51 protein-coding genes and 2 pseudogenes (1 of these 53 only partly in view) are annotated in these 57,671 nt (G+C 31.0%); 47 read left to right on the top strand and 6 right to left on the bottom strand.

The window, feature by feature from the left end; translation table 11 throughout:
• From B3630_RS12690 to B3630_RS12655, 8 genes and pseudogenes are all read left to right on the top strand, one after another.
• On the top strand, nt 1-503 hold the 3' portion of the coding sequence (locus B3630_RS12690; protein WP_346898704.1) for a TetR/AcrR family transcriptional regulator C-terminal domain-containing protein. The gene continues 67 nt to the left of window position 1, outside the view; the window shows 503 of its 570 coding nt (coding positions 68-570); its start codon lies off the left edge, out of view; it ends in the stop codon at nt 501-503.
• A 283-nt stretch (nt 504-786) separates the two neighbouring features.
• Nucleotides 787-2,580 carry an oleate hydratase gene (locus B3630_RS12685; protein ID WP_346898702.1) on the top strand — a complete coding sequence of 598 codons (1,794 nt, stop codon included), beginning with the start codon at nt 787-789 and terminating at the stop codon, nt 2,578-2,580.
• A gap of 164 nt (nt 2,581-2,744) precedes the next feature.
• Nucleotides 2,745-3,394: pseudogene (locus B3630_RS12680) on the top strand (hypothetical protein).
• Between the two features lie 220 nt (nt 3,395-3,614).
• On the top strand, nt 3,615-4,376 hold the full coding sequence (locus tag B3630_RS12675) for a class I SAM-dependent methyltransferase (protein WP_346898700.1): 762 nt from the start codon (nt 3,615-3,617) through the stop codon (nt 4,374-4,376).
• Between the two features lie 200 nt (nt 4,377-4,576).
• Nucleotides 4,577-5,263, top strand: coding sequence for a phosphatase PAP2 family protein (locus B3630_RS12670; protein ID WP_346898698.1), 687 nt, complete (start codon nt 4,577-4,579; stop codon nt 5,261-5,263).
• A 383-nt stretch (nt 5,264-5,646) separates the two neighbouring features.
• Nucleotides 5,647-6,516, top strand: coding sequence for a uroporphyrinogen decarboxylase family protein (locus B3630_RS12665; protein WP_346898696.1), 870 nt, complete (start codon nt 5,647-5,649; stop codon nt 6,514-6,516).
• Nucleotides 6,517-6,574: 58 nt separating this feature from the next.
• Nucleotides 6,575-7,594, top strand: a complete 1,020-nt coding sequence (locus B3630_RS12660) for a methylcobamide:CoM methyltransferase MtbA (RefSeq protein WP_346898694.1) — start codon at nt 6,575-6,577, stop codon at nt 7,592-7,594.
• Nucleotides 7,595-7,596: 2 nt separating this feature from the next.
• Nucleotides 7,597-9,393, top strand: a complete 1,797-nt coding sequence (locus tag B3630_RS12655; protein ID WP_346898692.1) for an ASKHA domain-containing protein — start codon at nt 7,597-7,599, stop codon at nt 9,391-9,393.
• A gap of 201 nt (nt 9,394-9,594) precedes the next feature.
• Here B3630_RS12655 and B3630_RS12650 read toward each other — a convergent pair whose 3' ends face one another.
• The gene (locus B3630_RS12650; RefSeq protein ID WP_346898690.1) at nt 9,595-9,837 is read right to left on the bottom strand and encodes a hypothetical protein; all 243 of its coding nucleotides are present in this window, start codon (nt 9,835-9,837) and stop codon (nt 9,595-9,597) included.
• A gap of 355 nt (nt 9,838-10,192) precedes the next feature.
• Between B3630_RS12650 and B3630_RS12645 the strand changes: the two genes are divergently transcribed.
• The 6 genes and pseudogenes from B3630_RS12645 (at nt 10,193) to B3630_RS12620 (ending at nt 14,896) form a co-directional block, all read left to right on the top strand.
• On the top strand, nt 10,193-10,390 hold the full coding sequence (locus tag B3630_RS12645) for a helix-turn-helix domain-containing protein (RefSeq protein WP_198028608.1): 198 nt from the start codon (nt 10,193-10,195) through the stop codon (nt 10,388-10,390).
• Nucleotides 10,391-10,417: 27 nt separating this feature from the next.
• Nucleotides 10,418-12,063: pseudogene (locus tag B3630_RS12640) on the top strand (ribonuclease J).
• Between the two features lie 321 nt (nt 12,064-12,384).
• The gene (locus B3630_RS12635) at nt 12,385-13,389 is read left to right on the top strand and encodes a permease (RefSeq protein ID WP_346898688.1); all 1,005 of its coding nucleotides are present in this window, start codon (nt 12,385-12,387) and stop codon (nt 13,387-13,389) included.
• A gap of 83 nt (nt 13,390-13,472) precedes the next feature.
• Nucleotides 13,473-13,709: a thioredoxin family protein gene (locus B3630_RS12630; RefSeq protein WP_346898686.1), complete on the top strand. Its 237-nt coding sequence runs from the start codon at nt 13,473-13,475 to the stop codon at nt 13,707-13,709.
• A 136-nt stretch (nt 13,710-13,845) separates the two neighbouring features.
• Nucleotides 13,846-14,085 carry a rubrerythrin family protein gene (locus B3630_RS12625; RefSeq protein WP_346898684.1) on the top strand — a complete coding sequence of 80 codons (240 nt, stop codon included), beginning with the start codon at nt 13,846-13,848 and terminating at the stop codon, nt 14,083-14,085.
• A gap of 202 nt (nt 14,086-14,287) precedes the next feature.
• The gene (locus B3630_RS12620) at nt 14,288-14,896 is read left to right on the top strand and encodes an acetate uptake transporter (protein ID WP_346898682.1); all 609 of its coding nucleotides are present in this window, start codon (nt 14,288-14,290) and stop codon (nt 14,894-14,896) included.
• Nucleotides 14,897-15,065: 169 nt separating this feature from the next.
• Here the strand turns inward: B3630_RS12620 and sstT are convergent, their stop codons facing one another.
• Nucleotides 15,066-16,298, bottom strand: a complete 1,233-nt coding sequence (gene sstT / locus B3630_RS12615; protein WP_346898680.1) for a serine/threonine transporter SstT — start codon at nt 16,296-16,298, stop codon at nt 15,066-15,068.
• Between the two features lie 573 nt (nt 16,299-16,871).
• Here sstT and B3630_RS12610 point away from each other — a divergent pair.
• On the top strand, nt 16,872-17,405 hold the full coding sequence (locus B3630_RS12610) for a GNAT family N-acetyltransferase (RefSeq protein WP_346898678.1): 534 nt from the start codon (nt 16,872-16,874) through the stop codon (nt 17,403-17,405).
• An 88-nt stretch (nt 17,406-17,493) separates the two neighbouring features.
• On the opposite strand, the gene B3630_RS12605 is transcribed toward B3630_RS12610, so the two are convergent.
• Entirely contained in the window at nt 17,494-18,102 is a 609-nt protein-coding gene (locus tag B3630_RS12605; protein ID WP_346898676.1) for a TetR/AcrR family transcriptional regulator, read from the bottom strand.
• Between the two features lie 268 nt (nt 18,103-18,370).
• On the opposite strand from B3630_RS12605, the gene hypB reads away from it, so the two are divergent.
• From hypB to B3630_RS12590, 3 genes are all read left to right on the top strand, one after another.
• Nucleotides 18,371-19,042 carry a hydrogenase nickel incorporation protein HypB gene (gene hypB, locus B3630_RS12600; protein ID WP_346898674.1) on the top strand — a complete coding sequence of 224 codons (672 nt, stop codon included), beginning with the start codon at nt 18,371-18,373 and terminating at the stop codon, nt 19,040-19,042.
• 241 nt (nt 19,043-19,283) lie between these two features.
• Nucleotides 19,284-21,962 carry an FAD-dependent oxidoreductase gene (locus B3630_RS12595; RefSeq protein ID WP_346898672.1) on the top strand — a complete coding sequence of 893 codons (2,679 nt, stop codon included), beginning with the start codon at nt 19,284-19,286 and terminating at the stop codon, nt 21,960-21,962.
• 65 nt (nt 21,963-22,027) lie between these two features.
• On the top strand, nt 22,028-23,014 hold the full coding sequence (locus tag B3630_RS12590) for a DUF5692 family protein (protein ID WP_346898670.1): 987 nt from the start codon (nt 22,028-22,030) through the stop codon (nt 23,012-23,014).
• Nucleotides 23,015-23,152: 138 nt separating this feature from the next.
• Here the strand turns inward: B3630_RS12590 and B3630_RS12585 are convergent, their stop codons facing one another.
• Nucleotides 23,153-23,365, bottom strand: a complete 213-nt coding sequence (locus B3630_RS12585; protein WP_346898668.1) for a DUF3955 domain-containing protein — start codon at nt 23,363-23,365, stop codon at nt 23,153-23,155.
• A gap of 275 nt (nt 23,366-23,640) precedes the next feature.
• On the opposite strand from B3630_RS12585, the gene B3630_RS12580 reads away from it, so the two are divergent.
• From B3630_RS12580 to B3630_RS12565, 4 genes are all read left to right on the top strand, one after another.
• Entirely contained in the window at nt 23,641-24,741 is a 1,101-nt protein-coding gene (locus B3630_RS12580) for an energy-coupling factor ABC transporter permease (protein ID WP_346898666.1), read from the top strand.
• 14 nt (nt 24,742-24,755) lie between these two features.
• Entirely contained in the window at nt 24,756-25,565 is an 810-nt protein-coding gene (cbiQ, locus tag B3630_RS12575) for a cobalt ECF transporter T component CbiQ (protein WP_346898664.1), read from the top strand.
• Nucleotides 25,566-26,333 carry an ABC transporter ATP-binding protein gene (locus B3630_RS12570; RefSeq protein ID WP_346898662.1) on the top strand — a complete coding sequence of 256 codons (768 nt, stop codon included), beginning with the start codon at nt 25,566-25,568 and terminating at the stop codon, nt 26,331-26,333.
• Nucleotides 26,334-26,493: 160 nt separating this feature from the next.
• Complete coding sequence (locus B3630_RS12565; RefSeq protein WP_346898660.1) at nt 26,494-27,231, top strand: ferritin-like domain-containing protein; 738 nt, start codon at nt 26,494-26,496, stop codon at nt 27,229-27,231.
• A 90-nt stretch (nt 27,232-27,321) separates the two neighbouring features.
• Here B3630_RS12565 and B3630_RS12560 read toward each other — a convergent pair whose 3' ends face one another.
• Complete coding sequence (locus B3630_RS12560; RefSeq protein ID WP_346898658.1) at nt 27,322-28,380, bottom strand: lactonase family protein; 1,059 nt, start codon at nt 28,378-28,380, stop codon at nt 27,322-27,324.
• A 285-nt stretch (nt 28,381-28,665) separates the two neighbouring features.
• On the opposite strand from B3630_RS12560, the gene B3630_RS12555 reads away from it, so the two are divergent.
• The 24 genes from B3630_RS12555 to B3630_RS12440 all read left to right on the top strand — a co-directional run bounded on the left by B3630_RS12555 (nt 28,666) and on the right by B3630_RS12440 (nt 55,705).
• Nucleotides 28,666-29,040, top strand: a complete 375-nt coding sequence (locus tag B3630_RS12555; RefSeq protein ID WP_346898656.1) for a PH domain-containing protein — start codon at nt 28,666-28,668, stop codon at nt 29,038-29,040.
• 234 nt (nt 29,041-29,274) lie between these two features.
• Entirely contained in the window at nt 29,275-29,511 is a 237-nt protein-coding gene (locus B3630_RS12550; RefSeq protein WP_150844996.1) for a hypothetical protein, read from the top strand.
• Between the two features lie 161 nt (nt 29,512-29,672).
• A complete protein-coding gene (locus B3630_RS12545; RefSeq protein ID WP_346898654.1) occupies nt 29,673-31,202 on the top strand; it encodes an ABC transporter substrate-binding protein in 1,530 nt (509 codons plus the stop codon).
• On the top strand, nt 31,199-33,019 hold the full coding sequence (locus B3630_RS12540; RefSeq protein ID WP_346898652.1) for a sensor histidine kinase: 1,821 nt from the start codon (nt 31,199-31,201) through the stop codon (nt 33,017-33,019). The genes B3630_RS12545 and B3630_RS12540 overlap by 4 nt, the downstream gene beginning before the upstream one ends.
• Nucleotides 33,006-34,604, top strand: coding sequence for a response regulator transcription factor (locus B3630_RS12535; protein ID WP_346898650.1), 1,599 nt, complete (start codon nt 33,006-33,008; stop codon nt 34,602-34,604). Before B3630_RS12540 ends, B3630_RS12535 begins: the two co-directional genes overlap by 14 nt.
• Nucleotides 34,605-34,883: 279 nt before the next feature.
• Entirely contained in the window at nt 34,884-36,380 is a 1,497-nt protein-coding gene (locus B3630_RS12530) for a sugar ABC transporter ATP-binding protein (RefSeq protein ID WP_346898648.1), read from the top strand.
• Between the two features lie 4 nt (nt 36,381-36,384).
• The gene (locus B3630_RS12525; protein WP_346898646.1) at nt 36,385-37,410 is read left to right on the top strand and encodes an ABC transporter permease; all 1,026 of its coding nucleotides are present in this window, start codon (nt 36,385-36,387) and stop codon (nt 37,408-37,410) included.
• 66 nt (nt 37,411-37,476) lie between these two features.
• Nucleotides 37,477-38,463 (top strand): sugar ABC transporter substrate-binding protein, encoded by a 987-nt coding sequence (locus tag B3630_RS12520; protein WP_346898644.1) that lies wholly within the window; start codon nt 37,477-37,479, stop codon nt 38,461-38,463.
• 67 nt (nt 38,464-38,530) lie between these two features.
• Nucleotides 38,531-39,568, top strand: coding sequence for an NAD(P)-dependent alcohol dehydrogenase (locus tag B3630_RS12515; RefSeq protein ID WP_346898642.1), 1,038 nt, complete (start codon nt 38,531-38,533; stop codon nt 39,566-39,568).
• A 25-nt stretch (nt 39,569-39,593) separates the two neighbouring features.
• Nucleotides 39,594-41,108, top strand: coding sequence for a xylulokinase (gene xylB, locus B3630_RS12510; protein ID WP_346898639.1), 1,515 nt, complete (start codon nt 39,594-39,596; stop codon nt 41,106-41,108).
• Between the two features lie 214 nt (nt 41,109-41,322).
• Nucleotides 41,323-42,996, top strand: coding sequence for a sensor histidine kinase (locus B3630_RS12505; protein ID WP_346898637.1), 1,674 nt, complete (start codon nt 41,323-41,325; stop codon nt 42,994-42,996).
• 4 nt (nt 42,997-43,000) lie between these two features.
• Entirely contained in the window at nt 43,001-43,702 is a 702-nt protein-coding gene (locus tag B3630_RS12500) for a LytTR family DNA-binding domain-containing protein (protein ID WP_346898635.1), read from the top strand.
• A gap of 105 nt (nt 43,703-43,807) precedes the next feature.
• The gene (locus B3630_RS12495; RefSeq protein ID WP_346898633.1) at nt 43,808-45,244 is read left to right on the top strand and encodes a carbon starvation protein A; all 1,437 of its coding nucleotides are present in this window, start codon (nt 43,808-43,810) and stop codon (nt 45,242-45,244) included.
• 338 nt (nt 45,245-45,582) lie between these two features.
• The gene (locus B3630_RS12490; RefSeq protein ID WP_346898631.1) at nt 45,583-46,215 is read left to right on the top strand and encodes a histidine phosphatase family protein; all 633 of its coding nucleotides are present in this window, start codon (nt 45,583-45,585) and stop codon (nt 46,213-46,215) included.
• Between the two features lie 235 nt (nt 46,216-46,450).
• Nucleotides 46,451-47,386 (top strand): DUF5692 family protein, encoded by a 936-nt coding sequence (locus B3630_RS12485; RefSeq protein WP_346898629.1) that lies wholly within the window; start codon nt 46,451-46,453, stop codon nt 47,384-47,386.
• Nucleotides 47,387-47,492: 106 nt separating this feature from the next.
• On the top strand, nt 47,493-47,867 hold the full coding sequence (locus B3630_RS12480; protein ID WP_346898627.1) for a phage holin family protein: 375 nt from the start codon (nt 47,493-47,495) through the stop codon (nt 47,865-47,867).
• Nucleotides 47,868-48,020: 153 nt separating this feature from the next.
• The gene (locus tag B3630_RS12475) at nt 48,021-48,812 is read left to right on the top strand and encodes a PQQ-dependent sugar dehydrogenase (protein WP_346898625.1); all 792 of its coding nucleotides are present in this window, start codon (nt 48,021-48,023) and stop codon (nt 48,810-48,812) included.
• Between the two features lie 183 nt (nt 48,813-48,995).
• Nucleotides 48,996-49,598 carry a DUF421 domain-containing protein gene (locus B3630_RS12470; RefSeq protein WP_346898623.1) on the top strand — a complete coding sequence of 201 codons (603 nt, stop codon included), beginning with the start codon at nt 48,996-48,998 and terminating at the stop codon, nt 49,596-49,598.
• Nucleotides 49,599-50,255: 657 nt separating this feature from the next.
• Nucleotides 50,256-50,819: a GNAT family N-acetyltransferase gene (locus B3630_RS12465; RefSeq protein WP_346898621.1), complete on the top strand. Its 564-nt coding sequence runs from the start codon at nt 50,256-50,258 to the stop codon at nt 50,817-50,819.
• Nucleotides 50,820-51,314: 495 nt separating this feature from the next.
• Nucleotides 51,315-51,947 carry a CsxC family protein gene (locus B3630_RS12460; RefSeq protein ID WP_346898619.1) on the top strand — a complete coding sequence of 211 codons (633 nt, stop codon included), beginning with the start codon at nt 51,315-51,317 and terminating at the stop codon, nt 51,945-51,947.
• 695 nt (nt 51,948-52,642) lie between these two features.
• The gene (locus tag B3630_RS12455) at nt 52,643-53,413 is read left to right on the top strand and encodes a CsxC family protein (protein WP_346898617.1); all 771 of its coding nucleotides are present in this window, start codon (nt 52,643-52,645) and stop codon (nt 53,411-53,413) included.
• 419 nt (nt 53,414-53,832) lie between these two features.
• Nucleotides 53,833-54,618, top strand: a complete 786-nt coding sequence (locus tag B3630_RS12450; protein WP_346898615.1) for a pseudouridine synthase — start codon at nt 53,833-53,835, stop codon at nt 54,616-54,618.
• Nucleotides 54,619-54,683: 65 nt separating this feature from the next.
• Complete coding sequence (locus B3630_RS12445; RefSeq protein WP_346898613.1) at nt 54,684-55,118, top strand: GNAT family N-acetyltransferase; 435 nt, start codon at nt 54,684-54,686, stop codon at nt 55,116-55,118.
• 392 nt (nt 55,119-55,510) lie between these two features.
• Nucleotides 55,511-55,705: a hypothetical protein gene (locus tag B3630_RS12440; RefSeq protein ID WP_346898611.1), complete on the top strand. Its 195-nt coding sequence runs from the start codon at nt 55,511-55,513 to the stop codon at nt 55,703-55,705.
• A gap of 166 nt (nt 55,706-55,871) precedes the next feature.
• On the opposite strand, the gene B3630_RS12435 is transcribed toward B3630_RS12440, so the two are convergent.
• Nucleotides 55,872-56,555 (bottom strand): DNA alkylation repair protein, encoded by a 684-nt coding sequence (locus B3630_RS12435; protein WP_346898928.1) that lies wholly within the window; start codon nt 56,553-56,555, stop codon nt 55,872-55,874.
• Nucleotides 56,556-56,770: 215 nt separating this feature from the next.
• Between B3630_RS12435 and B3630_RS12430 the strand changes: the two genes are divergently transcribed.
• Entirely contained in the window at nt 56,771-57,400 is a 630-nt protein-coding gene (locus B3630_RS12430) for an ATP-binding cassette domain-containing protein (RefSeq protein WP_414633013.1), read from the top strand.
• Nucleotides 57,401-57,671 lie beyond the last annotated feature (271 nt).

The raw sequence follows: 57,671 nt of genomic DNA, 5'->3' as shown, positions 1-57,671 counted from the left end.
TTAGCAAAATCACAGTTAAGGATATTGCTACAGCATGTGAGATCAACAGAAATACTTTTTATTATTACTACACAGATGTATATGCACTTTTATCAGAGATCTTCCAAACAGAACTTCAGACAGTCATTGATGAATATAATGATACACTTTCCTGGGAGGAGAGTTTTATTGTGGCTGCTAAATTTGCTTTAGAAAACAAAACAGCCATTTATCATGTATATAATTCCATGCAGAGGGAAGAATTAGTGAACTATATATACAATGTATCAGGAAATGTCATGATTCGGTATGTTGAAAGAGTAAGAGATGGTATCTCAGCCTCTTCAGGAGATAAAAAACTAATTGCCTCCTTTTATCAATGTGCCCTCACTGAAATGGTACTACGCTGGATTGCTACCGGAATGAAGGAGGCCCCTGATACTATCGTCAAACGAATTGGATACCTATTCGATGGAAACATTGAGTTATCCCTTAAGCGAAGTGCTAGTTTAAATCATGTCTAGTAAAAGGCAATAGTAGATTCCTTTTTACCAGACATTTTAACCTCAATGACTAAAAGTTAAGTAAATAAACTACGGTGTTCGAATTTCGAACACCGTAGTTTGTTTATCTAATGAAAAAGACACAAAAAAGCTATATCATAGATTTATAGAAATCTTACAGATAATAAGTATCCATAAAATTAGGGGAGAACTTATTAATACTAGTAGAGTGAATATAGAAGAACTCTAAATATAATAGTAGGATTTAGAAAGCTATTAAAAATTAAGAAAGAGGGAGATAATAATGAAATTAAAAACACATGATGATAGACTTACTATTACAAATGGAAGTTATCATGCTTTAGTAAATGCGAGAAAACCTAAAGGAATTGAAGATAAAAAAGCTTATTTAATTGGTACTGGAATTGGTGCTTTGGCTGCTGGTTGTTTTTTAATTCGTGATGCTCACATGGATGGCAGTAAAATTACCTTCTTAGAACAATTAGATATTCCTGGTGGATCTTTGGACGGAAATGTTCGTCAAAATATGGATTATGTAGCACGTGGCGGACGTGAAATGGGTAATCATTTTGAGGTTTTATGGAGTTTATTTAGTTCATTACCATCTACAGAAGATCCTAATATGACTGTTTTAGATCATTTTTATTATACAAACTACGATGATCCGAACTTTAGCAATTGCCGTATTACTAAAAATCAAGGTGTGCGCTATGACAATGGAAAATTTAATTTGGGACAAGATTTAGCAAAAGAATTAGCTGCTTTTGTAAATATGCCAGATGAAGAACTTGAAGATAAAACTATGGAAGATATTTTTTCTGAAGAGCTTTTAAACACTGATTTCTGGACATATTGGAGAACAATGTTTGCTTTTGAAAACTGGCATAGTGCTTTAGAGATGAAATTATATATGAATCGTTTCATTCACCATGTTGATGGATTGACAGATCTTTCATCACTACAATTTTCAAGACATGATCAATACACTTCATTTGTAAAACCTATGATCAAATATTTAGAGGACCATGGTGCTAAATTTGAATATGGAGTTACTGTTGATAACGTTGAATTCTCAATTTCAGATGATAAAAAGGTTGCAAAGAAAATAGTTGCAACAGATAAAAATGGAAAAGATATCTCTATTGATTTAACAGAAAATGATTTAGTGTTTATTACTAATGGTTCTATGACTGAAAGTTCAGGATATGGTGATGACAATACTCCTGCACCATTTAATAAGGAGATACAAGGATGCTGGAGGTTATGGAAAAATATAGCCGCTCAATCAGATGAATTTGGAAAGCCAGATAAATTCTGTACAGATACAGAAAAATCTAATTGGGAGTCTTGTACAGTAACTTGTCATGATGAACGTGTTCCTGAGTACATTGAAAAAATCACAAAGCGTTCACCATATGGCGGACGTACTGTAACAGGTGGAATAGTTACAGCTCTTGACTCTTCATGGTTGATGAGTTGGACGATAAACCGTCAAGAACAATATTATGGACAACCAGAAAAAGACGTTGTTGTTTGGGTATATGGTTTATTCTCTGATGTTCCCGGAGATTATATTAAAAAACCTATGAGAGATTGTACTGGTAAGGAAATCACAAAAGAATGGTTATATCATATAGGTGTTCCTACAGATAAAATTGAAGGATTAGCAGAAACATGTAGTGCAGTTCCTGTTATGATGCCATATATCACATCTCAATTTATGCCTCGCGCAGCTGGAGATCGTCCATATGTTGTACCAAAGAATGGAGTAAACTTTGCTTTCCTTGGACAATTTGCTGAAACATTAGATGATCCAGGTCGTGATACTGTATTTACTATAGAATATTCAGGACGTACAGCAATGGAAGCAGTATATGTTTTAACTGGAATTGAAAAAGGAGTTCCTGAAGTATTTTCTTCAAGATATGATATCCGATATTTATTAAATGCAGGTGTATGTTTATTAGATGGAGAAAAACCAAAACTTGATTTACCACCAATGGCTAAACGTAAAGTTTTAAAACAAGTAGCAGGAACAGACATTGAAAAATTATTAAAAGAATATGGAATTATTTAATGACATTTACAGTTAGATAATTTGATTGAAATCCCGAATTTTAAAAAATCGGGATTTTAATTTATATATACTGATTAGAGGCTAAAGCAGATATATTATTGAATTATATTGAAATAATAATATAAGGAGGAAAAAATGAAAGGTAACTTGAAAAAGGCAGTGTTATTGCTTTGTTACCATTATTTATTTTTATAGCAGTTTTATGGGAATTTCTTTAGTTACAAAGGATTTTTATGCTATGCCTGTAACTGCGCCATTTTTATTAGCAGCATTGGTAGCATTATTTATAAATAGAAAAGTATCACTAGATAAAAAATTGGATGTATTCTGCAAGGGAGCGGGAGAACCAAATATCATTTTAATGTGTCTGATATTTATATTGGCAGGGGCTTTTGCAGAGGTTGCTAAAACTATGAGAGCTGTAGAATCTACTGTTAATTTAGGGCTAACATTTTTACCAAGTAATATACTAGTAGCTGGAGTTTTTATAATTGCCACATTAGTTAGTTTAGTTGATATATGCACAGCTAACAACACTATAGCTATAGTTACTGTAGGGCCTATGGCTAAAGATATATCGGATCAATATGATATTGAACCTAAAAGAGTAGCGGGTATATTAGATATGTTTTCTTGTGCATCTCAAGGAATTATTCATTATGGTGCACAACTTTTATCAGCATCAGCATTAGCTAAATTATCACCATTTATCATAATGAGATACCTTTATTATCCATATTTAATGGGAATAAGTGCTCTTATGGCAATTGTATTTATACCTTATTTAAAACTAAAAATTAAACAGAAACTATAAATATATTTACTCCAAATCCTATTTTATTATAAATACTTAGCAAAACAGGAACAGTTTTCTTTTAAGGTTGTTGTTATAATAAAATTAACCTATGAAGAAGGGGGCGGTTGGAGGTGACATTGAATTATAGGAAAGAATCGAAAATATTATTAGTACAAAGTCATTGTATAGTATGTCCTCAAATAAGTATTTATGATAATTAAAGGAAGAAAGGTGATAAATGATGTTAAGTTATTATGGTAGATTATCTTCAGAAGTATATGATATGGATAAGCCTATAGGGCATTCTTTTGGAGATGTAGAATTTTACATGACTAGATTAGAGTCTTGCAAAGGACCTATTCTTGAACCTGCAACAGGAACGGGTCGTATATTAATTCCGCTTTTAGAAAAAGGATTAAATGTGGATGCATTTGATATTTCAAAAGATATGTTAAATATATGTGAGCACAATTGTAAAGAAAGAGGTTTGAATCCTAAACTTTTTGAAGCTAAAATGGAGTCTTTTTCACAAGATACAAAATATGATGCTATTATAGTGCCAACAGGTACCTTCCTTTTACTACATAATAGAGAAGATTCAATAAAAGCATTACAAAATTTTTATAGGCATTTGTCTAATGGTGGTAGATTAATTGTTGATATATTTTTGCAAACAGATATTTCCACAGGTACAGTTTCCACAAAAACTTGGGACTGCTCTAATGGAGATATAATCACATTAGAAAATAAAATTGTAGAGGTTGACTATATAAATCAATATACCATTTCCCATGGGAGATATGAAAAGTGGCGTGAAGGGGTACTTTTACAAACTGAATTGGAGCGATTCCCATTAAGATGGTATGGTGTAGAAGAGTTCAGATTAATACTTGAAAGTATAGGATTTGAAAATATTGTGATTTCTTCGGATTATAAATTTGGTCAGTATCCATCAAATTCTGAGCAAGTCGTTACCTTTGAAGCTGTTGCTATTAAATAGGAATATATTAATATTCCCTCAGACTACGGTTTGAGGGATTTTTTCTTTAGGTGTGAACAAATACGAAAAAGTAATGGCTTTGTGTAGTAGATATAAAAAATTATATTTAAATTTTTGATTAATTATAAATGTTAACGTAGATAAAAAATTACAAATAATATAATATTAATATATAATATTTTTGTATGAAGGTGAAATTTATGAAATGGTTACTAGAAAAATATAATGTGAAAACTATAAAACCATATTTATGGATATTTTCCATAGGAATAATTAGTATGTGCTATTTTCTTATAAATCATTATCAGAATCCTAAGTTACATTCCTTATATACAGATATAGATGATTTAATTCCCTTTGTAAGTGTACTCATTATTCCATATATGATGTATATGCCAAATTTAATAATCTCACTTATAATAATGTGTTATTGTGATGAGGAAAGATATTTCATTTCACTTTTGACTTTAAATATAGTTAATTGTATTTGTCTTATAATTTATTTAAATTTTCAAACCTATGTTCCAAGGCCAATAATAAGCCATAATGATTTTCTATGCAATTTTGTAAAGTTTATTTATAGTAGGGACAACCCCTATAATTGCTTTCCTAGTATTCATGTAGCAGCAACTTTTTCAGCTTTAAAGGGAATAAATAAGCTTAAAAATATGCCAACAAAGTATAAGATTGGATTTAATATAGTTGGATGGTTAATTATAATCTCAACTCAATTTGTAAAACAACATGTAATTATAGATTTGTTAGCTGGGTTAGTTTTAGTGGAGGCAGTTTATAAGATTATAGAATATTTATTTTATAATAAAAACTACCTAAAGGGATTTATTAAAAATAAAAAGAAAGATGATGAAAAGGATATGGCACAATAACTATGAAGTTGTGATATTGTCCCCTCCCAAGCTTATGTTTGGGAAGGGGCTTTTTATGATGTTATTTTTCTTGTTCTTTTATAAACATATTTTTAAATTTGTGCTGGGTAATTACAATATATCAAAGAAATCCATATAATTAATTTTCATATTAAGGTTACAACTAAAAATATAATGAAATTTAATGTATAGGTAAATTCAATTGAATGACAACTTTCTATTTGATATTAAAATTAGACTGCCTTAAGTGTAGAAGATATAATTAAGGGTATTGATGTATGGAGGGGAATTATGGGTACTTGTTTCGGGATTTTTAGGGTGTGGAAAGACAACATTTTAAAGAAATAGTAGGAATTTTTTATTAATAAATTAGGGGGAGTACCATGGGAAAAATAATTGATTATAAATGTACATATGGTAATGAACAGGAAATTAGTAAAGAAATTATTGAAAAAACCAATTTGAAGTTTCCTAATGCTTATAAAAATTGGGAGAGTATGGTGACACTTTCCAAGGAGCTTAAGGAATACTATAAGGCAAATGTTTGTACACTCCCCTTCTGTCATACTGTGGAAGGGGAGGCACTAGGGGGAAAAGTTAATCTTGGGGATGAGAACATAGGACCAAGAGCCAAAGAATATATTTGTACAACTACAGAAGAACTGTTGGCTTTACCTAAAATTGATTTTTCAAAGGGAAGAATTTACGAAGTATTAAAAGCCTGTAAGTCTTTAAGAGAACAAGGTGAAAATGTGGTTTTAAATGTTTCAGGACCATTTACAATAATGAATGTTTTAATTGAACCAAGGATTGTTTTCAAAACCTTTAGAAAGAATCCAGAGTTAATTAGGGAAGTTTTTAATAAATTTCAACATGAAATAATTGAATTTATAGAACAAGCACAAAAAGTAGGGGTAAACATCATTAGCTATGCAGATTCTTCTGGGGGAGTTAATATTCTTGGACCTAAGTTTGCAGAACAAGTAGTGGAAATGTTTACTTATCCTTTATTAAAATCAATGGATAAAATCATAAATGAAGAAATGATAATAGTACTTTGTCCGAAAACTACTTTTTCTTTACTAGGAACAGATAAAGCAGTGTGGAAGGATGTTTCCTTAGGACGACCTTTAAACTATGAAGAAGGCTGCATAAAGGCAATTGGACTAGCAAAATTTGTTGGACAAATATGCATGAAAAATAAAGATTTTCAGTTAAAAGATGGGGTTATTAAAACCCTTGAATTACTATAAATAAATAGCACTTTAAAAAGAAAAAATACTTAATATAACTTAGAAAGAAGGATGTAATATGATATCTCCAAGAGAACGATTAAATATGGTTTTGAGCGGAGAACAGGTTGATAGAGTTCCATGTATTTGTCCTGGTGGCATGATGAATATGGTTACAACAGAAGTAATTGAAGACCTTGGAATAGATTTTTCAAAGGCTCATAGTAATGCACAAACTATGGCTGATTTAGCTACTGCAGTATATGAAAAGGGCTGTTTTGAAAATTATGGAGTTCCTTTTTGTATGACCATTGAATCTGAGGAGTTTGGAGCAACCGTGAATATGGGGTCAAACATATATGAACCTCATGTTGTAGAGTATGCGATAGCTTCAGTAAAGGAATGGACGAAACTCCATGAGATTAATTTTCAGGAGGGAAGAGCTAAAGTAGTTATTGATGCAATTAAATTATTAAAAGCAAAGGGAAGTAATGTTCCTATAATAGGGAATTTAACAGGGCCAATAAGCACTGCTAGTTCTGTTATGGAACCTGTAGTATTTTATAAAGAGCTCAGAAAAAACAATGAAGAAGCTCATGAATATGTTGATAATGTTACGGATCAATTAATTTTATTTGCAAAGAAACAAATAGAAGCTGGGGCAGATATAATTGCTATTTCTGACCCTAGTGGAACTGGTGAAATCTTAGGACCTAAGCTATTTGAAGAATTTGCTGTGAAATATATTAATAAGCTAGTGAGTGCTATTCAAGAAGTACAGGGAAAAACCATTGTGCACATATGTGGTCAAATGAAAAATGTGTATAAAGAGGTAAATAAAATAAAAAGTGATGTTCTAAGCTTTGACTCCATTGTTAGTATGAGTGAGGCAAGAAAAAATTTAGGAGATAGATTACTTATGGGTAATGTAAGTACCTATACAATTGAATTTGGAGAGCCTAAGAAGGTTTCTGATTTGACTAAGAAATGTGTTAAAGATGGAGTGAACATAATTTCACCTGCCTGTGGGCTAGGAATGAAATCTCCTCTTACAAATGTTAAAGCAATCCTTGAGACTTTAAAAAAGGAGATGCTATAGAAATGCCTAAGATTTTTATTAAAAAGTTAGGTAATGACTTTGAGTATGTTCCAAAGAAGAACTTACTACAGCTTTTATTAGAAAATGATATTTTTATAGACAATCCTTGTAATGGGAATGGTACTTGCGGGAAATGTAAGGTGATGGTGTTGGAAGGAAATCTTCCTCCACTTTCCCAAGAGGAAAGAAAGCTATTGAAAGAAGATGAAATAAACGCAGGCATAAGGCTTTCCTGCTTGGCAGTACCAGAAGAAGATATTACAATTGAAATTCTGCAAAAAGAAAGAAAGCATAAAATACTTACTACTGGGTATGTACCTGAATTTGAGTTTAATCCTGCCCTTTGCAAAAAAAACTTTGAAATAAAAATGCCTACTTTACAAACCCAAAGTCCTTTTGAAGATTCTTTATGTGACGCACTTGGGTCTAAAAAGGTCAACTGGAAGTTACTAAGGGACTATGAAAGCAGCTATGGAACTGTAACTGGAGTATTTAATGACAGTGAGTTAATTGCCATTGAAGCAGGGGATACTACTGAGTTTCTCTATGGCGTTGCCATTGATATTGGAACTACAACGGTGGTTGCAGCATTAATTGATATGAACAATGGTGAGGAATTAGCTACAGCTTCAAGAATTAATCCCCAAAAGAAGTTTGGGTTAGATGTTTTAACTAGAATAACCTATGAATTAGAACATCAAGAGGGTTCAAAAGAAGAGTTACAGAAAACTATTGTAGAGGCTATTAATGAAATGGTTGAAGAGTTATGTAGTGAGGGAAAAGTAAAGAAAGAAAATATTTACGAGATTTCTATTGCGGCAAACTGTACCATGATGCATTTTCTTTTAGGTGTTGATGCAACATCAATTGGAAAATCTCCCTATGCTCCCATATTTACAAAGGCAAAAAACATATCAGCAAGTGACCTTGGTATAAAGGCTGCTAAGTGTGCAAGAGTATATTGCCTTCCTTCCGTATCCTCTTACATTGGAGCTGATATAGTGGCAGGTGCCTATGTTTGTGAATTACATAAGGCTGAGGAAAATATACTATTTATAGATATTGGAACCAATGGAGAGATAGTTTTATCTACTGGTGGAAAGTTACTTTCCTGTTCCTGTGCAGCAGGACCAGCATTAGAAGGAATGAATATAAGTTCAGGGATGAGAGCAGCAGAGGGCGCTGTTGAAGATGTGGAAATCACTGAAAAAGGAGTATACCTTAAGGTTATAGGAGAGGAAGACCCTATAGGGGTATGTGGAAGTGGGATACTAGCAGCAGTGAAAGAGCTTCTTAGAACAGGAATTGTAAAAAACAATGGAGCATTTATAAAAAAAGAACAGCTAGAAGAATCTGATTATCGCTATAAAATGATACAATTAAATGGGAATAAGAGAGAATTTCTTTTAAGAAGTACTCCAGAACAGTTATTAATAACCCAAGGGGATGTTCGTCAGGTACAATTAGCAAAAGGAGCGCTTCTTTCAGGATTTTACGCTTTGTTAAAACAGGCCAGTTTGGGAATGGATGAATTAGATAAGGTGATGATAGCCGGACAATTTGGCGCTCACCTACCAGCAGATAGCCTTGTGGGAACAGGAATTTTACCAGAAGAAGTAAAGAATAAACTAATATATGTAGGGAATTCTTCTAAAACTGGAGCATACATGGCACTTATGTCTGTTGAAGTTAAGAAAGAAATAGAAGAATTAGCAGGTGAAATGGAATATATGGAACTTGGAGCATCGGAGGGGTATGAAAAATTATTTTCAAAGTGTCTTATATTTGGAAATAAATAATAGATTCTATAAAACATATAAATAAAAGGCATATGGCATAGAGCATAGGTCATAAAATAAAAATATATGAATTACCTTTGAAAAAGCATAGGTAATTCATATATTTTTTTATTCTCATTTAAGTAGAGAACCCAAATCTATGATTTGGTGTGAATCACTTACTCAGCGAACGCAGTGAGTCGAGTTTCAATTATTAAGTAGTTAACCCTCTATTTGCTGTGAAATAAATTGCTTAATTTTAGATAAGCCTCCATGTTTAAATTTTAAAGTATAGTAATCCTTTGAAATATTAATAAGTTCAATATCAATAATATCTAAATTTAACAGTGCTTCCTCTATTTTTTCTAAAGTTGCATCTTGGGAATTTTTAATAACTGCTTGATTTGTTTTTAATCTTATCCATTCCATAAGCAGAGTATTGTAGTTGTTTTTTATAAAATCCATATCTAGGCCTCCTTAAAGTAATATTATTATTTATAAGAATGATCGATATTACTCTTTATATTTTATAAATCTGTGTTTTATACCTTTTAGAATAAATTTAATTGTATTTGGGTATAAATATAATTAAATATAATCATTTATATTTTAACATAATAATTTTAAATATAATATAACTAATTAAAGTATAGTTTAATCTAACTTGATTAATTATAATTATATATATATAATGATATATAAGTGATAAAAATTGAATAAGTCAAGGGTAAGTAGAAAGCTTAACTTGTGAATTAACATATTTAGATTTTAAATTAAAAGCGAATAGAAAGATCCTAAACATAAATGGGGGTAAATTTTAATGAATGATAATATGAGTGATAATGAGATTATGACTGTTAGTGAGGTGGCAGAATATTTCAAAATAAGTGAAGTTACTACATATAAACTAGTGCAAGAAGGGAAAATTCCAGCCTTTAAAATTGGTAGGCATTGGAGAGTAAAAAGAAGTGATTTAACTGAGTTTATTGAAAAGTTAAAACGAGGAGAAAGAATATAAACTTAGTTTATAATAGGAGGATATGTTTTGAAAAGTAAGATTAAAAATAAAATTAGGGTTATTGCTCTAGGGGGACTAGGAGAAATTGGTAAAAATATAACAGCCATAGAATATAAGGATGAAATTATTGTAATAGATTGTGGAATTTCATTTCCAGAGCCTGATATGTATGGGGTTGATCTAGTTATTCCAGACGTAACTTATTTGCTAGAAAATAAGGATAAAGTAAAAGGCTTTTTCTTGACTCATGGACATGAGGATCATATAGGAGCATTACCTTATGTGTTAAAACAACTTAATATTCCAGTGTATGGAACGCGTCTAACTTTAGGATTGGTGGAAAGTAAATTAGAAGAGCATAATATACTAAAAGATTGCGACCTTAATGTTGTGAAAGCTGGAAGCACTATTAAATTAGAAAATATAAGTGTAGAATTTATAAGAAATAGTCATAGCATTGCAGATTCCTGTGCTATTGCAGTGCATACACCTATTGGTAGAGTTGTTCACACTGGAGACTTTAAAGTAGATTATACTCCAATTGATGGAGAGGTTATGGATTTACAAAGACTTTCAACCTTGGGCAAGCAAGGGGTGTTATTGCTACTTGCTGATAGTACCAATGTGGAACGTCAAGGATACACTATATCAGAAAAGGTAATTGGAGAATCTCTTAATAGGATTTTTGGTAAAGCAACAGGAAGAGTAATAGTGGCAACTTTCGCATCAAATATCCATAGGCTACAACAGATTGTAAATGCATCTATTTTTTATGAGAGGAAAATAGCTTTTAGTGGAAGAAGTATGGAAAAAATATCTCAAGTAGCAATGAACCTTGGGTATTTAAATATTCCTGAAGAGAGTATTGTTGGTATAAATGACATTGGTAAGTATGATAGTGAAAACATTACAATAATCACAACTGGTAGCCAAGGTGAGCCGATGTCAGCACTTACAAGAATTGCTGCAGGAATACACCGAAGTGTACAAGTAGAAAAAGGTGATTTGGTTATTATATCTGCATCTCCAATACCAGGAAATGAAAAGTGTATATCAAATGTAATAAATGATTTATTTAAAAGGGGTGCTGAAGTTATATATAATTCCTTAGAAGAAATCCATGTTTCAGGGCATGCTTGTCAAGAGGAATTAAAGCTAATCCACTCTTTAGTTAAACCCAAATATTTTATGCCAGTTCATGGAGAGTATCGTCATTTAATGCAGCATGGATTACTAGCTGAGAAGTTAGGTATGGATAAGTCTAATATATTTGTATCCCAAGTTGGAGATGTATTGGAAGTCCACAGCAAAGCAGCTACCATATCAGGTAAAGTAAAAACAGGAGCAATAATGGTAGATGGACTAGGTGTAGGAGATGTTGGAAGTAGTGTGTTACATGATAGAAAATTATTAGCACAGGATGGAATTCTAACGGTAGTAATTACAATTAAAAAAGATTCTTATACTATAGTAGCAGGACCAGATATANNGAATCAGAAGACATCATTAATGAAGCAAAAGATATTGTGTTAAAAGAAGTTGAAAAGAAATTAGCAGCCAAAGATATGAGTAGAAGAAATATAAAATTTGCAGTTAAAAACTCTCTATCACAATTCATATATATGAAGATTAAAAGACGACCAATAATTATGCCAATAATTATGGAAGTTTAAGCTGTAAAACAATAATAAATAGAATTTTTTATTAAAAAACTTTCATAAGATAATATAATGGTAAATTAAGTAAGCTTTGAATCTTGTAAATAAGATTCAAAGCTTATTTTAGTTTTATATTTTCACTAATTACAAGTTGTCTTATTCAATTTAACCTAAAGATAATAATTATAAAAACATATTGACAGTTATCTATGTGTAGTCATATAATGGATATAGACAATTATCTATGTAACTTTTAAATTGAGTTAAGTAAAAAGGTTCCCTTTGCAATATTGGAGTTAATTAAAATTAAAAAATATAACTTAAGGAGATGGTAATGTGCTTATATTTGAATGGTTAAATAATCAACTATTGAAAATGGAATGGCTTAGTAATTTAGTAACACTTATAGTTAAAAATTTATTTGGCCTAGATGTTAATAGCAGGATTGGAGGAAGTATTCACTTCTTTATATATGATATTATAAAGATATTCATACTACTTTCAGTATTAATATTTTTAATTTCTTATATACAAAGTTTCTTCCCACCAGAGAGAACTAAGAAAATTTTAGGAAGATTTAATGGTATTTGGGCCAATATATTGGGTGCCTTACTTGGAACTGTCACACCTTTTTGTTCCTGCTCATCTATTCCTTTATTTATAGGATTTACTAGTGCAGGTCTACCAATTGGGGTTACATTTTCATTTTTAATATCTTCACCTCTTGTAGATTTAGCTTCCGTTATTTTGCTTGCAAGCATATTTAACTGGAAGATTGCAGCTGCTTATGTGGTTGTAGGTCTTATTCTTGCAGTTATTGGAGGCTCAATTATTAGTAAATTGAAACTTGAAAAATATGTAGAGGCATTCGTTTTTAACAATAAGATGATTGAAGTAGAGCAAGAAGAGCTAACTAAAAAAGATAGGATGATTTTTGCTAAAAACCAGGTTTTGGACATTATAAAAAAAGTATGGCTTTATATTTTAATCGGTGTAGGAATTGGAGCTGCAATTCATAATTGGATTCCAGAAAATGTAATTACTGCTGTTCTTGGTCAGGATAAATGGTACTCTGTTCTAATAGCAACTTTTGTAGGAGTTCCTATGTATGCTGATATTTTTGGAACTCTACCAATTGCAGAAGCATTGGTGCTTAAAGGAGTAGGAATTGGCACAGCCTTATCATTTATGATGGCTGTAACTGCACTTTCCCTTCCATCTATGATTATGCTAAAGAAAGTAGTTAAACCAAAACTTTTAGGTATTTTTATAGGAATTGTTACTATAGGAATTATTATCATAGGTTATGTCTTTAATGCCTTTGGTTATCTTCTACTATAAGATTACTTATTAAGACATTTTATAATTTTAATAGAATATATTTTATTTAGGTTTTTAAAAATAATATTTAAGGAGTGATATGTATGATAATTAAGATTCTAGGATCAGGATGTAAAAAATGTGTTACATTAAAAGAAAATACTGAAGTAGCATTAAAAGAAATAGGGATAGAAGCTGAGATAATTAAAATTATGGATTTTAAGGACATTATGGCTTATGGTGTAATGACAACTCCAGCACTAATTATTAATGAAAAAGTTGTTTCCTTTGGAAAGGTATTAAAACCAAAAGAAATTATAAAGATTCTTCACAGTTTATAAAAAATATATTAGAAGGGGAGTTGCCAGAAGGTTTTAGATGTCCTAAATGTAAACAACCAGCCTCAGTATTTGTTAAAATTGAAGAAGAAAAAAAACTAAAAATATTTATTCTGGAACAAAGACAGAAAAGAATTTGATGGAAGCTTTCTCAGGTGAAAGCCAGGCGAGAAACAAATATACATACTTCGCCAATATTGCACAAAGAGAAGGATACGATCAGTTAGCTGATATTTTTCTAATGACAGCTAGAAATGAACAAGAGCATGCTCATATATGGTATGAAGAGTTGGGTAATTTGGGAAATGCTGCTGAAAATCTTTTACATGCAGCTGAAGGTGAAAATTATGAGTGGATAGACATGTATAATCGAAGTTAGAAAAGAAAATTATTAATTTTAAGCCGTCACTTATTATGGCGGTTTTTTATTTTGCATATTAATATCAATATATAGTTCTTTATATAATTCAAAGTAATGGTTTATAAATATGTAAACATTATAATTTTTATTGACAATGGATAATATTTTTGTTATTGTTTAAAAGTATGAAATTTGTGTGAACTTATATTAGGAGGATATTATGCAAGAAACAAAGGTTAAAGTAGTAGTAGCTGATCCGTCGGCAATAGGTTTATTTGGACTAGCAATGGTAACATTAGTAGCATCGTCTCAAAAGTTAGGATTAACAGAGGGTGTATCTTTAGTATTACCATGGGCAATATTTTTAGGAGCAACAGCACAATTGTTGGCTTGTTTAAATGATTTTAAGCATAACAACACTTTTGGAGCAACAGCTTTTGGAGCTTATGCATTCTTTTGGTATGGTGTTGGGTTTACTTGGTTAATTCAAAATGGAGTATTTGGACCAGCCCTAGCAGCTAAAGCTGACATAAATCAATTAGGGGTCGCTTATTTAGGGTATTTAATTTTTACAATATTTATGACTATAGGTGCTATGGAAACTCATAAGGTGTTATTTACAATATTCCTATTGATAGATTTCCTATTCTTGGGATTAACACTAACAACTTTTGGAATAATGGAGCATGGAGCACATATGCTAGCAGCTTATTCTGAGTTAGGGATAGCTTTAGTATCTTTCTATGGTTCAGCAGCTGCAGTATTAAATACTCACTTTGGAAGAGTATTTTTACCTGTTGGAAAACCTTTTGGAATATTTAAGAAGTAATATTTAGGTGATGAATTATTTCATCACCTTTTTTTATATCCTTGGTATGTAAAATTGGATTCTAATTTTAAACTCATTATAATAGTTTAAAGCCTCCTAGAATAGTTTATAAGCTATCTAAGGAAGCTTTAATTTTTATAAATATAAGAATTACACTAGTATTTAATTTTTATTTAGAAATATTTATTTTTTTACCTTCTTTACGCCACTTACTAAATTCAGCTGTTGCTGTGAAAAGTGCATCTGTAGATGAGTTAAGTGCAGTTTCAGCAGAATCTTGTATAACACCTACGATAAAACCTACACCAACTACTTGCATAGCAATGTCACTTGGGACTCCGAATAAACTACATGCTAGAGGGACAAGTAATAGAGAACCTCCAGCCACTCCAGAAGCACCACAAGCACTTACCGCAGAAAGTACACTAAGAATTATTGCTGTACCAATATCTACTTTAATACCAAGAGTATGAACAGCTGCAAGAGTTAAAACAGAAATAGTAATAGCTGCACCAGCCATGTTAATTGTGGCGCCCAATGGAATTGATACTGAATAAGTATCTTTATCTAAACCAAGTTCTTCACATAAACTCATATTTACAGGAATATTAGCAGCAGAACTACGGGTAAAGAATGCTGTAAGTCCACTTTCTTTTAAGCATTTAAATACAAGTGGGTATGGATTTTGACGAATAGCTACGTACACCATAATTGGATTTACAACAAGAGCTACAAAAATCATACTTCCAAGTAGAAGTAAAAGTAATTTTCCATAGCTAAGAAGTGAAGCTATTCCACTTGTAACGATAGTATCAACTACAAGTCCCATGATTCCTAATGGCGCAAAGTTTATTACCCATACAACCATTTGAGATAAGGCATCAGAAACATTAGAAATTATTAGTTTAGTAGAACTTGCTGCATTTTTTAAGGCAAAACCAAGAATTACTGCCCAAGCTAATATACCAATGTAGTTAGCATTAAAAAGAGCTTTTACTGGATTATCAACTAGGTTTAATAGTAATGCTTTAAGAACTTCTACTACACCGCCAGGAGGAGTAATGTTTTCTACCCCAGCTACAAGGGTTAGGCTTACCGGGAATAAAAAGCTTCCAATAACAGCTACTAGTCCAGCGAAGAATGTTCCTAAAAGATAAAGAATAATAACGGTCTTCATATTGGTTTCGTGACCACTTTTGTGTTGTGAAATAGCACTTGTTACCAAAAATAAGACTAGGATAGGTGCAATGGCTTTTAAAGCACCTACAAATAAAGATCCAAAAATTGATAATGGTTTTGCTACATTAGGAATGGTTACGGCTAATATAATACCTATGATTAAACCTATGATTATACGTTTTACTAAACTTAATCCATTCCATTTCTTCATTAGATTCTTCATAATATTTTCCTCCTATAACGTTAAATAAAAAAAGTAAGTTTTAGTGGCTTTAAATTTGTTACTAGGAAATTCTTTGGTAAAAATAAGTTTATCATGAATCTTCACTAATGTGAAGTGGAAAAGCATAATGAATTTTCAATTAATTAATGGGCACCTTTACATAAATAACCTATATAATAAACAATTTGAAAATATAATTTGTTTTGAAATTATATATTAAAGCCTATAAACACTTAACTTATGGGTTGTATAAATTAAATTTAAAATATTGATAAAATCAATTCAATTGCAAGAAAAAATTTTTTTTGAGCATTATGAAGAGATGCCACTACATATCTCTATACTATTTTGGGATAACTGTTCTATAATTATTCACTGAAAATAAAATTTTAATTGAGAATACAGATTTTACTGAAGTTTGAGTTGTTGGATTTTTACTAGAATATGTGTATTATGTTAATAGTAAATATAAAAGTGAAGTTACTGTAAAAATTAGTGGCAAGAGAAAATTTTTAAGGCGTTCAAGGTGTTATAGAATAAGATTATTTTGAATGAGCATTTGGAGGTAGAAGTATGGGAGATGTTATATATAGAAAATTAGAATTAGAGGAATGTGAGTATATAAATAAAATGAATCCATCTCAATATGTAGGAAAAGCATGTAGAGATGTGGATGGCAAACGTAAATTAGTGGAAATAAATTACCAAGATTGTGATTGGCCAAATGGCTATGAATATCATCTAAGAAATTTGAAGAAAACTATTTTAAGTGGTGGAAGTGCCATTGCTGCTTTTGATGATAATAATAAATTACTGGGGTTTTCAACAGTTAATCGCGAATTTTTTGGTAAAAAATTTAATTATGTTTTATTAGACCAACTTTTCGTAACCTTAGAATATAGAAATAAAGGAATAGGAAAAAATTTATTCATACTTTCTGCAAATGTTGCAAGAGAGTGGAAATTAGATAAAATTTATATTTGTGCAGGTTCTGCTGAGGAAACAATTGCTTTTTATTTTTCAATAGGGTGTAAAGAAGCAGAGGAAATAAATAAAGAACTATATGAAAATGACCCAAGAGATTACCAATTAGAGCTTTCATTATAAAAATCACACATATTTTATTTATTTTAAAAATAGAAAAACAAGGATGCTATTTAAAAGTTACAAGTATCCTTGTTTTATGTAACCTAGCTTAGGATTTATTTTTTTGCATAAATGTAGGAATGCTTTCTACAAAAAATCTCACAAAGGTGTCTTTAAATTCTTCATCGTCCTGTTTTAAAACCCCCAGGGAATATTGCATTGCAACACCATCTAGAGCTGCTATTAAAATAGCAGCAAGACTTTTTTTACATTTAGTATTTTCAATACCAAATGCGTAAAAGTACATATCTGCTACCTTGTTTATTATTTCATTATAATCTTGTTTAAGGCTTTCACTAAGAGAGCCACCTTTGGATAATACGTAGCCTATTAATAAAACTAAAAGGCGCTGCTCATTAACCTTAGACATACGTTCTCTAACTTTATCACTAATTTCATTTAACATATTTTCAGTGCTTTTAAGATTACTACTTTCATCTTTTTCAGAAAGTTTTTGAGCAAAGTACATAGCTTCCTTTACTGCGTGGTAAAATAACTCGTCCTTGTTCTTAAAATGATGATATATTGCACCAGTAGTAAGTCCAGCAGCTGAGGCTATTTGACGCATACTTGTTTCTTCAAAGCCGTTTTCTATAAATACACTAATTGCAGCATCTAAAATATGTTGCTTTTTTTCATTTGGTTCATTAGCGTTCATTTTATTCACCCCATTTAAAAATAGTATATCATATTTTTACAACATTATGGTTCACATATCATAGAACTATTGCATTAAAGACAAAATAGTCTGCATTTTCATAACATATTTATTATTTCGAATGTTAATTCATTGACAAAGGTAGATGTGTATTATATTATAAACATAACAACTGTTATGTTATATTGTGGAACAGTTGGTAATAATATATTGTAACCTACTTTAATAAAGTAACCTAAAATTAAATATGAAATGGGGGAGAGTTTACATGGAGGCATTTAAAATTTTAGAAATTAAGCAAAGTGTTTTTGACAACAATGATCGTCAGGCTGAGCTACTTAGAGAAGAATTGAAAAAAGATGGAGTCTTTTTATTAAATCTTATGTCATCACCTGGTTCAGGGAAAACAACAACTGTTTTAAGAACAATTGAAGCTCTTCAAAATGAAATGAACATTGGTATTTTAGAAGCTGATATTGATTCAGATGTGGATGCACACAAGGTTTCACAGACGGGAGTTAAAGTAATTCAACTGCATACAGGAGGAATGTGTCATCTTGATGCTGATATGACTAGACAAGGTTTAAAAGGTCTTGGAACAGATAACATTGATTTTGCAATATTGGAGAATGTTGGAAACTTAGTGTGTCCTGCAGAATTTGACACTGGTGCATCAAAAAATGCTATGATTCTAAGCATACCAGAAGGAGATGACAAGCCTTTAAAATATCCTTTAATGTTTTCAATAGTTGATGTTTTATTAGTCAACAAAATAGATGCAGCGGACTATTTTGAATTTGATATGGAGGCAGTAAAAGAGAGGGTAAAAAAACTGAATCCCAATATTAAAGTTATTCCAATTTCAGCTAAAACTGGAGAGGGAATTGGAGAATGGGCTGACTGGATACGTGGACAAATAGATAGTTGGGAAAATAAATAACTTTAAATAATTCATAACATTAAAAATATTACAAACTTACCTTGAAATATTTTGACTATATATAATAATCAGCTTCTTTGGTTACTTTTGTTTTAATAACTTAATAAAACCTAAAAGTGCTGATTATTTTAATATGGTTAATAATAATAATGATTCTTGCCATCTTTGCAATTCATTGTAAACACTGATGTTTATAGTTTTGTTTATGATGACATATAATTATTTTGGGGAGGGATAATATATGGTCAAGGAAAAGGTACTTGATCTTGCAAATCACATCAGTAATAAGAAACGTGGCTCGAAAAATGAAATCAAAGCTACAGATCCTGAGTATATGATTCTTGAACCTGTTGTTTCAGAAGAAATGGCTGAAGTGGTACTTTGTATGGAAATACGTAAAAAGGTTACTGCTAAAGATGTTGCTCCTTTATGTGGCAAATCTGTAGAGAGAACAACAGAACTTTTGTTAAAATTAGCAGATGCAGGGGTTTGTTTTGTAAATGAAATTAATGGAGTAGATACATTTTGGTATGAGACCTGGGTTCCAGGTATCATGGAAATGATGGTTAACAATAAGGATAATGTTAAAAAGTATCCTCAGATTCCTAGGGCTTTTGAAGCCTATGGAAGAGTAAGAGGACCTAAGACAGCAGGAAGTTTTCCTGTAGGAGTAGGTCTTATGCGTGTTATACCTATAGAACATGCCATTGAAGGTGAAACTAGAAGAGCATCCTATGAGGAAGTTTCTAAGTATCTTAATGATAATGATATTTTCTCAGTTGCTGATTGTTCATGCCGTACAGCAAGAGAAGCTATGGGAGAAGGCTGTGGTCACCTTAAGGAAGACATGTGCATTCAGATGGGGCATGCTGCAGAATACTATATACGTACGAAGAGAGGTAGGCAGATTACTCGTGAAGAAGCCTTTGAAATTATTAAGAGAGCAGAAGAAAATGGATTAATGCATCAAATACCTAACTTAGATGGTTCTGGTAAAACTCATGCTATTTGTAATTGCTGTGGATGTTCTTGTTTGGCTTTAAGAACCGCTAGTATGTTTATTAACGCTGACATGGTACGTTCAAACTATGTTTCTAAAGTGGACAAAGAGAAATGTGTTGCCTGTGGAGAGTGCGTTCAAAATTGTCCTGTTAATGCACTACAATTGGGGCAAAAGTTATGTTCAAAAACACCAGTAACTACTGAGATAAAGAGAATTGATACTCCACGAGATACTGAGTGGGGTCCAGATAAATGGAATTCTGATTATAGAACCAATAGAAAAGATGTAGTTGATACAGGTACAAGTCCTTGTAAAACCAATTGTCCAGCTCATATTGCAGTTCAAGGTTATGTTAAACTTGCTTCTCAAGGAAGATATAGGGAAGCACTTGAACTTATTAAACAAGAAAATCCGTTTCCTGCAGTATGTGGACGTATTTGCCCAAGAAAGTGTGAAACTGATTGTACTAGGGGAGATATTGATGATCCAGTTGCTATTGATGAAATCAAAAAATTTATTGCTGAACAAGATTTAAATACTGATCATAGATATGTGCCTAAACGTAAGCACGAGTACGGTAAAAAAATTGCTGTTGTGGGAGCAGGGCCTTCAGGTCTTAGCTGTGCATACTACTTAGCCATTGATGGATATAAAGTAACTGTGTTTGAAAAAGAAAATGTTCTTGGTGGAATGTTAACTTTAGGAATACCTTCATTCAGGCTTGAAAAGAATGTAATAAATGCTGAAATTGACATACTGAAAGAATTAGGCGTTGAATTCAAGACAGGGGTTGAGGTTGGAAGAGATATAAGTCTTAATGAATTAAGGGATCAAGGTTATAAAGCCTTTTATATTGCAATTGGTGCTTGTATGGGAAGAAAGCTTGGCATAGAAGGTGAAAATTTTGAAAATGTTATAACAGGGATAGACTTTATGAGAGATGTTAACTTGGGTAAGGAGTTAAAACTTGAAGGCGATGTAATCGTAATCGGTGGTGGTAACGTTGCTATAGATGTTGCAAGAACAGCTACTAGAATTGGAAAAACACAAGTTAAAATGTACTGTTTGGAAAGTCGTGAACAAATGCCTGCTCTTCCAGAGGAAATTGAAGAAGCCTTATCAGAGGATATTGAAATTAATAATTCTTGGGGACCAAAGAGAGTAATTGTTGAGAATGGTCGTGCTACGGGAGTAGAATTCAAGAAATGTATTTCTGTGTTTGATAAAAGTGGAAGATTTAATCCATCTTATGATGAAAAAAACACCATTATAGTTAAGGCTGATAATGTACTACTTTCCATAGGCCAAGGAATGAATTGGGGAGAACTTTTATCAGACAGTAAAATTGAATTAAATAGAAATAATACTATTAAAGCTGATCCACTTACTCTACAGACAGGTGAGCCTGATGTTTTTGCTGGAGGTGATGCATTAACAGGACCTAAGTTCGCAATAGATGCTATTGCTTTAGGTAAGGAAGGGGCAATTTCAATCCATCGTTATGTTCAGCCAGGACAAAGTTTGATTATTGGTCGAGATAGAAAAGAGTATCATGCTTTAGATAAGGAAAATTTAGAACTTCAAGGATATGATAGTACTCCGAGACAGAGTGTGGGACATGTTGATGGAAGTAAATCAAGAAATACTTTTAAGGACTTACGTGAAACATTTACTGAAGACCAGATAAAAAGGGAAACAGAACGTTGTCTTAGCTGTGGGGCAACTGTTGTAGATGAATTCCTGTGTGTAGGCTGCGGTCAATGTACAACTAAATGTAAGTTTGATGCTATTTCTCTTGTAAGAAAATATGATGGCGAGGGTGTAGCCTATGAGGATCTGAAGCCTGTAGTTATAAAGCAAGTTCTCAAACGGAAAGTGAAAATTACAACTAAAAAAATAAAGAAACTTTTTAAATAACTTAGTTAACTATAAAAATTTTATAAAGTAATTTTAAATTTAAATTGGGGTAGAGGGTGAAATAAATGTTTGAATTTAATTATGTTGAAGGAGCAACAATGTTTTCTGCATGGGGAATGTGGTTTGTAGTTTTTGCAGGTTTGTTTTTATTCAATGAGTTTTCTAGAAGACAGAAGTGGGCAGGATTTTTTAGTTTTGTTATTTTGCCAATTATTTTAACAGTTGTTTGGATGACTGTTTTAAAGGATGTTACCTATACTGACTGGTTCCATCTAGCTAAAGTTTATTCTGCAACAGCAGGATGTATTGGATTTTGGTGTATTCGTCATATCGAGAAAAAGGATAAAATTACTGGTGAGGTTGTTTGGAGACTAGCTGATAATAAAATTGCACTATGCTTTCCACCGTTGATTCTAGCTATTAACATTATAGAAGCAGTGGCAAGAGATATTGAAGTTGGATCCACTTATTGGATGATGAATTCAGGAGCTATTGAAGGTGAAGTAGTAGGTGTAATGGGTGGTCCTTGGAATTATATGAATGCAGCGGCTGGTATACTAAATATCATTGCTATAACTGGTTGGTTTGGAATAGTAATTAGAAAACAAACTAGAAAGGACAAAAGTAAGGATATGCTATGGCCTGATATGCTTTGGTTCTGGATTATTGCATATGATTTATGGAATTTTGTATATACTTATAATTGCATACCTACTCATTCTTGGTACGCAGGCTTAGCATTACTTATTGCGCCAACTCTATGTGCATTTACTGTTGGAAAAGGTGCTTGGCTACAGCATAGAGCTCAGACATTAGCTATATGGTGCATGTTTGCTCAAACTTTTCCAAATTTCCAGGATACAGGAATGTTTGTAGTTAAATCAACTTACAATACTACTATTTATACAATTTTAGGAGCTATAGCTCTTGCAAGTAACATAGCTGTATTTGTTTATATGATATATAAAATAAGGAAAACTAAGAGAAATCCATACAGGGGAGAACTTTATACTGATCTTGATGAGTTTAAAGAAATTAAAATGATGATGTAAAGCGATATATTATGATTATAGAAGGCAAAAATAGGCCTGTAGGCCTATTTTTGCTATCTAGAACTATTAAGATAACACAATATACAATAATTAAGTTTCTAATACGTATCTATTAATTGAAAATAATAGATTACACACTTATTGGTTATTGTTGTTTACAAATTTAGATACTACAAAAATTATTATTGCTGATATAATAGCTATGCCAGCAAATAAAAATCCTATTGGTATAAGAAAGAATGGTTCAGATAGAGTTCCATCTGGCAAGACTTCGGAACCTACTACATTAAATATTGTAAAACACGCTATACTAGCTACTACTAAAAGAATACTAAATAAATATTTTTTCATTTTTAATTTTCCTCCTATAAATTTTTGTACTTAAGATTAATTTTTCGTTTGTAATTAAGTACTTTGTAAATTCTGTACCTTTTAATATCATTTTATACTTGAAAAGTAGAATTGTCAATAAATATTTATTGATTTACAATAAATATTTATTATTATTAATACAACCTAGCTGATATCGGAAGGGTTGCGTTTCAATTTACAACAGAGGAGATAAGATAGATGGTTTTAAATGCTTGACTTTTTGAGGCATTTTATTTTGTAAAGGAGTGGATATTATGCACATGGCTGATGCTTTGATTTCACCAGTGGTAGGAGGAACTATGTTGGCTGCTACGACTGGAATTACAGCTTATTCAATTAAAAAAATCCAGAATGATATGGATGAAAAAAAAATCCCATTAATGGGGGTAATGGGAGCCTTTGTTTTTGCAGCACAAATGATTAATTTTTCAATCCCTGGTACTGGTTCTAGTGGACACATTGGAGGAGGAATACTACTTGCAATATTATTAGGGCCCTATGCGGGATTCTTAACTATGGCTTCTGTTTTGTTAATTCAAGCACTGTTCTTTGGAGATGGTGGGTTACTTGCCTATGGTTGCAACGTATTTAATCTTGGATTTTATACTTGTTTTATAGCATACCCTTTAATTTATAAATGGTTTACACGTAAAGGGATTACTACTAAGAAGATTTTTAGCGCTTCAATGGCGTCTACTATAGTTGGTCTTCAAATAGGAGCTTTTAGCGTTGTACTTCAGACTCTTATGTCTGGAAAGACTGAATTGCCTTTTGGAACCTTTTTATTGTTAATGCAACCAATACATCTGGCGATCGGAGTAGCTGAAGGGTTTGTTACATCAGCAATTGTTACTTTTGTATGGAAGGCTAGACCAGAAATTCTAGAAAAGGCAGCTAAAGGAGAAGCTCTTGGTAATATATCTATGAAAAAGATACTTACTAGCCTGGTAATTGGAGTAGTTTTAGTTGGCGGAACGCTTTCTTGGTTTGCATCTTCAAATCCTGATGGATTGGAATGGGCTATGGAAAAAACTTCAGGAACAGCAGAATTTGAAACACCAGATGGAATTCATAATACATTATCAAAAATACAAAGTAAGATAGCGTTTTTGCCTGATTACAGTTTTAAGGCAAAGGAAGATGAAAGCAAAGAAGAAACAGCTGTAGAAGTTGAAGAGCAATGGCCTGCAGTTAGTGCTGGAACAAGTGTTTCAGGCATTGTTGGTGGAATACTGACACTTGCACTGGCAGCATTCACAGGATTTATTATCAGCTTAGTTAAAAAAAGAAAAGAAAGGTTTAATAATAAAAATAAGCTAGGTGGTAATGAACCCACCAGTAAAATTCTACAATAAGGATTTGATTTTACATGGCAAAAGTAATAAATTCTCTTTATAATATGAGACTTCTAGATGATTTAGCAGGGAAAGAAACCACAATACATAGGCTTCATCCCATTACAAAGTTATTAACTACAATTGTTTATCTAACTGTAGTTGTATCATTTGGAAGATATGAAATTAGTAGTCTTTTGTCTTTTATTTTCTATCCTGTGGTTATTTTTGTGTTAGCAGAGCTGCCAGTTGTTCCAATCCTTAAAAGACTATTACTTGTAGAGCCTTTTATTATTGGAATTGGTATATTAAATCCCTTATTTAATCATAATACAATGGCTCTAGGAGGTATTGTTATTTCAAGAGGATGGGTAATATTTTTATCTATTTTCGTAAAATGTGGGTTAACGGTGACTGTTAGTATTTTATTAATTGCAACTACAGGAATGGATAAATTGGCTGTAGCATTGCGTATGCTGAAGGTTCCTAAAATCTTTGTATTACAGTTATTATTAACATATAGATATATATCTGTGCTTATAGAAGAGGTTTCTAGAATGATGAGAGCGTATTTCCTTAGGGCGCCTGGACAAAAGGGCATACAAAGAAATGTTTGGGGTTCTTTTGCAGGGCAGTTGATACTTAGGACATTCGATAGGGCACAACGGGTATATCAATCTATGAATATGAGAGGCTTTACAGGTGAGTATAATACAGGAAATATTAAAAAATTAAGCTTTAGTGATTTTGCGTATTTAGCAGGTTGGAGCATATTTTTCATTTTAGCAAGAATTTATAATATACCTATGCTTATAGGTTCATTAATTACGGGGGTGATTAAATAGATGAGTTGTCATAAACTTGAGGTAAGTAACTTACATTTTTCTTATCCTGATGGACATGTAGCAGTAAAAAATATATCATTCACAATCCATCACGGTGAATCTGTGGGAATTATTGGTGCCAATGGTGCAGGAAAGTCCACACTATTGATGCTTTTGATGGGAGTTCTCTTTCCAAACAACGGAGAGGTGGTCATAGGAGATGTGGATGTAACAAAAAAAACATTACCCTTGATTCGTCAGAAGTTAGGAATGGTTTTTCAAGATCCTGATGATCAGTTGTTTATGACAACTGTATATGATGATGTGGCTTTTGGACCACGAAATTATAACTTCGATGAAAAAGAAGTTGAAATCAAAGTTGCAAGGGCTTTAGAGTTAGTAGGAATATCTCACTTGAAAGATAGAGCACCCTTTAAATTATCAAGTGGAGAAAAGCGAGCTGCTGCAATTGCATCAGTTCTATCAATGGAACCAGATGTATTAGTTATGGATGAGCCAACAGCAGCTTTAGATCCTAAATCAAGACGAAGATTAATCAATTTATTAAAAGGCTTTCAGCATACAAAGATAATAACTAGTCATGATTTAGATATGATATTTGATACATCTAAAAGGGTTATCGTGATAAAAGAAGGTGAAATTGCTGCAGATGGAAACACAGTGGATATTTTAAGTAACGCGGATTTATTAAATGACTGTGGATTAGAAATACCTCTTTCACTCCAGAATTGTCCTATTTGTGGAGCTTCAAAAAAAAGATCTCTATAGCATATAAACGTTAGAACCTGTAGATAGGGTTGTTATAAGAAAAGAGAGGATTATGATTAAAAATATATGCAGTGAGAGAAAAATTGTAAAAGCCTAGATTCACATTTATATATACGTAGCATAGTATATTATTGAATTATTATTTCTGGAGGAAATTTTAGTGTATATTAAGCCTAGAGTAGATGATCAAATGATGTATAATACTCAGTTACAAGAGGCGCTTGAGAGAGTAAAAGAGTCAGTTCAAGGTGAAAGAGAAGATGAACTTTTTTATGGATTTCTTATAAGTATGGCACCTACTATGGAAGAAAAAGACATTATAACGGCTATAAGAGATGATGAACGTAGACATAATAGAGAGTTTAGAAAAATTTATAAGGATTTTACAGGTATGGAGGTTCCAACTGTAGAGGATGAATCTTTTGAAAGACCAGAGTCATATATAGATGGTATTAAAAAGGCTTTATTCGGAGAGCTAAGAGCGGTAGAAAGATATAGAGATATTAGAAGGGCTTTAGGTATGGGTCCACAGAGAGATGTCTTATTTGATATAATTACAGATGAATTAAAACATTCTTCAAAATATAACTATCTGTTTACTTTAAACAGAAGTATGGGAAGTCCATCTATGAATAGACGTTCAATGCAAGATACTTCTGGGTTTACACCAGATGACTGGGTAAGGTATATAACTCCATTAGTAACTCGTGCTTTAGCAGAAGCTAGAGAAGGGATTAATCCTGAACACTTATATCAAGAATTTATCCTATCAGGTGTCCTTGTTGGTCTGGGAAAAGCTCCACAGGAAGCAATTGAACAGGTGGAAGAGTGGGAAAGGACAGGTGCATCTAAACTGCTTGCAGAAAGTAAAGTGACAAGGGGTTACTATTATTACTAGAGTACGAAGCTAAAAAGTCAAATGCGATATCTTAGTATTTAAGTTATCGCATTTTGTTTTTTGTATGAGCTTATCATACTCAATTTACATTTAGATTACTGCTATTCCTTGTGCACCGATTTGTGGTAATTTTGTATCTTGATATATTTGCAACAGAACTAAGTGTCCATTTTTATTAATTCTAAACACACTGATTGAACCTTCTCCACCATTTAAAGCATAAAAGTTTTGACCACATCTATCTATTCCACTATCAATTGGAGCACCTGTTCCATTAGGTGTACTTGGTCTGCTTTCAACAACAGTTAAAGTTCCATCATTATTAATTCGATAGAGAGTTATTGTACTAGTACCAGTGTTAGAGGTGTAAGCATAGGTTTCATTAGGATTAACAGAAACCCAACAAGTTGCTGTTTGATTATTTAATACAGAGCCACTAATAACATTAAGAATACCATTGGTTGTAACATGGTAGGATGATAGCGCATTTGGGCCTACTTCACTAACTATTAAAAGATTATTATTAAGATAAGCTGAGCCAAAAGGACCTACACCATTTGAAGGAGTTATAATTGGACCTGCTAGACTTCCATTACACTTTACTTTATAAACACTGAGATTATTAGTTTCTCCTTCACTTACAACAAGTTTATCACAGTAAGGACTTGAAACAATACATCTTGCTTTAGCAGCATCAGAACTCAAGGGTCTTTGAGAGCCACGTATAATTCTAAGACATCCGTTTGATTCAATATGGAAACCAGTAACATTGGCAGGACACTGAGGAGAATTACCAGAATTGGTTACATAAAGGTTGTTGTTATTTACAGTTAAGCTGTTAGGAAAAATTCCACCTGAAGGTACTACATCAACAAGAGTAAGCCCGCATTGACATACACGAAAACTACTTATGCTATTACTACCAGCGTTAACTACAAAGAGAAAATTACCATCGAGTGATAAAGCAATGGACCCTTGAGATTCTAGAGGATCCACTTGTTGTAAGCCTGTACCATTTCCACCCGTTTTATATACTTTGGGACAAGATAGAATTCCTATACGATTCCGCACAAAAGCAACAACACTGTTACTTAATTCATTAGTCATAGAAAATACCATGCTGATATAATTACTTTTATTATAAGACATTTTATCAATCTCCTTTAAAACTTTGTAAAACTTACAATTTAACTATAATTCATTATATGCATGATTTATAAAAGAGAACTCTATTAATTGAAAAGTGCATTGATTAAATATTAATACTAGAAGTTATAGAGCTTATTACAGCTACATCTATTAATGTCATTAATAGATGTAGTGGATCTAATACTTTTATAAAAGTCTGAAAAAATTATTTATTGAGGAAGGTTTTTGTATATAAATGCAGAATAGTAAATAGATACAAGGATTTACTTATAGGAGGTAAATGAAATGGCAGAAACGCAAGGTATATTAACATGGACACTAGTATCTGAATGTCCAATTCCAAATGACGTTAATGATTTATTGGTGGAAGGAGAAGTAGGGATTGCTGCTTATAAAACATTCCGAGATAGTGCAATTTTTACTAATAAAAGACTAATTGTAAGAGATGCACAAGGGCTTACTGGTAAGAAAGTAGAGGTTTATTCATTGCCTTACTCTTCTATTAACATGTGGTCTACTGAAAATGCAGGGAAACTTTTTGACCTTAGTGCAGAAGTTGAATTATGGACTAGAGCTGGTCAAATAAAAGTAAATCTACAAAAGGGAGTAGATGTCCGTAAACTAGATATGTTGATAGCTAACGCACTTTTAAAAGGATAATCATAGACATATGTAAAGTGAAAAAGCTTTAAATTTTCTTTATTAATTTATTCCACATCGTAGGTTGCAGTGATACAATTCTGATATTTAATAAACAGCCGTTATTTAAGTTTTTAAGTAGCGGCTTTAACTTTTATAAACATTACCTTAAAATTTATTATCTACAAACTGGCTTATTATCCTTTATTGCATTTCTGTGGGAATTAATGTAAAATAATAATAGGGGGTGATTAGATGGAAGAAGACATGAAGTTGAAATCAACACCAATACAAAGGAATGAATATGATGTTGCCATTGAATTAACTAATTTATACTTTTCATATCGAACAGATTCACCAGAAGTTGAAGAAATTCAACAGGTATATGCTAGATTTTATGCTGTAGTTTGTGGAATGGATGTTAAATTTAGAAATGGTATACCTGTAAACAAGATTGAAGAATTGTTACCAGAATCATTAAAAGAAAAATAGGTTAATTGAAGAACTCTCATTATGAGGGTTCTTTTTTAAATATTTTTTAATAGAGTAGCATTTTAATGAAGAAATAGTGATTTAATCATTTAAATATGTAGAATTATTATGTATAATGTAGCTAAATGAAATATTATTTTATATAAAAACAAAGGGGGAAGGTGATTATTATTAGGAATAAAAGGATTTATATTTTCATTGTAATTATGGCTGTAATAATGCTTTGTTTAGCTACTTATAGCGAAAACATAATAACGGCTAAGTCTAAAGATGATCAATTAATTAGTAATAAAATTAAAGCACCATTTTATCCATGGGACAAAGAACTACCTAATATAGAAACACCAGAGGGATTTGATTGGAGAGAATTTCAAGGTACTACCCTAAATTTTGTAGTAGAAAATAATATAAATGCTAATATTCTTTCTAGGGAGTGTAGAAAGTTTACTGAAAAAACAGGTATTAGAGTGAACATTAGACCAATGGATTATACTACAATGATAAATAAAATAAATAATGATTTTATATCTGAAAGAGGAAAATTTCAACTTGTTTATGTAGATCCATATCAAACGCTTAATAGGTTTCATAATAATCTAGAGGATTTAAACTTATATAATAATGATCCTAGAATGCCTCATATACCAGGTGGTATGGAGGATTTCTTTGATGATCAGGTAAATATTTCATCTTACTTTGGTGATAAAACTAAGTTATGTGCCATACCTTTTGATACTACAACTATGATTTTCTTCTATAGAAAAGATATTTTTGAAAAGTATAGAGAACAGTTTATGGCGGAAAATGGATTTGATTGGACTCCAGGACAGAAAGATTTTACTTGGCAAAGATATTGTGTTATTTCTAAATGGATTGATGAAAATGTTCCAGATGAAGAAGTTAAATATGGAAGTGCACAGATGGCTCAATTACATAATTCAGTATATTGCGATTTTTCTAATGTCCTTGAATCCTATGGAGGAAACTATTTTGATGATCCCTATGTGAATACATTAGGAGTAGAAAAACCAAAAAAAGTTTCAGTTAAAAATGATTACCTTGAAGAGGGATTAAGTATGTACAAACAGATGGTAGAAGTAGGTGCACCAGAAAGTATTAATTGGAATTGGACGGATACTGCGGAAGCTTTTAAAAACGGTGAAATCGCAATGATGGCAAACTGGGATGAAAATGGAGCTGTAGTAGAAAATCATAATATTTCTAAAGTGGCAGGTAAGGTTGGCTATAGCATCTTGCCCTATGGAAATGCGAGAAGTGCTAATATCTATGGAGGAGCAGGAATCGGAATTAATAGTGATGCTTCAGAAATTGAAAAGAAGGCTGCTTGGTTATTTATAGTTTGGGCTACTGCACCTCAGACACAAAGTATGGTTTTATGGGAACCAGAAGGTGGAAGCATGCCACCGAGAAAATCTGTGTACAATAGTATGGATGTACAAAACATCATAGAGAATGTAAAGAATAATACAAATGAAATAAGTAATTTAAACCACTTACCTGCACTACTAGAGGTATGGAAAGAGGATAATGTATATTTTAGATCTAAGATTAGTAACTTCTATTTTGTAGAGCAAATAATTATTAATAATGTAAGAGACATGGTTAAAAATGATTTAGATCCTAGGGTAGTAGCAGATAAAATTTTTAAAGAGTTGAGTTTACTACAATGAAGAGCGGGGATAAAATGAGAACTTCATGGATTAGAAAGAGCTTTAGAAACAAATTGCTAATTATTTTTATTCTATTAATATTTATACCTATTGGATTTATATATATTATTTATAACAATGTGATGAAATCAATTATTACTACAAAGTATAGTGAATCTGCAAAACAATCTGTGTATGAGGCCGGAAGCAATATTGATTTTATAATTGATAGCATTGCTGATCTATCAGACATGGTTGTTACTAATAGAGATTTTATAGAAAGTTTGAAAGGCTCATCAACTGAAAGTCATGAGGAATTAAATAATATACTTAGAAATTTTTGTACTACAAATGAAGAGGTGGAAAGTATATACCTTACAACTAAACATAATATTTATAATGTAGGGGCTAGTAAAACCTATGTGAAGCAAGTAATTGATATTAATAATATCAATAACACTCATGGTGAGTTAGTTTGGTTTGATACAATTCCTGTTAGAGTTAACATATTGTCGGGAGAAATTCCTAAGAATTATTTTTCTTTAGGAAGAAAGATAATAGACTTAAATAGCTTAAAGGATATGGGAACAATATTTATTGATGTAGATGAAACCATATTAGAGGATTCTTATAAAAGTTTAATTACAGAGGAGAATAGCGAATTATTTATTTGCAATGAAAAGGGTCAAATAATTAGTCATCCTAATAAAGAAATTATAGGAAAGAATATAGAAGAAAAAAATTATGCAAAAGAAGTTCTATCATCTAATATAGATATGGGTTCAATAGAATTTACTGATGATAATGTTGAAAAGGTATGTATATACTCTAATATTACATCAACAGATTGGAAGATCGTAAAGATAGTAACCAAAGAGTATCTATACAAAGAAATTACAAATATGCAACGATATATGTTAATAGGTGTAATAATTTATGTAGTTATAACTATAATAATTTGTTTATTCTTTTCGTCTCAAATTTCAAAACCCATGGTGAGTATGAGAAATATGATGAAGAAGGCTGAAGATGGAGATTTAAATGTGCGTATAAATATAGATAGAATTGACGAGTTAGGGGAACTTGGAAACAGCTTTAATAATATGATAGGGAAAATGAATGAAGTTGTTGATAAGTTAGTAGAAGAAGAAAGAATAAAAAAAGAGTTAGAACTTGAGACATTGCATGCTCAGATTAATCCACACTTCCTGTATAATACATTAAATACTATAAAGTGGATGGCAAAGATACAAGGGGATAAATCTGTAAGTAATGCAGTAACTTCACTGATAAAACTTCTAAGGGTAAGTATAAACTTAGGAAAGGAAATGATTACTCTAGAGGATGAGATTGATTACGTTAAGAATTATATTAAAATACAAAATCTAAGATTCAATGAAAAAGTTAACATTATTTATAATATTCATGAAGACTGCCTTAATTGCTCAATACCGAAATTAATTTTACAGCCCATTGTAGAGAATTCTTTGATATATGGAATTAAAGAAGATGAAGAAGAGGAACCATTGGAAATATCTATAAATGCATGTATAGAAGGTGAAAACTTAATTATTCTTGTAGAAGATAATGGACCTGGTATAAGTGAAGAGGATTTAGAAAAAATCTTTGCTAAAGAGAAAGATGTAAATAAATTTAGTAAAGTTGGATTAAACAATGTTAATGAAAGAATAAAGCTTTATTGCGGTGAAGAATATGGAATTAAAATAGGAAATAGAAGTAAAATAGGTACCTATGTTAAGGTGACGATTCCTAGGAGTATAATGAGGAAAACTACTGGTGACTTTTTAGTAGATAAAGAGGGTGATGAAAGTTTATAAGGTTTTAATTGTAGATGATGAGGTTCTTGTAAGAGTAGGATTAAAATCCACAATAGATTGGAATAGTATAGGCTTTACAGTTATAGGTGAGGCTTCAAATGGTGAAAAAGCCTATGAGATGTATAAGCTATTTAACCCAGATGTGATTATAACAGATATAAAAATGCCTAAGAAGGATGGTTTATGGTTAACAGAAAAAGTAAGAAAAGAAGATAGCTTAACTCAAATACTAGTATTAACCTGCTATGATGATTTTACAAATGTAAGACAAGCTCTAAAATATGGAGCTAATAATTATATTCTTAAATCAGAGGTAGAGGATGAGGAACTTATAAGTACAATGCTAGAGGTAAAAAGAAATTTAGACAATATAAATAAGAATGCACTAGGTAAGGATAAGACTAGTGAAACCTTAATGAAGACTAAAAGTCAGCTTATAGGTTATCTTATAGATGGTTCAAGTTCCTTTGATGAATTAGATTTTGAGGGGTTTAAACAGGTAGACTTTAATATTTATGGAGGAAAATATTCTATTTTAGGTTTCTTCCCTGAAGCTAATGATATTATTGCCTCCATTAAAGAAAGAGAAAATGTGAAAAATGCTATGATAGAGCTTATAACGTGGATATTTTCTAAAGAAAAAATACAATGTCTTTTAAAGGAACAGGAGGATGGACTTATATATTTTATATCTAAAGAAGATATTAAATCTGGTGAAGTACAAGAGGTAATTAAATATATAAAATCCACTGTAATTCAATATTTTAATATTAAGTTAGATGTAATATACACACCTATATTTAGTGAGCTTAGAGAATTCCCAAATTATTTTAAGGAATATGTGGAAAGAACAAAAGATATATTCTATTTGCCTTTAGGTTCTGTAGTGGAAACTAGAGAATATAAAGAATTAAAAGATATAAATATGTTGAAATTCGAAAAACAATCTAAGAGTATTCTTATAAACTTTATAGAAGAAGGAAATCTAGAAGATGGAAAAAGTCATATAGAGGTTATAGAGAATAAAATAAAAGGTTGTAAAATATCTGAGTTAACATGTAAACTTATGTATTGCAATATTATTGTTAGTATATTAGAAAGGTATGAAGAATATTTTCAAGATAATGATTATGATTCCTTATATCAGGGGTATTACAATAAAATTATGGATTCTACAAGAATTATGTTTATATCAAAACTGATGTGTAAATTTATAGAGGAGATATGTCAGTTAGTTCTAAGAATAAGGGATGATCAGAATTCTAAATATATAATAAATAAAGTTGTGGAGTACATTGAAAAAAATTATTCTAGTAAAGTTACCCTAGAAGATATCGCTACTCATATTAATCTATCTAAACAATACCTATCATTTTTATTTAAAAAGGAGACAGGAATAAATATTTCTTCTTATATTATCAATCTGCGTATAGATAAGGCGAAGGAAATGATTATTAAAGGTGAAGACAGTATGAAAATTATCTATCAAAGGGTAGGATTTACAGATCAACAGTATTTTTATAAGACTTTTAAAAAAGTAACAGGATTAACTGTAGGTCAATATAAAGATACCATACAAAAATAAATAAAGTATAGCACATTAATACTATTTAACTATGTTAAGTAGTATTTTTTTTTATAAAATTAAGATTAGTGAAAAAAATGTAGAAATATATACAATTATGCTATACAAATATATTAATATATTACATAAAAATATTAATATATTACACAAAGAACTTTGTGAAAAATTAGGCGAGAATAATTTACACAAAACTAAGGTTATTTTCCATTATAGGTTAATAATTTTTTTATTATAATTAAGCCATAGAGTGAAATTAAAAGTTTACAAGGAGGGATAAAGGTGGAGAGCAATATACCAAAGCTAGAATTAAAAGGTATACAGAAATTTTTCCCAGGAGTAACTGCTTTAGCTAATGTAAGTTTTTCTGTTAAAAAGGGAACAGTTCATGTGCTTTGTGGAGAAAATGGAGCTGGTAAGTCTACACTTATGAAGATAATAAATGGTATATATCAGCCTGATGGTGGAAGTATTCATATAGATGGAAAAGAAGTTAAGATACAGAATCCTATTGAAGCTCGTAAGCATGGTATATCTATGATATTTCAAGAACTAAATTATATACCTGAGATTACTATTGAAGAAAGTATATTTTTAGGAAGAGAGCCTGTAAATAAATTAGGGAAAATTAATTGGAAGAAGATTAGAAAAGATACAGAAGAACTTTTAAAACAAGAAAATTTACCCTATTCGCCAACAACACAATTTAAGGATCTTACAGTATCAGATATACAAATGCTAGAGATTCTAAAGGCTATGTCTTATAATTCACAGGTTATTATCATGGATGAGCCTACATCTGCAATTACTAGAAAAGAGGTAGGAATTTTATTTGATAAGATTGCTGAATTAAAAAGTAAGGGTGTAAGTATAATATATATATCTCATAAGATGGAAGAAATTTTTAAAATAGCTGATGAAATAACAGTTATAAGAGATGGTGTTGTTATTGATACTAAGCTAGCTAGTGAATTAGATATAGACAAGGTTATTTCTCTTATGGTAGGTCGTAAAATTACCAATGCATATCCTAAGGAAGATATTAAAATCGGAGAAACCATGTTAGAGATTAAAGAATTAACTGATGGAAAGCACTTTGAGGATATTAATTTCCATGTGAAAAGAGGAGAAATTATAGGTTTTGCAGGTCTTATGGGAGCAGGTAGAAGTGAAGTGGCTAGAACAATATTTGGACTAGACCCATACCTATCAGGTGAGATTAAAGTCAAAGGTAAAGATGTTAAAATAAAAAATGTAAAAGATAGTATTAATAATGGAATAGTTATGCTATCAGAAGATCGTAAGAGATATGGAATAGTAGGAATTAGAAGTATAACTGAAAATGTATCCATATCTAATTTAGAGAAATTCTTTTATAAGGGTCATCTACATAGTAAAAAAGAGATTAATAGTGTATCAAACATATGTGAAAGAATGAAGGTAAAATGCCCTAATCTAGAAACCTCTATTGATTCTCTAAGCGGAGGAAATCAGCAGAAGGTAATATTTGCAAAGTGGATGCTTAGAAATCCAGATGTTCTTATACTTGATGAGCCAACAAGGGGAATTGATGTAGGTGCAAAGTACGAAATATATAAACTTATTACAGAACTTGCAAAAGAAAATAGAGCAGTAATAATAATAAGTTCCGAATTACCAGAGCTCATAGGTATGTGCGATAGAATCTATGTTATGGCATCTGGAAAAATTACTGGAGAAATAGATAGAGAAAAGGCTACACAAGAAGCTATTATGAAGTTAGCTACAAGGGGGGAATAGAAGGATGAAGATGATAGATATTAGACATAAATGGTCAAAAACCTCAAGTAAATATAGTATTTACGTTATATTACTTGCTATGTTTATGGCATGTTCTTTAATCAGTCCTGTATTTTTATCAGGAGAAAACTTAACAAATATATCAAGACAAATATCAATAACCACTATTATTGCTTTTGGTGAAACAATTTTAATTATATGTGGACTTATAGATTTATCAGCAGGTTCAGTTCTGGCTTTATCAGGTCTGCTTTCTGTTGCAGCATTTAAGGCTACAGGTTCTTTGGAAATAGCAGTGCTAGTTGGAGTACTTGTAGGTGTTATATGTAACTTTATCAATGGGATAATGGTAACTAAGTTTAAAGCACCTCCATTTATTGCCACATTAGCTATGCAAACTGTAGCAAGAGGAGCAGCCTTATTATTTACAAATGGTCAAAATATTTATCAAATAGGAGACTTTATTGTACTAGGACAAAATTCTATAGGATTTATTCCTATTCCTGTAATATTCATGACTGGAATTACTCTTTTAACTTGGTACATCCTAAAACATACAAAGCTAGGTAGATGTGTTTATGCTGCAGGTGGTAGTGAAGAGGCTTCAAGAGCTTCAGGAATAGATGTAAATAAAACTAAGATGAAGGCTTATCTTATAAATGGTATATTTGTTGGAATTGCAGGTGTGTTATTTATGTCTCGTGTTAATGCTGGGCTTCCTAATGCTGGTATAGGAGCAGAATTTGAAGGAATGACCGCTGCAATAATTGGTGGAACAAGCTTTACCGGGGGAATAGGAACTGCAGGTGGAACCCTTGCAGGAGCATTCATTATGGGATTCTTAAACAATATAATGAACCTAGTAGGAATACAATCTTATATGCAACAAGTAGTAAAGGGAGTAATTATTGCATTTGCAGTAATTTACGATATAAAGTCTAAGAATAAAAGAGAAAGTAAAAAACTAGGTAGTATTACTGATAAAACTAAAGACAAAACCCTAGTAGAAACCGAAGGAAGTTCTGTTTAGACTAAATCAAGTTAAGTAAAAATCAAAATATAATAAAAATAATATTATTAGGGGGAGAGAATTGATATGAAAACAAAGAAAATATTATCTTTAGCTATGTCATCCTTATTAGCATTATCACTTACTGTGGGATGTACTAATACTTCAAAGGAGGAACCAGCTGCAGAAGGTGAAAAGACTTATAAAGTTGCATATATTGCAAGAGCACAAGGAGATTCTTTTGCGGCTTGGCTTGCAAATGCAGTAAAGGATGAAGTAGCTGCAAACTATAAGGATGTACAGGTAGATATATTTGATGGAGATAGCAAGAATGAAGTTATAGCATCTCATATTGAGAATGCGGTTACAAAGAAATATGATGCAATTCTTCTTCAACCATTTGATTCTGAAGCACAAGTAGCACCAGCTATAGCAGCTATGGATAAAGGGGTTAAGGTTATTACAGTAAACAACCGTATTAATGATAATGATAGAGCAGCGGCAGTAGATGCAGACCCAGTTGATCAAGCTGCTAAAAATGCAAAACTTGCTTTAGAGCAAGTTCCTCAAAATGGAAAAGTTGTAGTTCTTATGGGACCAGCAGGTAATATGCACTCTGATAAGAGACGTGAAGGATGGGAAAAAGAATTCTTTGCAAAGAGACCAGACGTTAAAATCTTAGATGAGCAAATTGCAAATTGGAATAAAGATGAAGCGATGAGATTAATGGAAGACTGGATTCAAACTCATGGGGAAATTGATGCAATAATATCTATGAATGATAACATGTGTGTAGGAGCTCTTGAAGCGGCTAAAGCAGCAGGAAAGACAAATATATTATCATATGGTGTTGATGGAACAGCAGAAGCTTGTTTAGCTATAAAAAATGGTGAAATGACATCAACTACTCTTCAAAGTGCTTACGAGCTTGCAGAAAAAGCTGTTAAGTTAACATATGATGTTATGACTGGTAAAGTAGAGCGTGATACTATAATGGTAGATTGCCCATTAATAACAAAGGATAATGCTGATGAGTTTATAGAAATTCATAAAAAAGCAGGTAATATAGACTAATAAAAAAATAGACCTTGTGCAGTTTTGTGCAAGGTCTATAATTGAAATTAATTTAGGAGGAATAAAGATGATAAACAAGGCAGTATATATGTGTGGAATTCATAATATGGAAACAAGAGATATTGAGGTTTCAGCTCCAAAGGATAAAGAAGTACTTATAAAATTAGAATATGTAGGAATTTGTGGTTCAGATGTACATTATTATGAGCATGGTAGAATAGGGAACTTCATAGTAGATGGAGATTTTATTTTAGGTCATGAATGTGCTGGAGAAATAGTTCAAGTAGGCCCTGGAGTTAAGAATTTAAAAGTTGGAGATAGAGTTGCTTTAGAGCCAGGCCAAACTTGTGGTCAATGTGAATTTTGTAAAAGTGGTAAATATAATCTATGCCCAGAGGTTGAGTTCCTAGCAACACCACCATATCATGGTTCTTTAATGAATTATATAACATATCCAGAAAATATGTGTTTTAAACTACCAGACAATGTATCAACTAAGGAGGGTGCTTTAGTTGAACCTTTAGCAGTAGGATTACATGCTGTATCACAAGGAAATGTAAAATTAGGGGATACAGTTGTAGTTTTAGGTGCAGGATGTATAGGTCTAGTAACTTTATTAGCTTGTAAGGCATATGGTGCTACAAATGTTATTGTTGTAGATGTTATAGATAAGAGATTAGACTATGCCCTAAAATTAGGTGCAACTAAAGTTATAAATGCTAAAAATCAAGATGCACTAGCTGTAATAAATGAGATTACAAACAATGCTGGTGCTAATGTGGTTATTGAAACAGCAGGATCTGAGCATACAATAAAGCAGACACCTTACTTAGTAAAAAGAGGTGGAGCTATTGTATTAGTAGGACTTGCACCAAAGGATACAATTGAGTTCGATTTCATGCAAATAATGACTAAAGAGGTTGAAATAAAAAGTGTATTTAGATATAGAAACATATATCCAGCAGCTATAGGAGCAATTTCTGATGGGAAAATTGATGTTAATGGAATAGTTACCCATGAATTTGATTTTAGTGACACAAAGGAAGCTTTTGACTATGTTATAGAAAATAAGAATGATGTAGTAAAGGCAGTTATTAAGCTTTAATAATTTTGATTGGAGTGGCTAGAAGATGAAGTACTTATTAGGCATAGATATTGGAACCTCAGGTACTAAAACAGTGCTATTTGATAGGGGCGGAAATCCGATTTCCTCTTCTACAGCGGAATATCCATTATATCAGCCAGAGATTGGTTGGGCAGAGCAAGACCCACAAGATTGGTGGAAGGCGGTATGTATAACAATTAATCAGGTTATAAAAGATAGTAATATAAATCCGGAATCCATTAGTGGTATTGGCTTATCTGGACAAATGCATGGTTTAGTTATGTTAGATGGAGATGGAAATGTATTAAGAAAATCTATTATTTGGTGTGATCAACGTACAGCCAAGGAATGTGTTGAGATTACTGAAAAAGTTGGAGAAAAGAGATTAATAGATATTACAGCAAATCCAGCGCTTACAGGATTTACAGCATCAAAAATACTTTGGGTTAGAAATAATGAACCTGAAATATATGAAAAATGCAGGAAAATATTATTACCTAAGGATTATATAAGATATATGCTTACAGGTGAGTTTGCTACGGAGGTATCTGATGCTTCAGGAATGCAGCTTTTAGATATTAAAAATAGGTGCTGGTCTAAGGAAGTCCTTAATGCTTTAGATATTCCTATAGAGTATTTAGGAGATGTACATGAATCAATTGTAGTCAGTGGAAAAGTTCATAAAAAAGCTGCGGAGGTTACTGGTCTTAAAGAGAATACACCAGTGGTTGGTGGAGCAGGAGATCAGGCAGCTGGTGCAATAGGAAATGGCATTATAAAAAGTGGACAAATATCTTCCACTATAGGTACTTCAGGAGTAGTATTTGCACATTTAGATGAACCTATAATTGATGAGAAAGGAAGGGTACACACCTTTTGTCATGCAGTGCCAGGTGCATGGCATATGATGGGAGTAACCCAAGGCGCAGGACTTTCTTTAAAATGGTTTAGAGATAATTTTTGTACTAATGAAATTGAAGTAGCAAAAGGTATGGGAATTGATCCATATGTACTTATGACTAAAGAAGCAGAAAAAGTGCCTGCAGGTTCAAGGGGAGTAATATATCTTCCATATCTCATGGGAGAGCGTACACCACATTTAAATCCTAAGGCAAAGGGTGTATTCTTTGGACTTTCAGCTGCTCATACAAAAAATGAGATGCTAAGAGCTGTAATTGAAGGAGTATCCTATTCACTTTTAGATTGCATGGAAATCATTAAAGACACAGGAATGAATCCTACTAATGTGATGGTGTCAGGTGGAGGCGGAAAAAGTGAACTATGGCGTCAAATATTAGCAGATATGTTTAACTGTAAAGTATCTACAAACAAATCATCAGAAGGACCAGCCTTAGGGGTAGCATTGATTGCAGGAGTTGGAACCGGCGTATATAAGGATATAGATGAGGCTTGTAGCATAGCAATTTCTGAAAATAGTGTAGAATTTCCAAAAGAAGAAAATTCCCTAGTATATAAAAGATATTATGAGATTTATAAGAAGATATATAATGATTTAAAAGGAAATTTTGAATTATTATAATAGATTAATTATATTACAATTTAATAAGTTAAGAATGAGCACTCCTAGGGGTGCTCATTCTTATTTAACACCACAAGTATTAATAACTTTGTTTATATATTTTAGAATTTTATATATAATATTTATAGAAACTTATTTAAATATAAAAAACAATTGGTAAAATATTTGATATGTGTGTTTAAAATATGCATTTAGTGAAATGGAGTTAATTTTAATGGTTGAATTGCTAAGAAATCTTACGAATAATTTAGGGTATATAATCCTTATTGCTTTCTTTGTTTCAAGACTAGGGAGCTTTAAGAAAATAGTACAAAAGGATAAATTTAAAAGGAAAGATCTAATTGTGCTTTCAATAATTTTTGGAGCTTTTGGAATTTTGGGAACCTACACAGGAACAGAGGTTAATGGAGCCATTGCTAATACTAGAATTATTGGTGTAATGACTGGGGGGATACTATGCGGACCTTTTGTAGGGATAATGGCAGGTATTATAGCTGGAGCTCACAGATTACTAGTTGACATCGGCGGTATTACATCAATACCATGTACAATAACTACTATAATTTCGGGAATAGTTTCAGGGGTAATATATAGTAAATCAAATGAAAATAACAAGTGGATTTATGGGTTGTTTGGTGGTCTTTTTATTGAGATTTTAGAAATGATTTTAATACTTACAATTGCACATCCATTTATAAGTGCCTTAACCATTGTAAAGAGTATATATTTTCCTATGAGCTTTGCTAATGCTATTGGAATTGCAATATTAATAGTAATAACTCAAAAAATACTTAAGGAAAAGGAAGAAATTGCAGCAAAACAAGCTCAAATAGCTTTAGAAATAGCAAATAAGACACTACCTTATTTTAGAGAAATGGATGAAAATTCTTTAGAACAGATATGCGGAATAATAAGGGAATCAATTAATGCAGATGCAGTATCTATAACAAATAAAGAAAATATATTAGCACACGTAGGAGTAGGAGCTGATCACCATATAAAGGGTCAGAAAATTATAACAGAAGCTACCAAAAAAGTTATTAAAGAAGGAAATTTACTTTCTTTAACAAATGCAAATCAGATAGAGTGTCCTAATTTAAATTGTAGTTTAAAATCTGCAATTATTGCTCCTTTAAAAGAAGGAGATGAAGTAATAGGTACATTAAAAATATATTATTGCACTGATAATGCCATTTCCTTTAGAAATATAAATTTAGCTGTAGGCTTATCCCAAATTATTTCTACCCAGCTAGAAATAAGTAAGCTTGGAGAACTGAAAAATATGGCAAATAAGGCTGAAATAAAGGCGTTGCAATCTCAGATAAACCCTCATTTTTTATTTAATGCTTTAAATACTATAATATCATTTATTAGATTTAATCCTAATAAAGCACGGGAATTAATTATAAATTTATCTACTTACCTAAGGTATAATTTAGACATAGGAGAAAACCATGTAGATATTTATAAAGAACTAGAGCAGGTTAAAGCGTATGTAGAAATAGAAAAAGCAAGATTTGGAGAAAAACTTCATGTAGTTTATAATATTGAAGATGATTTAGAGATTAAGATTCCAAGTCTTATCATTCAGCCAATAGTTGAAAATTCTATAAAACATGGTATCTTAAAAGGTAAAGGCGAAGGAACAGTTACTATTGAAATAAAAAAGATTTCAAAGGACAACATCATGATAACAATTGAAGATGATGGAATTGGAATTTCAAAAGATATTATAGAAAAAGTCTATGAAGGTAAAATGAAGGAAAATAAAATAGGCATATCGAATGTTCATAATAGATTAAAATACATTTATGGTGAAGGATTAAAGATAGAAACATTGGAAGGTGGTACTAGAATCAGTTTTAATGTGAGTAAGATAAGGGAGTGATTGTGTGAACTGTATTATTGTTGATGATGAATCTCCTTCAAGAGAAGAATTAAAATATTTTATAAACAATTTCAGCAATATTAAAATCATTAATGAATTTGATGATTCTATTAAGGCATTACAATATATTGAAAAAAATACACCAGATATTATTTTTCTTGATATTAATATGCCAAAACTAGATGGCATTGCATTATGTAAAATTATTAATCACTTTCCAAAACAATCTCTTGTAATTTTTATTACTGCACATAAGGATTATGCTGTAGATGCATTTGAAATTCAGGCTTATGACTATATACTAAAGCCTTATTCAGAAGAACGAATAGTTAGTACATTAAAGAAAATTGACAAACTTTCAGATAAAAAGTGTGTAAATAATAAAATAACTCTTTGGAAAGATAATAAGATGATTGTAAAAAATATAATGGATATTTCCTATTGTGAAGCAAGGGAACGAGAAACTTTAATTTATATCAATGGAGTAGAATATAACGTAAACTGTAGCATTTCAGAATTTTATAAAAAACTTCCCAAAGAACTCTTTTATAGAAGTCATAGGTCATATATTATTAATACTGATAAAATTACGGAGATAGTTCCGTGGTTTAACAACACATTTATGTTAAAATTACAAGGCGAGAAGGTTGATATACCCGTAAGTAGAAATAATATAGGTGAGTTTAAGCAAATAATGGGCATATAAAAGCACTTGATGTGCTCTTTTTGTTTTTTCATGTATGAAATTGTATAAACTCCTAAAAAACATATTATAATTTTGTTAACAAATAATTAATTAGGAGGGGTCCAAATGGTATCATTTATTTTAGCGATTATTGCTCTTATTATAGGTTATTTTATTTATGGTGCAATTGTGGAAAAGGCTTTTGGAGCAGATGACAAAATTAAAACTCCTGCTGTAAGGCTAGAGGATGGTGTAGACTTTGTTAAAATGCCTGCATACAAAATTTTCTTAATTCAATTTCTTAACATAGCAGGTCTAGGTCCTATTTTTGGTGCAATTGCAGGTGCAATGTGGGGTCCATCAGCATTTTTGTGGATTGTATTTGGATGTATTTTTGCAGGTGCGGTTCACGACTATTTTTCTGGTATGCTTTCTGTAAGACATGATGGGACAAGCATTCCTGAAGTTGTAGGTCAATATCTTGGTAAAGGTTTTAAAAACTTTATGAGAGTATTCTCTGTAATACTTTTAGTTCTTGTGGGAGTTGTTTTTGTAACTGGACCAGCAAGTATTTTAAAGGGCTTAACAGGATTAAACATTACAGTGTTAATATATATTATATTTGCTTATTACTTAATTGCAACAATGGTTCCTATAGATAAGCTTATTGGGAAAATATATCCTATTTTTGGAATTTGTTTATTGGTTATGGCCATTGGAGTTGGTGCTGCATTAATTTTTGGTGGATTTGACATACCAGAAGTAATTCCAGCTAATTTGATTAATATGCATTCAAACCCAGATAAAAACCCAATATTCCCAATGTTATTTATAACTATTGCTTGTGGAGCTATTTCAGGGTTCCATGCAACACAATCACCTTTAATGGCAAGATGTATAACTAGTGAAAAACAAGGTAGAAAAATATTCTATGGTTCAATGGTAGCAGAAGGTGTAGTTGCTTTAATTTGGGCAGCAGCAGCAATGAGTTTCTTTGGTGGAGTAGCAGAGTTAAATGCTACTATGGCAATTGAAGGTCATACAGCAGCTTGGGTAGTAAATGAAATTTGCGGAAGCTTACTTGGAAGAGTTGGTGGTTTATTAGCTATACTTGGAGTTGTAGCATGTCCTATAACTTCTGGTGATACAGCATTTAGAAGTGCAAGATTAACTATAGCTGATACATTTAAACTTGATCAAGGGCCTATTAAAAATAGATTTATAATTAGTATTCCTTTATTTGTAGTAGGCTTTATATTAACTAAGATGGATTTTGGAATAATATGGAGATATTTTGGGTGGTCTAACCAAACCTTAGCTACCATAGTATTATGGACAGCAGGTATGTACTTAGTTACTAAAGGTAAAAAACACTGGATTGCTACTATACCAGCTACATTTATGACAGCTGTATGTACATCTTATATTTTAATTGCACCAGAAGGCTTTAAGCTTTCTCAAAGTATTTCATATCCAATAGGAGTTGTAGGTGCAATTGTAGCAATGGTGATTTTCTTAATGGCAGCAAAAAAAGTAGAAACAAAATCAAAGGATAAAATTTAATATTATTTAAAGTTCATTATAAAATAAAAAATACTAATGGAATAAAAGTGCCTATAAGCTAGATACATAAAAAGTGTTTAGCTTATAGGTACTTTTTTATATATTTTTATGCGGTTGATACCAGTTCTAATATTTACATCTAATTTAAAGAGAGAGTTAACAGTTGGTGCATGCCTGGATAAGGATTATATTACAATAGATAAAATAGTTTACAAATTATAACTATATGTTTATTATAGAGGTATTCAATTGTAATGATTAGGATCTAAAGTAGATTAATGTAATAGCAATATAGGGTAAATATCCTATATTGTACTACTAGAAAGGAGTGAGTGTAATTGGGAATATATATAGTTAGACATGGAATAGACAATGAAAATTATAGAGGTGGATGGAGTGATTTAGGTTTAATAGAGGAGGGCATAGAGCAATCCAAATTATTAGCAAATTATCTAAGTGATAATAAAGAAAAGTACAGTATTAATAAAATAATAAGCAGTGATTTAAGGCGAGCTGTTGAAACGGCTAGGAAGATTGGAAGTAAATTAAATATACCAGTGAAGCATTGTAGTAATTGGAGAGAAATAAATAATGGAGTTCTAGCGGGAATGGATAATAAGGATGCATTAGTAAAATATCCTGGACTCTTTTTTAATACACTAGAGATGAGTGAGAGATATCCAAATGGGGAAAGCCCTAGTGAGTTTTACAATAGAATACAAAGTGCTTTTCTAGAACTTTGCAACAATATTTCAACGGAAATGGAAGAAGACAACGTAATGATTCTTACTCATGGTGGAGTAATAAATATTTTATACTATATATTAAATAATATAAAGTGGACAAATAAGTCACCTAAACTATCTAAAGCATCTACTACTGGAATGCACAAAATTGAGTATATAGAAGGAAAATGGAAAATAGTTATGAGTAATAATGTTGAGCATTTATATTATCATAGGGAAATATAAACCTAGATTTATAGAGAAATAGGAGTATATAAAACTATATCTATATAACTATTTAAATAGTTGTGCTGTTCATGGGGGTTTAGGGGCTTTATAAATATTTGACCAAAGAGTCAATATGTAATATAATTACTAAGATAACAGATAAAGATATTTAAACTTTAAATATACATATCTTTGCTTGTTATGAACAGACATAATAGAATTATGTCAAATGTTATTTTTAGGGGGAAATATTATGGGCTTTTTTTATGAGTCAACGAATTTTACAGGCTGGGCTATTTGGCTTTTTATCCTTTTTGCCTTAATGGCTTTTAATGAGCTTGGTCGTTCAACAAAATGGGGTGGAATTATACTTTTTTTAATTGTTCCTATAGGGTTAACTATTTTTGTTTGGCCAACAACTGCAGCTCCAGGAAATGAATATGGAACAGGTACTTGGTTTAACTGGGTAAAAACTTACTCAGCACTGGCAGGGTGCCTTGGATTTATGGCTATTCGCTATATTCCATCACTTGCTAAAAAGAAGTGGGTATTGTACTTTCCACCACTTATTTTGGCAATTAATATTCTCGAAGCAGCTATTCGTGATTTTCAATGCTTTACATATGGTGCATGGAACGGAGCATATGTAGACAATCTTTGGGTAATGTCAGGATCATGGAATATCATGAATGGTATAGCTGGATTATTAAACATTATTGCCATTTGCGGATGGGTTGGTATTTTTATTTCTAAAGATAAAACAAAGGATATGATATGGCCTGATATGATATGGCCTTGGATTATAGCTTATGATTTGTGGAATTTTGCATATACATATAATTGTATAGCAGATCATTCATTTTATTGTGGTTTGGCACTGTTACTTTCTTGCACCATACCTGCTTTCTTTATCAAAAAAGGAGCATGGCTACAGCATCGTGCACAGACACTTGCCCTATGGATTATGTTTGTTATGACAGTACCTTCCTTTGCAGATCGTATAGCACCGGTAGCTACTACACATAATCCAAAAGCGTTTTTTATTTTAAGTTTATTATCTTTAATAGCAAATGTAGCATTAGTAATTTATCAGTTTAATAAGATTTATAAAAATAAACTTAATCCACTAAAAGACGAAATCTTTGTAGAAACAAAAGCCTATAAGAAAGTAGTTGAAGAAAATAGATAATATAAAAAGTATAATAATTTCATATGTATATAGGAGATTATATTTTTGGAATTTATGGGCATAATACCTTTAAGAAATTAAAGTTTCTATTAAAGGAGGAATTCTTATGCCAGATAATAATGAGGTAAGAAAAGAAGGTTCAAGTGGAAATAGTATTTTAAAATGGGCGGGAAGATTGATATTAGTTGCAATTATTTTAGGTATAACATCATTTTTAACTCCAGGATTTAGCATTTATGGATTATGGTCATATCTAATTGCAGCAGTTGTAATAACTGCATTAGACTATTTCGTAGAAGCATTCATGGGAGTTGATGCATCACCTTTTGGAAAAGGAATAAAAGGTTTTATTATTGCAGCTGTAATAATATATGTAGCACAATTTTTAGTGCCAAATATGAGGGTATCTCTTCTAGGCGCAATATTAGCAGCTTTAGTAATTGGTGTAATAGATGCTATATTTCCATCAAGAGCAATGTAATTTTAAAATTTATCATATTGAAATGATTAAAGGAAGAACTCTAGAAATAGAGTTCTTTTTATTTATGTAAAAATGGAACATTAACACAAATACTTAATAATATAAATGAACCGTGCATTGATATATGATTTATTTAAGTTTGGAGGATAGAGCATGAAAAGAAAGATTTATAATGTTTTACCTAATATGATATTGAGTGGAGATAACGTATCTAGAGTGAAAGCAAAAGGAGGTATTTCAAGGGAACTTCCCTATGAAGTTGAAGTTATTGCTGAAAATTTATATGTACCTTGGGCCATAGATATAAGCAATGAAGGTAAATTATATATAACAACGGGGGATGCAGGTAATTCTGCATTGGCACAAAATATCACAAGTACAGCAGGAAAAATACTACGAATAGAATTAGATGGTAGTATTCCTGAAGATAATCCAAATGTAAATTCACCTGTTTATAGCTTAGGGCATAGAAATCCTCAGGGCTTAGCTTGGAGTTTAAGAAATATATTGTATGCATCTGAGCATAGGCAGACTGCTCATGATGAAATAAATATTATACAGCGAGAAGCTAACTATGGATGGCCTCTAGTTCAAGGAAATGAAGACTCTAAGGAAATTATAGTGCAAAAGCCATTAATACACAGTGGAGAAGAGACATGGGCACCTTCTGGTATAGCCTTTGTAGACCAAGAACCGTGGCAAGGGAAATTACTAGTTGCTACTTTACGTGGAGAACAACTACTTACTATTTCACTGAATCGAAAAGGAACGAAAGTAAATAGTCTAGATTTATGGTTGAAGAATAGATATGGGCGCTTACGTGAGATTATTCAGGGGAAAGATGGAGGGATTTACCTAACAACAATTAATAGAGATGGAAGAGGTAATTCTAATATAGGTGATGATAGAATTATTCGGATTATTCCCTCAAAGAGTAATATTTAGAGATTGAGAATTGAGTAGGTATGGGATTAGATAAATTAATATATAACAAAAATCAGATAGTTGGAAGTATAAAGAAACCTAAAAGGAAATGTAGTTTGAAATATAAATCCTACTACAATGTATTAAAAATTCTTATTAGCAAATAATATAAAATGTTTAATATTTGCTTAAGGAGGAGAGCATGTGGACTTAAATTGGATATGGCAATCAATACTAATATTTATTGTAGGTACATTTATTTTAAGGATGGGCGGAAGAAAATCCATTTCCCAAATGACGATTTCCCAAACCATTGTAATGATAGGATTAGGATCTTTACTCATTCAGCCTGTATCTGGAAAGGGTCTTCTTGTAACCTTTCTAGCAGCCGGTATATTAACAATATTAATGATAATTACTGAGTACTTGGAAATAAAAATAGATTTTATAGAGACTATATTTTCAGGTAAAGCAGTAATTGTTATTGAAAATAGTAAACCTAATATTAAAAATTTGAAAAAGCTTAGAATGTCAATTGATAGGCTTGAAACTCGGTTGAGGCAGTCAGGTATATCCTCAATAGAAGATGTTCAATATGCAACAATAGAAGTAAGTGGTCAGCTTGGATATGAATTGAAAAATAACAAAAGGCCTCTAAACCAAGAGGATTTTATAAAGCTAATGAGTGAAATATCCGAATTAAAAGCAATGATTAGCAATAAGACAAAACCTCAAAATTATGAAAATAACAATATATTTAAAGAAATAAAGGGCGGAAAGTTTGAGGGAAATAAAAATGAGCCATAAAGCATAACAATTTAAAAAGTACAAAATAATAGCCATGTATATTTAATGTGATTAGTATAGCTTAAATACACAAGTTTATTGACAAAATAAGTATAATAATGTAAAATATACATAACCTATTTATAGGAGAATAATTGGATGAAAAAACTAATTCTAAACGTTGAAAGATAATATAATTTAATACTAATCTTAAAAATGTTTTTTGCTTGTTGGTTATACAAGTTTATTTGGAATGCAATTTATTATTACTGTTTATATTTACTACAGTTCTAATTATTATGCCTATAAATTTGTATTATGGATAGGTGTATTAAGGTTACATTTTTGAGATAAACAATGTTAAGGAATAGTTTTGCGTTTATACCTTTTATAGATTTATATTATTATAAGAAATATAGTAATTTAATTATATTCTTTTAATTTGCATATTTTTATAGTTGTTTGTTATTAAATGCCATACTTAACGTATGGTTTTTTTATGCAATAAATGAGCTTTCATCTGTCTATATTGCATAAAATAATAACAATAATTCTAATAAGGTTGTAAATGAAATTTAATTTCATTACAGTCTTTTTATTTTTTGTAAGGGGTGAGCTTATGCTAATAAATTTTTAAATTAGGAGAAGAACAAAAAATAGTAAGAGGGGGTTTTAAATATGATTAAAAGAATGAGAATTGAAACAAATAGATTGGTAATTAGGCCATATATTGAGAATGATTTATTAGAATCTTTTCAATTAATGCAGAATAAAGAGTTATTTAAATATCTCGATATGGAGGTTATGTCTTTTGAAGAATATAAAGAGTTGTTTAAATGGCTGATTGATTCTTATAAAATTGGCTTTAAGGATGACTTTAAATATTCTTTTGCAATATTTTTGAAAGATACAGGCAAATTTATTGGTTGGTGTGGAGTTGGAATTCTTGATTGCTTCTATCCGGAAAAGGAGATATATTATTTGATTGGGCAAGATTACTGGGGAAATGGTTACGCTACTGAAGCTATGACTGCATTAATTAATTATTGCTTTAATACAATTAGACTTCAAAGAATTATTGCTTTAGCAAAGCCAGAAAATATAGCTTCGAATAAAGTTATACAAAAGCTTGGATTTAAATTTCAACATTTAGTTAGTGGATTACCTGAAGAGTTTGATTTCTATAATGGAGAACCATATTATTTACTTACAAAAGAAGAATATTTAGGAAAAGTTAAATAACAAGAAAGTAAGTATAATTATTATATCTAAAAGTAAAATTAAGAATGGTGAGAATATAACTTCAAGAAAGTCTTTACTATAAGAATAAGAGAATATTATATTAAGATAATTTCAATTAGAGGATTTGGATGAAATATATGATTTTACCTTATAGCCTGATATAACGGAGTTTTTACCTAATTGGATAGCAACAAAATATAAGCGTAGAGAGTCGCTAATTAACTATGAATTTAATGAGATTAATTAAATATATATTTGAACATATATATTGAAACTGAACGTTTAATTATCAAAAAATATTGTATAGAAGATATTGGTTATTTATTACTCTATCTTTAGATACTCTAAAATTTATTCAACAGGTTTATGATGGCATTTACTAGCTAGGAGAATTTTTTTATTCGTATATGAACAAAAAGTATAAATTCGTATATTATGTAGTATAGGACTTCACTAATTATATTTTAATTAGAAAAAAATGGAGGAAATGTTATTATGAATGACAATAAAATATATGCAAATGATAATAGATGTACAACAGATTCTTGTGCAACAGTTACTACTCAAGTAGAATCACTAACTGAACAACTTCCTGTAACTCCTATTGTTATTGCACCTGGACCTGCATTTGTTAAGATTCCAGTTGTGTTAGCAGAAGTAAATATAACCATTCCGGTTGAAGCTACTATCACATTAGATCAACCAGCTATAGAAATTAAAAGAATTAGAAAGAATGTATATTTAACTCAATCCCGTATTATTCCATTTTCTCAAGATGATCAATTTAATACTGGAATACTATTTATAGCGGGGTTTATAAGAAAAAATATTGAATATGCAACTAAAACTTGTAGGACAGCTGGAACTCCGAATGTTTGTGGAGATATAAGACATTGTACAGTTGAAGTACCTTTCAATTTCACAACAAGAATTGCTTTCCTTAGACCACCGATTTTTATTGAAAATAGCATTCCAAGTGAATTAGAATTCTTTACAGATAAACTTCAAAGTTGTGATGCTTGTTCAGATCCAGTAATTGGACGTAATCCTTGCGATCAGAGTTTCTTCTATACAGAATTCTTTAATGAAAAACCTTTTACTGAATTAGTAAGAGCNNGATATTGCTGAAGTTGATATTCACACAAATCCAAATTTAAGTTGCACAGTTCCTACAGAGCAAATATTTACTCAACTTACAGAAAAAGTAGTAGTAAATTTAACACTAAAAGTATTACAAGAACAACAGGTAGAAATTATAGCAACAGAATCAACACAAGCAATATGCAGGAATTAAATTGAAAAATTAATTTTGTTTAAATGATATATTGCAGACCTAAAGCTTACTAAAAGAGGTTTTGGGTCTGTTTTTAAGGGAAAAAATATTTATAACAAGAATGACAACACTTAATATAAGTTTCATCCGTAGGATGAGATATCTTTATATCATGAATCCATTCAATGGCTTGGCTGTTTGTCTGGTAGAAAGCTTTAGATTCATATAATAAGTAAGACTGAATCCCATTACATGGGGATTAAATTTCTGATATTCTTGACGACAGAATCATTAAAGGCTAACTGCTTTAAGGCAATATGTTTAGCTATAAAAGTAAGCAATTGAAAAATAATTGAAATTAAATATTGGCTATAAGTAAATAAATAAGTTATATTTGAATCCACAACAATGTTCTTTCCTTTGGATTTTTAATTGGCTTTGTGATTCAATTATAACAGAAAAAAAGGAGGCATTGATATATATAATTTAAAAAGGATTTAGTGTAAAAACTTTACACTAACAATTAGATAGATAGGGAGGAAATCTTATAATGAATGATAGCGAAAAAAATACAAGTCATTATGAATGTATAGCAAATCCTTGTGCAACTATTACGTCTAAAGTACAATCATTAACTAAACAAATTCCTGTAACACCTGTTGTTATTAAATCTGGACCTGTATTTGTTAAGATTCCAGTTGTATTAGCAGAGATAAACATAACAATTCCTGTTGAGGCTACTATCGCATTAGACCAACCAGCTATGGAAATTAAACGAATTAAAAAAAATGTATTTTTAACTCAATCTCGTATTATTCCATTTTTTCAAGAGTGTGGACCTGATACTGGAATACTATTTATAGAAGGTTTTATAAGAAAAAATATTGAGTATGCAACCAAAACTTGTAGTATAATTGAAACTCCAAATGTTTGTGGAGATATAAGATATTGCACAGTTGAAGTTCCTTTTAATTTTACAACAAGAATTAATTTTATTAGAGAACCGATTTTTATTGAAAATAGCATTCAGAGTGAATTAGAATTTTTTACAGATAAACTTCAAGGTTGCAATGCTTGTTCAGATCCAGTAATCGGACGTAATCCTTGTGGTCAGAGTTTTTTCTCTACAGAATTCTTTAATGAAAAGCCTTTTACTGAATTAGTAAGAGCAGACATTGCTGAAGTTGATATTCATATAAATCCAACTATAAGTTGCATAGTTCCTACAGAACAAATATTCACTCAATTTACAGAAAAAGTAGTAGTGAATTTAACACTAAAAGTACTACAACAACAACAGATAAAAATTGCAGCATTATAACTATTTAATAGTATAAATCTAAAAGTGTAATATTACTAAATGAATATAAATACAAAAATTTTTTATTACTTGATAATATTAAACAGACCTAAAATCTACGAAGAGAGGTTTTGGGTCTGTTTTTAAGAATAGATAAATATTCATTAATTTATATTGTAATTGAATGTAATAAATTAGTTTCTATTAAATGGTGTAAAATTATTTTGAGAAGGCATGTTTATTTAGAAATAGTGTATTAGGACATGATTTAATATTACCTTAGTACATTTTTATGTTCAGATTATATGTATCGGAATATTATCTTATTAAGAAATTAACATCTTTACTCATAGACTAAACTGTTATATATTAAAAGAGTTACTAATTACTTATGAAAAGAAAATTAAAAGTATTTTGCACATGAAAAGAAGAGGATAAACATGAGATTAGATAAATTTTTAGCAGTATCATTCATTGATACACGCAAAAAGAGTAGGGATTATATTAAGGAAGGAAAAGTTAAAGTAAATGGGGAAGTGATAAGAGAACCTGCAATGGAAATTAAGGAGAATACTGATATTATTGAGTATCTTGATAAAGTAGTTGATTATAGAGAAAAGGTGTATTATATGTTTTATAAACCTGCAGGATGTATTACTGCAAGAAAAGATGCTGATAATAAAACAGTATTTGATTTTTTTCATGAGGATAATATAAATGGAATATTTCATGTGGGAAGATTAGATAAAGACACAGAAGGATTATTGCTTTTTACCAACGATGGTGATTTTGACCATCAATTAATGTGCCCAGAAAAGCATGTTGAAAAGAAATATTTCTTTTGGGCATTGGGTTCATTAGATGATGAAGATAGGAATAGATTAGAGAATGGAATTTCCATTGGAAAAGGTGAAACATTAACAAAGCCTGCTAAAATTGAGGTGGTGAAATGTGGGAACTATGAAGAGTTAGAACAAGAAACTGACATTGGGAATTTCTTCAAAATACAATCAAAGTATCATCATCAATCTGTTGTCTGTGGGTATCTTATAATTTCTGAGGGGCGTAAGCATCAAGTTAAGCGTATGTTAAAGGCAGTAGGTTGTTATGTGGTATATTTAAAGAGGATATCTATTGGGGGAATAACCTTAGATGAAACCCTTGAAAAAGGGCAGTATCGAATGCTTACAGAAGAGGAAGTTCAAAAGTTAGTTGGGAAATTATAATTTTTAAATAGATATAGAATAACAATTAGAGTATTATTAAGGACTATTGGAGGAAGGTAGTTAATATGAATGAAATTTTTGATGTTTCTTATAATGAGATTGAAGTTATCAAGAACTTATGGGAAAAAAACAGACAGTATCATGAAAGTACTTCAAAATACTTTATGGAATCCTATAGGTATATTAGCTTTGAGGATAGAATTAAAGTTTTTGAGAACAAGACAATAAAAATTACTGTTGCTAAAAGTCATGATGGGTGTATTGGATATTGTATATCAACAATAATTGGCGGACAAGGAGAAATTGAATCACTTCACGTTGATGAGCATAATAGAGGAAAAGGAATTGGTAAGAAACTTGTAATTAAGCATATGGAATGGTTTAAAGAAAATAATTGCAGAGTAATTGGGGTAACCGTTTCACAAGAGAATGAAAGTACCATAGGATTTTATAAGAAACTTGGATTCTTTCCAAATACTTTGTATATGCAAAAACTTTAGTATAGAGTAAGGGCGTTACTTTGATTATATCCTTAGTTGTTATCTTGCAATTTACAAAATATTCATAAAGAAGTATAATTATCAAGGTAAGCAGTTATTTACTAATAATATTTTATGAAAGGAGATGTTTTTAATGAATATAAGTAAAAAGGTGATTTTAGTATAAAACTTAAAATGATCTTAAATGTAACTTTAGACATAGTCTATTATTTGTGTCGCATTTTTGCGAGAGTAGTTAACCTTTCATAATACTGCCTATAAAGGATAAGCAACGCNNACGCGACAGGAAGGTCGTGTTTTGTAGCCGTAGATAGTAGCCAAGTACAAAGGGTTGAGTGTCTACGGTATTTTTATGTCCATTTTTAAGAAGAAAAATAATGTGGAGGTTATAAATGAATAGAAAATATACAGATATAGAACTTAAAAGAGCATTAGACATGGTAGAAGAGGGGTGCTCTTTTTCAGAGGCTGCAAGGGCAAATAATCTTAATAAAAGTATCGTGGCGAGAGAGATGAGAAAGAGGAAAAATGAAAAAGGTGAGCAACATATTGATGAATATAGAAGGAAGTTACAAAATAATAGATAAACTTGTAATGTTCTGAATTTGAGGTACCCATCATATAAACTCTGAATATGAAGAAATTGTTTAAAAGTGACCTGTAGCAGTTTATGAACTGTCAAAGGTCACTTTTTGATCTATCCGATGACTACCAGCTNNAGTAAAAACTCCCTATAAAGCTTTAGAACTCTGTTTATTTTCGTTTCATATTTTTAATTAGACATTTAGTATCCTTATCTATTTGTAATGATTCGGTAATTTTTTGTAAAGTTTTGTTATAGGTCATATCATCTAAAGTATTATTTTTAAGAAATTTTATTGTTTTTTCTGGAAATTTAATATAACAGATAGATATGGTCCAAGCCACTGACATTTTAACGTAATACCCTGGATGTTTAATGTAATTCAATAGCTTTAATATTTCATCGATATGATTATCATCTATATAATAAAAAAGAAGCATGACTATCCCAAAACGTACATGATACTCATCGGTATCTGAAAGATATGACATCAAATATTTCCACATTTCCTCTGGGTATTGTTTAGGAAGCTTTAATCCACTACAAAAGCTATCACATACTGACCAATTATCAATTTTATTAACAAAGGTTGTAATGTATGGCAATATATCAGAAAGCTCAGATTTTACATAACCAATGGTCATTCCCTGAAGCATAATCTCTTCAAAGGTGTCATCAGATGCATTTTGTAAATAGTACTGCCAGTCGCATTTTGCAAGATTTTTAGCAATTTTTCGAAGTTCAGGTAAACGAACACCTAGGATGTTGTGAACACCAGGAAGTAATCCACTAGAAAATTTTTGGTATTTAGGTTCTACTAATATAGAAAGTTTTTCTTTAATCACATTATTTATTTCCATTTTTATTCTCCTTAGTTTTCTAATTATATTTTACCATAGAGATATTCTGTTTTAACTGGATTTAAATAATAATATTTAATTTCTTGAATATATTAAAGTAAATACTGATTTATAAATACTATATTATAGGAGATATATATTAATATTAAAAATAATGTTTTTTTAGAAAAAAGGAATTACACAATTTTTGTATTTAAGGAGAATTTTTAATGATAATAGGTAGTTCAGATTGTGGTAAAACTACAGTATTAAAACTAATAAATGGTTTACTTACACCAGAGAATGGAAAGATCCATGTAAATGGACAGGATATATCGAGGGTGAATCAAATTGAACTTAGACGAAGAGTTGGCTATGTTATCCAAGGAGTTGGATTATTTTCAAATATTAACATAAGGAAAAATATTTCTTATGTACCTAATATAATAAAGAAAGATGATAAAAGAAAGATAGAGTCCAAAGTTGAAAAGCTAATAAAAGTTGTTGGATTAAGTGAAGATATGTTAGATCGTTATCCAAGTGAACTTTCATGGGGACAGCGCCAAAGAATTGGTATTGCAAGAGCTCTAGCTGCTTCACCAGAGATATTACTTATGGATGAACCCTTTGGTGCAGTTGATGAAATAACTAGAAAGTTATTGCAAGAAGAAATCTTACATATTTATAAAGAGCTTAAAGTAACCATTGTATTTATTACTCATGATATCAAAGAAGCATTAAAACTTGGAACTAGAGTGCTTGTTATGGATAAGGGGAAAATAATACAAATTGGACCGCCAGCTGAAATAATAGAAAATCCTAAAACTGATTTCGTAAAAAAATTAATTGGTAAAGGATAGATTATTTAATATCAACTTAAAAATAAATATATAATATGTAAAAAATTGTAACCACAAAATTTATGTGGTAGCAATTTTTTTTTTGCATTTTTAATTTTTTTATTTATCACCAATATTATCTTACAGCATATGATGTATTGAAAGTATTAAATAGATCAACATTATTATATTTTTTCAAAAAGGAGGAGAATCTATGTCCATTAACTTTAAGAAATTTATACCACGCCCAGGCCTTGTAAATAAGCAAGGACGTTTACCTGATCCTTCAGAA

The sequence above is a fragment of the Clostridium sp. UBA7503 genome (assembly GCF_002477055.1).
Classification (GTDB): Bacteria; Bacillota; Clostridia; order Clostridiales; family Clostridiaceae; genus Clostridium_J; species Clostridium_J sulfidigenes.
The sequence above is the reverse complement of the archived record's forward strand: the minus strand, read 5'-3'. Positions and strand labels throughout refer to the sequence as shown.

Bases quoted from the DNA above. Each gene is read 5' to 3' on its own strand.
- B3630_RS12595 (WP_346898672.1), top strand. From the start codon at position 19,284: ATGGTCAAGGAAAAGGTACTTGATCTTGCAAATCACATCAGTAATAAG.
- xylB (WP_346898639.1), top strand. From the start codon at position 39,594: ATGAAGTACTTATTAGGCATAGATATTGGAACCTCAGGTACTAAAACA.
- B3630_RS12655 (WP_346898692.1), top strand. From the start codon at position 7,597: ATGCCTAAGATTTTTATTAAAAAGTTAGGTAATGACTTTGAGTATGTT.
- B3630_RS12445 (WP_346898613.1), top strand. From the start codon at position 54,684: ATGAATGAAATTTTTGATGTTTCTTATAATGAGATTGAAGTTATCAAG.
- B3630_RS12685 (WP_346898702.1), top strand. From the start codon at position 787: ATGAAATTAAAAACACATGATGATAGACTTACTATTACAAATGGAAGT.
- B3630_RS12450 (WP_346898615.1), top strand. From the start codon at position 53,833: ATGAGATTAGATAAATTTTTAGCAGTATCATTCATTGATACACGCAAA.
- B3630_RS12485 (WP_346898629.1), top strand. From the start codon at position 46,451: ATGGGCTTTTTTTATGAGTCAACGAATTTTACAGGCTGGGCTATTTGG.
- B3630_RS12670 (WP_346898698.1), top strand. From the start codon at position 4,577: ATGAAATGGTTACTAGAAAAATATAATGTGAAAACTATAAAACCATAT.
- B3630_RS12675 (WP_346898700.1), top strand. From the start codon at position 3,615: ATGATGTTAAGTTATTATGGTAGATTATCTTCAGAAGTATATGATATG.
- B3630_RS12605 (WP_346898676.1), bottom strand. From the start codon at position 18,102: ATGAACGCTAATGAACCAAATGAAAAAAAGCAACATATTTTAGATGCT.
- B3630_RS12580 (WP_346898666.1), top strand. From the start codon at position 23,641: ATGCACATGGCTGATGCTTTGATTTCACCAGTGGTAGGAGGAACTATG.
- B3630_RS12430 (WP_414633013.1), top strand. From the start codon at position 56,771: ATGATAATAGGTAGTTCAGATTGTGGTAAAACTACAGTATTAAAACTA.
- B3630_RS12585 (WP_346898668.1), bottom strand. From the start codon at position 23,365: ATGAAAAAATATTTATTTAGTATTCTTTTAGTAGTAGCTAGTATAGCG.
- B3630_RS12550 (WP_150844996.1), top strand. From the start codon at position 29,275: ATGGAAGAAGACATGAAGTTGAAATCAACACCAATACAAAGGAATGAA.
- B3630_RS12590 (WP_346898670.1), top strand. From the start codon at position 22,028: ATGTTTGAATTTAATTATGTTGAAGGAGCAACAATGTTTTCTGCATGG.
- B3630_RS12520 (WP_346898644.1), top strand. From the start codon at position 37,477: ATGAAAACAAAGAAAATATTATCTTTAGCTATGTCATCCTTATTAGCA.
- B3630_RS12570 (WP_346898662.1), top strand. From the start codon at position 25,566: ATGAGTTGTCATAAACTTGAGGTAAGTAACTTACATTTTTCTTATCCT.
- B3630_RS12540 (WP_346898652.1), top strand. From the start codon at position 31,199: ATGAAGAGCGGGGATAAAATGAGAACTTCATGGATTAGAAAGAGCTTT.
- B3630_RS12505 (WP_346898637.1), top strand. From the start codon at position 41,323: ATGGTTGAATTGCTAAGAAATCTTACGAATAATTTAGGGTATATAATC.
- B3630_RS12665 (WP_346898696.1), top strand. From the start codon at position 5,647: ATGGGAAAAATAATTGATTATAAATGTACATATGGTAATGAACAGGAA.
- B3630_RS12495 (WP_346898633.1), top strand. From the start codon at position 43,808: ATGGTATCATTTATTTTAGCGATTATTGCTCTTATTATAGGTTATTTT.
- B3630_RS12620 (WP_346898682.1), top strand. From the start codon at position 14,288: ATGCAAGAAACAAAGGTTAAAGTAGTAGTAGCTGATCCGTCGGCAATA.
- B3630_RS12465 (WP_346898621.1), top strand. From the start codon at position 50,256: ATGATTAAAAGAATGAGAATTGAAACAAATAGATTGGTAATTAGGCCA.
- B3630_RS12560 (WP_346898658.1), bottom strand. From the start codon at position 28,380: ATGTCTTATAATAAAAGTAATTATATCAGCATGGTATTTTCTATGACT.
- cbiQ (WP_346898664.1), top strand. From the start codon at position 24,756: ATGGCAAAAGTAATAAATTCTCTTTATAATATGAGACTTCTAGATGAT.
- B3630_RS12440 (WP_346898611.1), top strand. From the start codon at position 55,511: ATGAATAGAAAATATACAGATATAGAACTTAAAAGAGCATTAGACATG.
- hypB (WP_346898674.1), top strand. From the start codon at position 18,371: ATGGAGGCATTTAAAATTTTAGAAATTAAGCAAAGTGTTTTTGACAAC.
- B3630_RS12455 (WP_346898617.1), top strand. From the start codon at position 52,643: ATGAATGATAGCGAAAAAAATACAAGTCATTATGAATGTATAGCAAAT.
- sstT (WP_346898680.1), bottom strand. From the start codon at position 16,298: ATGAAGAATCTAATGAAGAAATGGAATGGATTAAGTTTAGTAAAACGT.
- B3630_RS12475 (WP_346898625.1), top strand. From the start codon at position 48,021: ATGAAAAGAAAGATTTATAATGTTTTACCTAATATGATATTGAGTGGA.
- B3630_RS12625 (WP_346898684.1), top strand. From the start codon at position 13,846: ATGGAAGCTTTCTCAGGTGAAAGCCAGGCGAGAAACAAATATACATAC.
- B3630_RS12535 (WP_346898650.1), top strand. From the start codon at position 33,006: ATGAAAGTTTATAAGGTTTTAATTGTAGATGATGAGGTTCTTGTAAGA.
- B3630_RS12610 (WP_346898678.1), top strand. From the start codon at position 16,872: ATGGGAGATGTTATATATAGAAAATTAGAATTAGAGGAATGTGAGTAT.
- B3630_RS12650 (WP_346898690.1), bottom strand. From the start codon at position 9,837: ATGGATTTTATAAAAAACAACTACAATACTCTGCTTATGGAATGGATA.
- B3630_RS12480 (WP_346898627.1), top strand. From the start codon at position 47,493: ATGCCAGATAATAATGAGGTAAGAAAAGAAGGTTCAAGTGGAAATAGT.
- B3630_RS12515 (WP_346898642.1), top strand. From the start codon at position 38,531: ATGATAAACAAGGCAGTATATATGTGTGGAATTCATAATATGGAAACA.
- B3630_RS12630 (WP_346898686.1), top strand. From the start codon at position 13,473: ATGATAATTAAGATTCTAGGATCAGGATGTAAAAAATGTGTTACATTA.
- B3630_RS12525 (WP_346898646.1), top strand. From the start codon at position 36,385: ATGAAGATGATAGATATTAGACATAAATGGTCAAAAACCTCAAGTAAA.
- B3630_RS12555 (WP_346898656.1), top strand. From the start codon at position 28,666: ATGGCAGAAACGCAAGGTATATTAACATGGACACTAGTATCTGAATGT.
- B3630_RS12660 (WP_346898694.1), top strand. From the start codon at position 6,575: ATGATATCTCCAAGAGAACGATTAAATATGGTTTTGAGCGGAGAACAG.
- B3630_RS12645 (WP_198028608.1), top strand. From the start codon at position 10,193: ATGAATGATAATATGAGTGATAATGAGATTATGACTGTTAGTGAGGTG.